Raw genomic sequence first — 54,898 nt, 5'->3', positions numbered from 1 at the left:
CTTGGCGTCGACCAGGCCAAAGTAGCGGCCATCGGCGCTGTTGCCACGGTGGTCGCCCAGCATCAGCACCTTGCCGGCGGGTACGGCCAGCCCGGTGATGTCCGGGCCGCCGCCCTGGCCCAGGTCGAGCTGGGCCAGGGTGCGGCCGAAGTCTTCCACGTCATCGGTTCCCACCTGGCCGAGCGCGTGGCCGTTGATGCTGAGGTGGCCGTCATGCAGGTCCACGCGGTCGCCGCCCACGGCGGCGATGCGCTTGATCAGGCGGGTGCCGTCCTGCGGGGAATCGAACACCGCCACCTCGCCGCGCTGTGGCACGCCGGTGTGCAGCAGTTCCACCGAGGTGAACGGCAGGCGCAGGCCGTAGGCGCGCATGTCCACCACCACCCGGTCGCCGGGCATCAGGGTGTGCTGCATGGAGCCGCTGGGCACCTGGTAGTGGTTGGCCAGGCTGTCGCGCGCGGCGGCGAGCAGGCCGAGCATGACCAGCAGCGGCAGGGCTTCCTTCTTCAGCCAGTGGAGCAGGCCGTTGGAGCGGGGTTCGGCGGCGGCAGCGGTCATGGTGGCGATCCTTGCGGGCGTTGGTTGGAGTCTGACCATCAGGACGTTCCGGAGTTCCCGCCGTGACGACCAACGGTCGTCACCTACCGCCAGGACCGGTAGGGCACGACCGTTGGTCGTGCCCCGACACAAAAAAACTACGCGTTGTTTACGCGGCCCGGGCATGCGGGTCATCGCCCCGTTATGGCCCGCGCGCGCATCGTGTCGACACCGCGCCCCAGGGCGCTTTGTCGAGGTGTTCCATGACCATCCTGTTGCTCCGGCAGCCGTCGCCGGATCCGCTGCCGGTGCCGGCCCAGCTGGCCGGCCACGCCGTCCACTGCCAGGACTGCGCCACGCTGCCGGCGCTGCTGCAGTGCCTGCGCCAGGCCCGGGAAAGCCAGCCGGCGTGGGTGCTGATCGAGACCGGCGCCGCCGAGCCGGCGCAATGGGCCGCGCATGGCCGCGCGCTGTGCGCGGCGCTGGAGGCGTTGCCGGCGCCGTACATCGAGATGGCGGCCAACGATGACGATGGGTTGGATGCGCGCCTGCACCCGCTGCATGCGCCGGTGGCGCGGGTGGTGTGCAGCAGTGGCCGCGAGGATGCATGCCGGTTGTCGCTGGCAATTGCCGCGCGCCGGTTGCAGACCGTTGTGGGGAGTGCCTGAGCCATGTCGATCTTCATCATTCGTGGCCCGGAAGCGAGCGGGCAATTGATCCGCACCGCGCAGCCGCTGCCGGCGCCGGTTCTGAAGGCGCTGGTGCACCGGGCGATCGATGCGGGTACCACGGTGGCAATCCGTGCGTGTGGGTCAGAGCAGGAGCTGCTGGATGCGTTGCGCGTGGCCGATCACAGCCGGGGCGAAGTGACGCTGCTGGATCCTGGTGCGTGCGTGGGCAGCACGCGGCTGCAGCGGTTGTTGCCGCATCTGCACAACGTGTACGTGGAAGTGCATGACGATGATGCGGGCGCGCCGGAGGATTGTCTGCCGGCGGACGTGGGCCAGCGCATCGGCGTGGCGCACGGGTACTGCGCGCAGAGTTACATGCATGCGTTGGAGATCGCACTCGATCACCTGGGATGCAGCGAGGTCGGGTGTCGCGTGGGAACGTAGGCGGTAGAGCCGACTGTTAGTCGGCTGCCGTTCGCGCGGCGATCGAACGTCCGTGGACCGCGCTTTGCCGACTAACAGTCGGCACTACCGGTTGGGCGACCGGCACCGGCAGGCACCGGCACCGGCAGGCACCGGCACCGGATATGCGAACGGCGGGGTTTCCCCCGCCGTTCGTTGTTACATCGGCCGCATTATTTCAGGCCGCGGTTGACCAGCAGCGGTTCGACCGACGGGTCCTTGCCGCGGAATTCGCGGTACAGGTCCGCCAGTTCCACGCTGTTGCCGCGCGAGAGGATCTTGTCGCGGAACACCTGGCCGTTTTCAGCGGTCAGGCCGCCGTGTTCCTTGAACCATTCGAACGAGTCGTGGTCCAGCACTTCGGCCCAGAAGTAGGCGTAGTAACCGGCCGAGTAGCCGCCGCCCCAGATGTGGTCGAAGTAGGTGGTGCGGTAACGCGGCGGCACCTGGGCCAGGTCGACCTTGTACTTCTTCAGCGCGGCAGCTTCAAACGGCGCTACGTCCTGCAGGTTGGCGTCGGCCGGCTGGGTGTGCCAGGCCAGGTCGAGCAGTGCGGCCGACAGGTACTCGGTGGTGGCGTAGCCCTGGTTGAAGGTACGCGCCTTGAGGATCTTGTCGACCAGCGCCTGCGGCATCGGCTCGCCGGTCTTGTAGTTCTTGGCGTAGTTGGCGAACACCTTCGGGTCCAGCGCCCAGTGCTCGTTGAACTGCGAGGGGAACTCGACGAAATCGCGCGAGGTGCTGGTGCCGGCGATGGACGGGTACTTCACGTTCGAGAACATGCCGTGCAGCGCATGGCCGAACTCATGGAACATGGTGGTGACGTCGTCGAAGCTCAGCAGGGCCGGCTGGCCGGCAGCGGGCTTGGTGAAGTTGCAGACGTTGTAGACCACCGGCTTGGCGCCGGTCAGGCCGTTCTGCTCGACGAACACGTCCATCCAGGCGCCACCGGACTTGCTGTCGCGCTTGAAGTAGTCGGTGTAGAACAGCGCCAGCGAGGTGCCGTCCTTGTCGAACACTTCATACACCTTCATGTCCGGGTGGTAGGTCGGAATGTCGGTACGCGGCTTGAAGGTGATGCCGTACAGCTGGGTGGCGGCATAGAAGACGCCGTTCTGCAGCACGTTGTCCAGTTCGAAGTACGGCTTGATCTGCGATTCGTCCAGGTCGTACTGCGCCTTGCGCACCTGTTCGGCGTAGAAGTCCCAGTCCGATGCGGCCAGCTGGAAGCCACCCTTCTGCGCGTCGATCACCTTCTGCATCTCGGTGATTTCACCGCGTGCCTTGTTGGTGGCGGCCGGCACGGTGTCGGTGAGCAGCTTGAGCGCGGCGGCCGGGGTCTTGGCCATCTGGTCGGCCAGGCTGTAGGCGGCGTAGTTCTCGAAGCCAAGCAGCTTGGCCTTCTGCGCACGCAGCTGGGCCAGGCGCTGCACCGTTTCGCGGGTGTCGTTGCCATCGCCGCGCTCGGCGCGGGTTTCCGAGGCCTTGAGCACGGCAGCGCGCTGCTCGCGGTTGCTCAACGAGGCCAGCACCGGCTGCTGGGTGGTGTTCTGCAGCGGCAGCAGGAACTTGCCTTCCAGGTTGCGGGCCTTGGCGTCGGCAGCGGCGGTGTTGATCTCATCCTCGCCCAGGCCGGCCAGGTTGGCCTTGTCGTCCACCACCACGGCAGCGGCGGCGGTCGCGGCGACCAGGCGGGTGTGGAACTGGGTGGCCAGCGTGGTTTCTTCCACGTTGAGCTTGCGCAGGGCGGCCTTGTCGGCGTCGTTCAGCTGCGCACCGGCGCGGACGAATTCCTGGTAATCGCGTTCGACCAGGCGGGTCTGCACCGGGTCCAGGCCCAGTGAGGCGCGCTGGTCGTAGATGGTCTTGATGCGCGCGAACAGCTTCGGGTCCAGGCTGATTTCATCCTGGTGTTCGGCCAGCTTCGGGGCGACTTCTTCCTGGATCTTCTGGCGCGCTTCGTTGGTATCGGCCTGAACCAGGCCGAAGAACACGCGCGACACGCGGTCCAGCGTTTCGCCGCTGCGCTCAAGCGCTTCGATGGTGTTGTCGAAGGTGGCCGGTTCGGCGTTGTCGGCGATCTTGCGCACTTCGGCCAGGTGCTGCTTCATGCCTTCGTTGAAGGCCGGCAGGTAGTCACTGTCCTTGATGCGGTCGAACGGCGGGGCCTGGAACGGCAGCGTGCTGGCGCTCAACAGGGGGTTGGTGGAGGCGTCGGCCGGCTGCTGCGCGGCGGGGGTCTGGGCGTCGGACACGGGGGTGGACTCCTTGCCGGAACAGGCCGCCAGCGCCAGGCTGATGGCGGCGGCCAAGATAACGGTACGCGACATGAAACGGGCTCCTGGAATGAGGTGAAGCGGCACACAACCGCAGCCGGTCACCCTACTCCCATTGCCCGCGCCCGGCATGTGCCGGACGTGGCGCCTGGGCTTGCTTCAAACGGTGCCGCGGTTCTTGCCCTGCCAGGGGCGGTAATACTCACGGATGGCGGCCATGTCGGCCACGTCGTCGCCGGTGGAGTAGAACAGCGGGCCAATGCCGATGGTCTTTTCCGGATAGTGGAAATAGCAGGCCAGCACCGGCACGTCGGCCATGCGGGCGATCTTCAGGAACCCGGCCTTCCAGTGGGTCACCGCTTTACGGGTGCCCTCGGGGGTGATGGCGTACCAGAGGCGGTCGGAGTTGCGCAGCAGGCTCACCGCCTGTTCCACGGTGCCCTGCGGCGAGCTGCGGTCCAGCGGGATCACCCCGAGGGTGCGCAGCAGTGGCGACAGCGGCCACCAGAACAGCGAGGCCTTGCCCAGCACCTTGACCTGCATGCCCAGCGCGATCTTGGCCGCCATGCCCCAGAAGCCGTCCCAGTTGGAGGAGTGCGGGGCGACGATGAAGACCAGCTTGGGCACGTCCGGGAAGGTGCCGGTGACTTTCCAGCCGCCCAGGCGCAGGGTGCAGCGTGCCAGCCAGCGCAGGAAGCGGTTCGGTTTGACCTGCGGCATGCTGGGCGGCACGGCCGGCAGCAGCGGACTTCGGTTGTTCAAGCAATCACTCCCAATTGCGTGTGGTGCGGCCGCGCTTGATCTGCGCGCGGCCCTTCTTTTCATCCAGCCGGCGCAGCTTGGAGCCGTGCGAGGGCTTGGTGGCCACGCGCGGCTTGGGCACGCTGAGGCTGGCCTGGATGAAGGCGGCCAGGCGCTCGCGCGCGTCATCGCGGTTGCGGTCCTGGGTGCGGAAACGCTGGGCATCGATGACCAGCACGCCCTCGCCGGTCATGCGCCGGTCGCGCCGGGCCAGCAGGCGGGTGCGCAGCGGCTCGGGCAGCGAGGGCGAACCGGCCACGTCGAACCGCAGTTCAACGGCGCTGGAGACCTTGTTCACGTTCTGCCCGCCGGCCCCGCTGGCGCGCACGAAACGTTCGACGATCTCCGTGTCCGGAATCGCCAGGTGCGCGTTGATGGTGACAGGCCCGTTTCCCATGGGCGGCATTGTAAGGGCAGGATCGCCGCCTGAGGTGACCGTAATGTTCACCAATACCGCCGATAAGGGGCATAAAAGCCGGGTACGGGCCGGAACCGTCGGCACCGGAAGCGGCAATGCGACGCGCGCACGGCTGCTTGACCGGATCGCAGGTATGCTCGGGCTTCCACGCAACGCAGGATGCACTTACATGATGTCGACCCGTTCGCCGGCCCGCCGTGGCCTGACCCGCCTGGCCCTGACCCTCGCGCTGGGCCTGGCCGCCATTGCCCCGGCGCTGGCCGCGCCGCCGTCGGACGCGGACATCAACCGCCTGCTGGCGGCGTCGCGCGCGCAGAGCATGCTGGACACCATGCTGCCGCAGATCGAGGCGATGCAGCGCCAGCAGTTCCAGCAGGTGGCCGAACAGCGCCAGCTGGATGAGGCCAAGAAGGCGCAGCTGCAGCGCATCGAACAGCGCACCAACCAGACCATCCGCCAGGCGCTGTCGTGGCAGCAGCTGCGGCCGATGTACGTGGACCTCTACAAGAAGACCTTCAGCAAGGAAGACGTGCTGGCCATGGCCGAGTTCTACGAGAGCTCGGCCGGGCAGAGCCTGCTGGACAAGACCCCGGCGCTGATGCAGAACGTGATGGTGGCCATCCAGGACAAGATGCAGCCGCTGTTCGTGGACCTGCAGAAGGACCTGGAGGCGATCGTGAACGAAGGAAACGCACCGGCGGCAGCCCCGGCTCCGGCCAAGAAGTAGAGCCCCATCGGTAGCGCACGACCGTTGGTCGTGCGCCTCACCGCTACCACCCAAACAGATCCATCGCCTTGCGGAACTCGCCATCCACCGGCGCGCTGACATCCATCAGCGTGCCATCGGGATGCGGGAACCGCAGGCGTTCGGCGTGCAGCAGCATGCGGTGGATGCCCTGCATGCGGAAGCTGCGGTTGTGGCGGCCATCGCCGTGGCTGGTGTCGCCGATCAGGTGATGTGAGAGGTGCTTGAGGTGCCGGCGGATCTGGCGGAAGCGCCCGGTCTGCGGCTGGCAGCGCAGCAGCGCGTAGCGCGAGGTGGCGAACTCGCCCACCGGCACGCTGATCTCGCCCACGGCCACGCGCTGGAAATGGGTGATGGCGGGCTTCTTCACCGGCTTGCCGGGGCCGCCATCCAGGTCGTGGTCGACCGTGAACGCTTCTTCGGCCGGCCAGCCACGGCAGATGGCCAGGTAATCCTTGGTGACATCGCCGCCCATCAGCGATTTGCCCAGCACGCTGGCGCTTTCGCGGTCGAAGGCCAGCAGCAGGCAGCCGCTGGTGGCGCGGTCGAGGCGGTGGACCAGGAAGATCGGCTTGCCCAGCTGCTCGCGCAGGCGGTCTGCGAGGAAATCATCTTCGCCCCGGGCCAGCTTGCTGTCATGGACCATCAGCCCGGCCGGCTTGTTGACCACGGCCAGGCGCTCGTCCACGTGCAGCAGCTGCAGCGGCGGCAGCGCCACCGGCGCCTCGACCGTGGCGTCGGCGGACATCCCGATATCGGTCACCGGCGCCACCAGGCGCTGGCCAGCGAGAACAGACCCGCTGCCCCGCTCACCCAGCTCCACACCGGCGCATCGCCGAAGTACCAGCCGCCCGGCTGCATGCCGTACAGCACCGCCGCCACGATCAGCAGGCCGACGCCGGCAATGGCGGCCACGGCGCGCTTCTGCAGCTTCTGCAGGTTGCTGTTGAGTGCCACCAGGTCCTGCGAGCGCATCGACAGCTCATGCCCACCTTCCACCTGCTGGCGCAGCCAGGCGTGCACCAGGCGCGGCATGTCGGGGGTGTGGGTCATGATTTCCGGCAGGCGCTTGCGTAGTTCCTTGAACACGCGGCGCGGGCTGTAGCGTTCGCGCAGGATGCGTTCCAGCACCGGCCGCGCCACTGCCCAGATGTCCAGTTCCGGATCCAGCTGGCGGCCCACGCCTTCGATGTTGAGCAGCGTCTTCTGCAGCAGGATCAGCTGCGGCTGCAGGGTAAGTTCGTAACGCTGGGCCACGCGGAACAGCTTGATCAGCACTTCGGCCAGCGAGATCTGCGACAGCGGGCGGGTGAAGTACGGTTCGCATACCGAACGCGCGGCGGCTTCGAGTTCATCGATGCGCACGTTGTTGGGCATCCAGCCGGCTTCGACATGGAGCTCGGCCATGCGCCGGTAATCCTTGTTGAAGATGGCCATGAAGTTTTCGGCCAGGTAGTACTGATCTTCCTCGGACAGCTGGCCCATGATGCCGAAATCCAGCGCGATGAAGCGCGGGTTGTCGCGGCGCGCCGGATCGACATCCACCCAGATGTTGCCGGCGTGCGCGTCGGCGTGGAAGAAGTTGTCGCGGAACACCTGCGTGTAGAACACGCGCACGCCCTTGGCCGCGAGCGCCTTGCGGTCGATCCCGGCCTTGTCCAGCGCAGCGATGTCATCCGACGGAATGCCCCACACCCGTTCCAGGGTGAGCGCGCGTTCGGCGGTGTGGCTCCAGACCACCTCGGGCACGTACAGGTCGTCCGAGTCCACCCAGTTGCGGCGCAGGACGCTGGCATTGGCGCCTTCGCGCTGCAGGTCCAGCTCGGCGGCAAGGGTGTTTTCGACTTCGGCCACCACTTCGCGCGGGCGGATCTTGTCGGCGCGCGGGTGAGTGCGTTCGACCAGCGCGGCGGCCGATTTGAGCAGCGCGATGTCGGCGTCGATCTGCTTTTCGATATCCGGGCGCAGCACCTTGACCACCACCTGGCGGCCATCGGCCAGCGTGGCGGCGTGCACCTGGGCGATCGAGGCCGAGGCCAGTGGCTCCAGGTCGAAGCTGGCGAACGCCTCACTGACCGGGCGGCCAAGCGCGGCTTCCACGATGCGCTGCGCGGTGGCGCCATCGAACGGTTTGACCCGGTCCTGCAGCAGGGTGAGTTCGTTGGCGATATCGGCCGGGATCAGGTCGCGGCGGGTGGACAGGATCTGCCCGAACTTGACGAAGATCGGGCCGAGGTCCTGCAGCGCCAGGCGCAGGCGCGCGCCCCGCGACTGCACCGCGATGTCGGCCGAGGCGCGCGGCACGAACGGCTTGGCCAGGCGCAGCCAGCCTTCCAGCGGAGTGCCTTCGAGCAGGTCGTCGAGGCGGTAGCGCAGGATCACCCGGCCAATGCGGCTTGCCCGGAACACCGCCTTCATGCGCGCACCTGGGCAAGGCGCTGCACGCGGGCGGCGATGCGCTCGACGTCGTCGCGCATCACATCCACATCGTCATGGAAGGCATCCAGTTCGGCTCGGGCTACCACGTCGCGCGACTCCTCGGTGACAAAATCGGCGGCGCTGTGCGCCAGGTCGGACGCGCCACGGCGTGCATGCTGCAGGGCCGAACGCAGGGCATTGGCGATCTGCACGCCCAGGACTTCGCCGAACACCCGCACGAACGGCTGCTGCCAGTCCGGATCGAAACGGCTGGCCAGCTGCTGCAGGCGGCGCGCCAGTTCGGCATCGCCGGACACTTTGACCCGCCCGGCCGGGGCGTCGCCGCCACGGCGTGCATTGGCCAGGAACGGTAGCTGTGCCAGCACCCCGCCCAACGTGCTGCGCACGGCCAGGTCCGGTTCCTGCTGCGGATCTACCGGGCCCACCGTGAGGCGCTCGCCCTCGACACCGATCCGCATCGCCAGCGCGGGCGATTCCAGGGTCAGGGCGATGTGGCGGCCATCCAGCGCGACCAGCGCGCGGCGGGTATCGGGGTCCAGCGCCAGGGTGCGGTTGAGCGCGAGCTGCAGCGCATTGCCGGCCAGGGGCTTGAGGGAAGAGAGCAGGGAGCGTGCCATTGCGTCATTGTACCCGCCGCCTTGATGCGTAGAGCCACGCGCCGCGTGGCTGAACCATCGTCGGCCGCTCCAGCCACGCAGGGCGTGGCTCTACAATATCCCTCACACGCATGGCAGGAGCGGCAGCAGCATGGGCAGGATCCGGGTTGGCATCATTTTCGGCGGCCGTTCGGCCGAACACGAGGTCTCGCTGCAGTCGGCGAAAAACATCCTGGATGCGCTGGACAAGGAGCGTTTCGAGGTCACCCTGATCGGCATCGACAAGCAGGGACAGTGGCATGTGAGCGACCCGGACGGGTTCCTGCTGCACGCCGACGACCCGGCGCGGATCGCGCTGAACCGTTCCGGCCAGGGCGTGGCGGTGCTGCCCGGCGCCGAACGCCAGCAGCTGGTGCCGGCCACGCCGGCGGCCGCGCTGGCCCAGATCGACGTGGTATTCCCGATCGTGCACGGCACGCTGGGCGAGGACGGCTCGCTGCAGGGGCTGCTGCGCATGGCCAACCTGCCCTTCGTGGGCTCGGGCGTGCTGGGCTCGGCGGTGGCGATGGACAAGGATGTGGCCAAGCGCCTGCTGCGCGATGCCGGGCTGGCCGTGGCACCGTTCGCCTGCTTCACCCGGGCCACCGCAGGCGCAGCCGACTACGCCGCGCTGACCGCCCGGCTGGGCAGCCCCCTGTTCGTCAAACCCGCCAACCAGGGCTCGTCGGTGGGCGTGAGCAAGGTGCGCACGGCGCAGGAATTCCAGGACGCGCTGGCATTGGCACTGGATTACGACCACAAGGCACTGGTGGAAGCGGCCATCGACGGCCGCGAGATCGAATGCGCGGTGCTGGGCAACGCGTCGCCCGAGGCGAGCGTGTGCGGTGAGGTGGTGGTGCACGACGAGTTCTATTCCTACGACACCAAGTACATCAGCGAAAGCGGCGCCGATGTGGTGGTGCCGGCCGACATCAGCGCAGCCGACCAGCAGCGCATCCGCGAGATCGCGGTGCGCGCCTACCAGGCGTTGGACTGCGCGGGGCTGGCGCGGGTGGATGTGTTCCTCACCCGCGATGGCGAGGTGGTCATCAACGAGATCAACACCCTGCCCGGCTTCACCCGGATCAGCATGTATCCCAAGCTATGGGCGGCCAGCGGACTGGATTACACCGCGCTGATCACCCGGCTGCTGGAGCTGGCGCTGGAACGGCACGCCAGCGAGCGCGCGCTCCGCAGTTCGATCACCGGCACCTGAAGCAACGACGGCCCGGCGCTCTTGCGAGCGCCAGGCCGTCGGAGACTGCGCTGGATCCTGGTTGCCCGGAGAGAGGGGGCGCGCAGGATCCTGCGCTACTACCCTCGCTTACGGAACATCGAAATGATGGCCAGGATCAGGAACACCACAAACAGGATCCAGGCAATGTTGCTGGCAGCGCCGGCGATGCCGGAGAAGCCGAGCACCGCCGCAATGATGGCGATGACAAAAAAGATTACGGCGTAGTGCAGCATGTCGATCCTCGCGTCGTGCGTGCCGGATTGGCGTGCTGCCATCTTCACCAACCCCCGGTGTTCAGGAAGTGATGGATTCCTCGCCGCGCGATGAAGCCTTCAGCCTCGTGAGCCCTTCGTCAATGCTCACCTGCGGCACGTAGCCGAAGTCGCGCCGCGCCGGTTCCATGCTGTACCAGTGCGGCGTGCACAGCTGCTCGGCGAGGAAGCGGGTCATCGGCGGTTCGCCGCGCAGGCGCAGCAGCGGCCACAGCCGTTCGGCCACCGCTCCGATGCGGTAAGCGGTCTTGAAGCTGATCGATTTCTCCACCGGCGGCGCGCCCACGGCGGCCATCAGCTTGTTGAGCAGCTCGCGCATCGGCAGCGGTTCGCCGTTGGAGATGAAGTACGCCTTGCCGGCGCACGCCGCGCCCGGGGCCAGGTGTTCGAAGGCCAGGAAGTGGGCCAGCGCGGCATTGTCGATGTAGGTGGTGTCGACCAGGTTGCTGCCATCGCCAACGAAGCGCAGGCGGCCGGCGCGCGCGCGTTCGGCCAGGCGCGGCACCAGCTGCTGGTCGCCCGGGCCCCAGATCAGGCGCGGGCGCAGTGCGACGGTGGCCAGGGTGGCGTCGTTGGCGGCCAGCACGTGCTGCTCTGCGATGGTCTTGGTGGCCGCGTACGGGGCCTGGAAGTTCTCGCCATACGGCACTTCATCGGCACCCAGGCCTTCCACCGGGTGGGTGGCGCGGTGGGTGACGCTGGGCGTGGAGGTGTACACCAGCGTGCGCACGCCGTGGCTGCGGCAGGCGGCGATGACGTTGTCGGTGCCTACCACGTTGGCCAGGTGGTAGCTCTCATAGCTGCCCCACGCACCGGCCTTGGCGCCGTTGTGGAACACCGCATCCACCCCGGCCACCGCGTGGCGCACGGCGTCGGCGTCGGCCAGGTCGCCGCGGATCTGGCCCACGCCCATCGCGGCCAGCGGCGGGTAATCGCCGCGGTTGAAACTGAGGACCTCATGGCCGCGCGCGACCAGGCCACGGCACAGCGCTTGGCCGAGGAAACCACCACCACCGGTGACAAGGATCTTCATGCGGGTTGTTCCATTCGGGTTGCCGCCCAGACCGCGAGCTTCTCGCGGCCGATCTTGGCGTTGTGGCGGATATCGACCGGGAAGCCGGGGTGCAGCAGGAAGCGTTCGATGCGCAGCGTGCCGGCATGCGCGGCCGCTTCATCGCGCAACCGCTGCTGCAGGGCCGGCGAATCGGCGCTGCCCGGCTGCAGTTCATAGCAGAGCACCGGCAGCTGCCGGCCAGCGGGGCCCACGCCGACCAGCGCGGTGCGCGCGATGCCGTCGAGTGCGTTGAACACCGGCTCCACCTGTTCGGTGTACAGCGGGCCATGCGCGGTTTCCAGGCGCTGGGTCTTGCGCCCGCAGAACCACAAGCGGCCGTCGGCATCGAAGTAGCCGACATCGCCCATGCGGTGCACCACGCGGGTGCTGCCGTCGGCGCGCGTTTCGGTGATCTTGGCCGCGGCGGTGGCCTGCGGGCGGTTGAAGTAGCTGTCGGTGGCGGTCGGGCCGGCCACGGTGATTTCACCCACCACGCCCTGGGCCACTTCGCGCGCCTGCGACCAGTGCGGCAGCGGGGCGTCGTCGATGGCGATGATGCGCACCTCGTTGGGCGCCACCACGCGGCCCACGCAGGTGCCGGCGCCGGCTTCGGTGGCCTGGCGGGTGCTTTCCAGCTCGCGGCCTTCGATCACCGCCACCGGCAGGCACTCGGTGGCGCCATACGGGGTCCAGAACTGGGCGTCGTCGGGCAGCAGGCGGCGGATGCGGGCCACCACGTCCGGCGGCACCGGCGCGCCGGCCGAGGTCACCCGGCGCACGCCGGGCAGCGGCTGGCCGTGGTCGGCCAGCACCCGGATCAGTGCGGGCGAGCCGAACAGCTGGGTCACGCCGAAACGGGCGATGGCGTCGTGCAGCCTGCGCGGGTCGGCCTTGGCCGGGCGGGTCGGGTCCATGTCCGGAATGACCGAGGTCAGCCCCAGCGCCGGGTCGAACAACGCGAACGGCGGGAAGGTGGGCAGGTCGACCCCGCCGGCCTCCATGCCGAATGCCGAGCGCAGCAGGTCCACCTGGCCGACGAAATGGCGGTGGCGGTAGACCACGCCCTTGGGCACGCCGGTGGAGCCGCTGGTGAACAGGATGGCGGCGACATCCTCGCCATCGGTGGCGGCCATCGGCTGCGGCTGGCGTGCGCCCTGCGCTTCCAGCTGGTCCAGGGTGGTGCCACCCCAGCCCCAGCGGCGGCCGACCGTGACCAGGCGCGTGGCGGACGGGCACCAGCGCAGCACCAGCCGCGCCACGTGGGCCAGGCCGATGCCGATGAAGGCTTCCGGCTGGGCCTCGTCCAGGCACTGCTTCAGCGCGCGCTTGTCGATGCCCGGGTCGACCAGCACCGGCACCGCGCCGTTCTTGAACAGCGCGAACATCAGCAGGAAGAACTCGGGCGAGGGCCGCACCATCACCACCGCACGCACGCCGCGGCCGATGCCGTAGGCCGCCAGGCCGGCGGCCATGGCGTCGCTGCGGGCGTCCAGGGTTCGGTAATCGAGGGTCACGTCATAGCGCGCCATGCCCCCGGGGCCGGGCCGGCCGGGGCAGCGGATGGCGATCTGGTCGGGGCGTTCGCGGGCCAGTTCGGGCAGGCGCGCGGCGATGTTGATCGGGCTGTTCATCCGTTCATTGTCGCCGCTGCAGAAAATTCTTGCGCGGCGGACGCAGGCGTGGAAAATTCGCCCCCTTCGCCTTTCCATCCCCCTGCCGCCCGAGGCGGCACGCCCATGTCCCATCCCTGCATGACGTGCGGCGCCTGCTGCACCCAGTACCGCGTGGCCTTCCACTGGATGGAATCGGACGAGGTCACCCCCGGCGGCGTGCCGCACCAGCTGACCGAGCCGCTCGACCCGCACCGCCTGTGCATGCGCGGCACCCATTCCAAGCCGGTGCGCTGCGTGGCGCTGGATGCGGAGATCGGGGTGTATTCACGCTGCAGCATCCACCCCAACCGCCCCAGCGTGTGCCGCGAGGTGGATGCATCGTGGGAGTTCGGCAAGGCCAGCCCGCAGTGCGACAAGGCGCGGGCGATCCATGGGCTGCCGGCGCTGAGCCTGGAGAGCTGGGCCTGGCGGGATGGCGCGGACCACCCCGACGCGGCATGACCCGTGCGCGTGACGACCAACGGTCGTCACCTACCGCCTGCACGCGCCACGCCAACCCTCGGTAGGTGACGACCGTTGGTCGTCACGCCCGTCAAATCGGGTTCCGGTCCAGGAACGCGCGGATCTCCGGCACCAGCACCTCGTGCTTGTCTTCCAGCACGTAATGCCCGGCATCTTCGAACGCGTGCACCTGCGCCTGCGGCAGCGCCGCCTGGAAGCCTGCCAGGAAGTGGTGGTCGAACACGAAATCGCGCAGGCCCCAGCCGATGAAGGCCGGGCGGTCGGCGAACGACGGCAGCGCCTTGCCGGCGCGTTCCAGCAGCGACCAGGCCTTGTCGGCCGGGCTCAGCGGAATGTCCTGCATGAAGCGGATGGTGCTGATCCGGTTGGCGTAGCTGTTGTACGGCGACACATAGGCACGGCGCACGTCCGCCGGCATCTTCCGCTCCACGCCCAGCCACGAGGCACCGGACGAAAACGCGTTGAAGGTGCGGATGATCCACTCGCCGATCTTCCAGTGCCGGCCCAGCGCGATCTGCCACGGCATCTGCTTGGCCGCCGGCATCGGGAAGGCGGCGGTGTTGAGCACCACCAGGCGCTTGACCTGCGCATGGTGCGACAGCGCCCAGCCAAAGCCGATCATGCCGCCCCAGTCGTGCACGGCCAGGGTGACCGGGCCGGTGATGCCCAGGTGCGCCAGCAGCGCGTCCAGGTCGTCCACGCGTGACTGCAGGGTGTACTCGTAGTGCGCGTCATCGGGCTTGTCCGACAGGCCCATGCCGATGTGGTCGGGCACGATGCAGCGGTAGCGGTCCGACAGCCCGGCCACCAGCGTGCGCCAGTAGTAGCTCCACGACGGGTTGCCGTGGACCATCACCACCACCTCGCCATCGCGCGGGCCTTCATCGAGATAGCTCATCGTCAGGCCCGGGCGGACCTCGAAGCGCTGCGGATGGGTGGGGTAACCGGGAAGCTTGGGCATGGAAGCGCACCTGTGGAAAGGGCCGGTAGAACCGGCCCTCGAGTATGGAAAGAACCGCGCGGCGGCGCTGAAGTGGCGGTTTACCAGACCACTTCGGCCATCGAGCAGTTCAGGCCCGAACCGATGCCGAGCAGCGCGATGCGGTCGCCCTTCTTCAGGCGGCCCAGCTCCTTGAGCTTGCTCAGGACGATCGGCACCGAGGCCGGACCGATGTTGCCGTGCTCACCGAAGATGGTCATCACCTTCTTCGGGTCGATGCCGAAGTTCTTGATGAAGGCGGCGGTGTGCGGCTGGCTGACCTGGTGGATGACGAACTGGTCCAGTTCCTCCACCGCCCAGCCCAGTGCTTCGCGGGCGGCCACGAAGGTCTTCTGGGCCAGCTTGATGCCTTCGATCAGCAGCATGCGGGTGTCAGTAACCATGCGGTCCAGGTTGCCGCGGCACAGCTGGTTCCATTCGGTGGCCGAACGGGTCACGCCACCGCGGTAACGCGGCGCGTCGGGCACCAGTTCGGTGCGCGCCATGACCATGGCGGCAGCGCCACAGCCCAGGGTCAGGGCGGCCATCTCGTTGCGGAAGTCGTCGGCGGTCACGCCCGGCAGGGCCATGCGCTCGAGGGTCTTCTCGTAGACGAGGTTGGCGGTTTCGCCATCGACGATCAGCGCATAGTCGATCTCGCCGCGTTCAAGCATGCGCGCGGCGATGTCCATGCCGTTGATGAAGGCCAGGCAGGCGTTGGCGACGTCGAAGGTCATGCACTGGTCGCTGACGCCCAGGTTGCCCGAGACGATGCTGGCCGTGGACGGCTCCAGGTAGTCGCGGCTGACCGAGGTGTTGACCAGCAGGCCGATCTTGTCAGCGCCGATGCCGGCGTCGTCCAGCGCCTTGCGGGCAGCCAGGGTCGCGGCGTCGGAGGCGAGCATGTCCGCGTCCCACAGGCGGCGGGCGTGGATGCCGGCGATATCGCCCAGCACGTCGGTACGGATGCCCAGGCGATCCAGCGTCGGCTGCAGACGTTCGTTGATTTCCTTGGACGTCAGCGTGTGCGGCGCGTCGATGTGCGCCAGGCCGGCGATCGATACATTCTTGAAGAGCATCAGTTAGCGCCAAGGCTCAGGCAAAGGGGGCGCTATTGTAAGCCCCCTGCGCCTTCACCGCACCTTTACGAATTCACGTCCGGGCGTATGGTTCCGGCCCGGACCTGACGGGTTCAGCGTGGCGGGCACTGGAAGGCGGCAAAACGCTGGCTGCCATCCGCCGGCAGGCCCGACGCCTGGACCGCATTCGCGCCGGCGCTGGGGGCCTCGTTGCGGGCCAGGGTTTCCAGCTCTTCCTGCACCCGCAGCGGGTTGCGGTTGTAGAAGCCGACTTTGTCCTTCACGGTGACCACCACCTCGCCCTTGGTGACGCAGCCGGTGGGCACCGGGCCGGACGGCAGCACGCGGACGGTCTTGCCCACCGGTTCGATCGGCACCCAGGTGCAGGCAGTGGCGCTGAGGGTCAGAACGGAAAGCAGCAGAAGGCGCATGGCGGGGACGCTCGTGAAGGTCATTGGGGCGATTCTGCCTGAACAGGCTGAATCGCGGGTGCACAGCCCCCGGGCAGCCGGGCAGGGCCCGGCGCTACGGGGGTGTGGCCGGGCGGGGCCCGGCGCCTTTATTTCACCGGCTTGCCATCGGCGTCGATGATGGTCACTTCGCCCAGGTTCAGCGCGCGCACCGGGGCTTCGGTCTGCTTCAGGTCGCCCACCACCACCCAGGTCAGGGTCTTGGGATCCAGCGTGGCGGCGGCCTGCTGCACCTGGGCCGGGGTCATCGCTTCGATCTCGGCCTTGCGCTTGAACACGTAGTCGTCCGGGCGCTGATAGCGGACGATGCCGCTGATGGTGCCCAGCACCGCGCTGGCGGTCTCGTAGGCGCCCGGCAGGCTCAGGTTCTGGATGTTGCGGATGCGGGTGACCTCGGCCGGCGTGATGGTTTCGGCACCGGAGGCGAAGTCGGCGATTTCCTTCTGCATCTCCTTCATTGCCTCGGCGGTCTTGTCGATCTGGACCGGGGCCACGGCCATCCACGGGCGCTGGCCCAGGGTGCTGCTGGCCATGGTGCGGGCACCGTAGGACCAGTGCTTCTCCTCGCGCAGGTTCATGTTCAGGCGCGAGGTGAAGTCGCCGCCGAGCACGCCGTTGGCGATGTCGAAGCGGGTGGCACCGGCGTCCATGGTGGAAGGCACCACCTGGCCGGCGAACAGGTTGGCCTGCACCGCGCCGGGCTGGTCAATCAGGTACACGCGGGCCTTGGCCGGGCGCGCGACATCCACCGGCGCCTTGGCCTGCGGTGCCGGGGTGCTGCTCTTCCAGTCGCCAAGCTGGCGCTCCAGCAGCGGCACGATTTCCTTCAGGGTGGTGTCACCGACCACGATCAGGGTGCCCTGCTCCGGGCGCAGCCAATCGCGGTGGAAGTCGACCAGGTCGGCGCGGGTCAGCGCCTGGATGTCGGCTTCGTTGCCGCTGCCGGTGAACGGAATGGCGTACGGATGGCCAGCCCCATACAGCAGGGTGGGCAGCACCCGCATGGCCGAGGCGTTCGGGTTGACCTTCTCCTGCTGGATGCCGGCGATCCAGGTGGCCTTGACCCGGTCGATCTCGGCCTGGTCGAAGCGCGGCTGGCGCAGCATGTCCGCGTACAGGGCCAGCGACGGGGCCAGGTTTTCCTTCAGCGCCGACAGGTACACGGCGGCGCTGTCCAGCGTGGCCGATGCACCCAGGCTGGCGCCCAGTGCGTCGGCCGCATCGGCGAACGGCAGTGCGCCCAGCTTGCCAGCGCCCTCGCCCATCAGGTCCATGGTGAAGTTCGCGGTGCCGGACTTGCGGCCCTGGTCGGCGGTGAAACCACCGGGGAATTCATAGCTGAACTGCACCACCGGAATGTCATGACGCTCGGCCAGGATCACCTGCGTGCCGTTCTTCAGCGTGGCGCGGTGCAGCTGCGGGAACTTCAGTTCCGGGAAGGTCTTGGTCTGCGGCACGCCGGTGCTGCGGTCCACCACGGTCGGGCTGGTGCTGAACCTGGGGTCCACGCCCGGCACGGTGAACGACTTGGGGGTGGCCGACGGCAGTTCCGGCAGCGCCACGCGCGCGCCCGGTTCCACCACCAGGGTGTGGTCGCCCACGCCCAGCCACTTGGCACCGGCGGCGCGCACGTCGGCGGCGCTGGCGGCGTCGATGTTGGCCAGCGAACGGCGGAAGCAGCCCGGGTCGCCTTCGAACACGGCGCACTCGGCCAGCGCGTCGGCCTTGCCGCCGAACCCGCCGATGCGTTCGATGCCACGGATGAAGCCGGCGCGGAACGCGGTCTTGCCGCGGCTCAGCTCATCGGCGGTGGGGCCGTCCTTGACCAGGCGGCGCACTTCCTCATCGATGATCGCTTCGACCTTGGCCGGGTCCACGCCCTGCTTGACGGTGGCCATGATCACGAAGTTGGACCCCAGCTGCGAGGTGTAGGCACCGGCGCTGATGTTGTCCACCAGCTTGTCCTGGTGGAGCAGGCGCTGGTCCAGGCGCGAGGACTTGGCGCCGCCCAGTACCTGCGCGAACAGCTGCAGCTGGTCGATGTCGGTGGTGCCGGTCTGGGCGACGTTCCAGACACGGTAGATGCGTGCCTGCGGCACCTTGTCGGTCATGGTTTCGCGCGTGGACGTCTCGCGCTTGGCCACGTTGACCGCCGGCTGGGCCATGCTCGGGCCGGCCGGGATGTCGCCGAAGTAACGGGCGACCTTTTCCTTGGCGGTGGCCACGTCGATATCACCGGCCAGCACCAGCACCGCGTTGTTGGGGCCGTACCAGGTGCGGAACCAGTTCTTGACGTCGTCCAGCGAAGCCGCGTTGAGGTCGTTCATCGACCCGATCACGCCGTGGTGGTACGGGTGGCCTTCGGGGTACATGGAGCGGGTGAGCTTGTCCCACACCTGCCCGTAAGGCTGGTTCTCGCCCTGGCGCTTTTCGTTCTGCACCACGCCGCGCTGTTCGTCGAGCGCAGCCTGGTCGATCGCGCCGAGCAGGTGGCCCATGCGGTCCGATTCCATCCACAGCGCCATGTCCAGCGCGGTGGTGGGGACGTTCTCGAAGTAGTTGGTGCGGTCGGTGTTGGTGGTGCCGTTCTGGCCGGTCACGCCGACCTGCTTGAACGGTTCGAAGTATTCGCCGGCGTGGTTTTCGCTGCCCTGGAACATCAGGTGTTCGAACAGGTGCGCAAAGCCGGTGCGGCCGGCCGGTTCGTCCTTGCTGCCCACGTGGTACCAGATGTTCACCGCCACGATCGGCGCCTTGCGGTCGGTGTGCACCACCACGCGCAGGCCGTTGGGCAGGGTGAACTCTTCAAACGGAATGTCGACCTTGGCGACCTGCGCCGGCTTTGCCATCACCGGGGCCGGGGCGAAGCTGCCCAGGGCGGCGGAAAGCGCTACAGCCAGCAGCGCGGCACGCGGTCGAAGTTGGGAGGCCATTCCGTTTCCTTGGTCATGAAAGTGAAGGGGGATGCTAGCCCGGGACTACGGGTAAAGGCATCGGCCAACAGTCACTCCCTTTGTCAGGGAACTTTCCGGGCGCGTCGCTGACCGCCGCCGCGCCTTCTGCCGCCACCTGAACCCCCGTCCGGACAGTCGCGCAGCCTTGGATCGGACAGGTGTCCGGACAGCGGACACTCTGCGCATCCGACAAAACCCTTTCAAATCAACAACTAAAAGTTGGCACGGGGCCTGCTTATACCCAAGTGCGGAAAGGACGCGATCAAACCAACGCTGACTGCTCGCTGAACACAACGCGGAATCTGAAAATTTCTCTTGCACTCCCAGATTCGGTGTACTACCTTACTACCACACCACTGCTCACCAACACTAAACAGGCCCCGTCATGAACACCAAGACCATCGCAATTGCCATCGCCCTCGCTGCCGGCTCCGCGTTTGTTTCGAACGTGCATGCCGCTTCCGCCATCACCACGCTGCCGACCGTGCAGGTCCGCCCCGCCGCCGACCAGCTGGCCCAGGCCGAAGTCGAACGCACCAGCAGCATCCCGACCCTGGCGCTGGTGGAAGTCCGTCCGACCGCCGGCCAGATCGCCGAATACCGTGCCGAACTGGCCAACAGCCAGCGCGTCACCACCCTGGCCGCCGTTGAAGTCCGCCCGACCGCCGAACAGCGCGAAGCCCTGGCTGCCGAGCAGGACACCCGCAGCACCGATTACATGGGTGCACTGGCCTCCGCCGCCGGCACGATCGCCCGCGACGTGATCATCAACCTGCCGACCCTGCAGGTGCGCCCGTCGCCGAACGACCTGCAGGCCTTCGCGGTTCGCTGAAGCGTACCGACCAACGGTCGGTACCTACCGTAGGGGTGCATGCCGTTTGATTTGTCCGTACATCGAGGGCGCGGCGTAAAATGCACGAATGACCGCCAACCCTACGTTCCATGTTGTGTTGTTCCAGCCGGAAATTCCCCCGAATACCGGCAATGTGATCCGGCTCTGCGCCAACACCGGCGCGCGACTGCACCTGATCGAGCCGCTCGGTTTCGACCTGAGCGACAAGCAGCTCAAGCGCGCCGGCCTGGATTACCACGAGTACGCTCGACTGCAGGTGCATCCGGACCTGGATACCGCCCTGCAGGTGATCGCGCCCAAGCGCCTGTTCGCCCTGAGTACCCGCGGCAGCGTGCGTTATGACACCCAGCAGTTCGAAGACGGCGATGCGTTCCTGTTCGGCCCGGAAACCCGTGGCCTGCCGCAGGACGTGCTGGATGCGTTGCCGCACGGCCGCCGCCTGCGCCTGCCGATGCAGCCGGACAACCGCAGCCTCAACCTGTCCAACACGGTCGCCGTGGTGATGTACGAAGCGTGGCGCCAGAGCGGATTCGCCGGCGGCGCTTAAAACGCGTTGATCCCCGTCAACTCGCGCCCGATCACCAGCTGGTGCACGGTTTCGGTGCCTTCATAGGTGATCACCGATTCGAGGTTCAACGCATGCCGGATCGCCACGTGTTCGGTGGTAATGCCGGCGCCGCCGAGCAGGTCGCGGCACTCCCGGGCGATATCGATCGCCATGCGGCAGTTGTTCCACTTGGCCAGGCTGACCTGCTGCGGCTGCAGCTGCCCGGCATCCTTCAACCGCCCCAGCTGCAGTGAAAGCAGCTGCGCGGTGGTGATGCGCCGGGCCATGTCGGCCAGTTTGATCTGGGCGCTCTGGGTGGCCGCCACCGGGCGCCCGAACAACACGCGTTCCTTGGTGTAGTTCAACGCCTCGTCCAGGCAGGCCACGGCCGCGCCGATCGGGCCCCAGCTGATGCCGTAGCGGGCCTGGTTGAGGCAGCCCAGCGGGCCTTTCAGGCCCTGCACGTTGGGCAGCCGGTTGCGCTCGGGCACGCGCACGTTGTCGAAGAACAGCGCGCCGGTGAGCGAGGCGCGCAGGCTCATCTTGTGCTTGATTTCCTGGGTGGTGAACCCGGCCATGCCCTTTTCCAGCACGAACCCCTGGATGCCGTCTTCGGTATGCGCCCAGACGATGGCGATATCGGCCACCGGGCCGCTGGTGATCCACATCTTGCTGCCGTTGATCACCCAGTCGCCGCCGTCGCGCACCGCGCGGGTCTTCATCGCGGCCGGGTCGGAACCGCCGTGGGCTTCGGTCAGGCCGAAGCAGCCGATCACCCTGCCGGCCGCCATGTCCGGCAACCAGCGCAGGCGCTGTTCTTCGCTGCCGTAGGCGAAGATCGGGTACATGCACAGCGAGCTCTGCACCGAAACGAAACTGCGCAGGCCCGAGTCACCGCGTTCCAGTTCCTGGCAGATCAGGCCGTAGCTGACCGCGTTGAGGCCGCCACCGCCGTATTGTTCCGGCAGGCTGGAGCCGAGCAGGCCAAGCGAGGCGATTTCGGGAATGAGTTCATCCGGGAAGCGGCCCTCGTCAAACGCGTCGCCGATGATCGGCAGCACGCGTTCGTCGGTGAAACGCGCCACCGTGGCCTGCACTGCGCGCTCCTCTTCGGTGAGCAGCGAGCGGACATCGAACAGATCGTACGGATTGAGGGCCATGGGCGGCGACATCGGGGGCAGCAGCAGGACCTCCATTGTGATGCCTGGCCATCAGGGCGGCCAAGGCCGGGCGCAGCACGCTGCCGCCAAGCCACGCAGGGCGTGGCTCTACCGTCTTTGTTGCGGCGCAGCATGAAGTAGCCAACGTCGGCGAACTAGGCGGAAACGGCGTCTACCGGTACCCTGATGCACTGATCCAGCCGTTGCGCAGTGACACGTCGCGCGCGATTCCCAGGCAACCGCCGCCGGCTCCGGCCGGGACGGCACTACCCACGAGTTACGCACCCCCATGAGCGAAGAGACCACTGCCCTGCCCCCGCGTGAAGCCATGGAATTCGACGTGGTGATCGTCGGCGCCGGCCCTGCCGGCCTGGCCACCGCGATCCGCCTGCGCCAGCGCGCCATCGAGGCCGGCCGCGAGCTGTCGGTGTGCGTGCTGGAAAAGGGCTCCGAACCCGGCGCGCACATCCTGTCCGGCGCGATCATGGATACCCGCGCGCTGACCGAACTGTTCCCGGACTGGGCCGAACGCGGCGCGCCGCTGAAGCAGAAGGTCACCCGCGACGAATTCCTGTTCCTCAGCCCGGAAGGCGCGCGCAGCACGCCGCACGCGCTGCTGCCGGAATGCTTCCACAACGAAGGCAACTACATCATCAGCCTGGGCGAGGTCACCCGCTGGCTGGCCCAGCAGGCCGAAGCGCTGGAAGTGGCGATCTTCCCCGGCTTTGCCGCCGCCGAAGTGCTGTACGACGAGAACGGCGCGGTGATGGGCGTGGCCACCGGCGACATGGGCATCCGCAAGGATGGCTCGCACGGGCCCAACTTCGAACGCGGCATGGAGCTGCATGCCAAGTACACGATCTTCGCCGAAGGCTCGCGCGGCCACCTGGGCCGCCAGCTGATCGCCCGCTTCCAGCTCGACGCCGGCAAGGACCCGCAGGCGTACGGGATCGGCATCAAGGAGCTGTGGCAGATCGACCCGGCCAAGCATGAGCCGGGCTTGGTGGTGCACACCGCCGGCTGGCCGCTGGACAGCGATACCTACGGTGGTTCGTTCCTGTATCACGCCGACGGCGGCAAGGTCGCGGTGGGCTTCGTGGTCGGGCTGGATTACCGCAACCCGTGGATGAGCCCGTTCGAGGAATTCCAGCGCTTCAAGACCCACCCGTCGATACGCAAGCACCTGGAAGGCGGCAAGCGCATCGCCTATGGCGCGCGCGCGATCACCGCAGGCGGCCTGTTGTCGCTGCCCAAGACCGTGTTCCCCGGCGGCGCGCTGGTCGGCTGCGAAGCCGGCTACCTCAACGCCAGCCGGATCAAGGGCAGCCACGCGGCGATCAAGACCGGCATGCTGGCCGCCGATGCGGCCTTCGATGCGCTGGTGGCCGATCGCCAGCGCGACGAGCTCAGCGCCTACCCGGCCGCATTCGAAGGCAGCTGGCTGCATGATGAGCTGAAGCAGTCCAAGAACTTCAAGCAGTGGTTCAAGAAGGGCCGCAGCGTGGCCACGCTGATGACCGGTATCGAGCAGTGGCTGCTGCCCAAGCTGGGCATCCGCAACCCGCCGTGGACGCTGCGCCACAGCAAGGCCGACCACGAGTGCCTGGAACCGGCATCGCAGCACACCAGGATCGTGTACCCCAAGCCGGACAACGTGCTCACCTTCGACCGGCTCAGCTCGGTGTTCCTGAGCAGCACCAACCACGAAGAAGACCAGCCTTCGCACCTGACCCTCAAGGACGCGAGCGTGCCGGTGCGGGTCAACCTGGCCGAGTACGCCGGCCCGGAAGCGCGCTACTGCCCGGCCGGGGTGTACGAATTCGTCGGCAGCGAAGGCCACGAGCAGCTGCAGATCAACGCGCAGAACTGCGTGCACTGCAAGACCTGCGACATCAAGGACCCCACCCAGAACATCGTGTGGGTCACTCCGCAAGGTGGCGGCGGGCCGAACTACCCGGCGATGTGATGCGGCTGCCGCGCCGATTGCTGGTGCTGCTGTGCTGCCTGCTGCTGGGCGCGTGCGCACGTACGCCGCAGACGCCCGAGCAGGCGCGGCAGCAGGAACGCCAGCGTGCGTTCGCGATCTGCGGTGGCTGCCACACGGTCACTGCCGGCGGCGTGCACCGCTTCGGTCCCAACCTGCACGGCGTGCTGGGGCGCCGCGCGGGCAGCGTGGCCGGCTATCCCTACTCGCCTGCGATGCAGCGCGCCGACCTGGTCTGGACCGAGCAGACCCTGGATGCGTTCCTGCGCTCACCGGCCACCGTGGTGCCGGGCTCCAGGATGGTCAATGCGACGGCGGATCCGGAGCGCCGGCGGCTGGTCATCGAATACCTGAAGGAACAGCCGTAGGGACACCCCATGGGCGTCTCCGTCTTGATCAGGCACCCCGCGGACACCCATGGGGTGTCCCTACGATTCGTCCAGGCTGGCCAGGTACACCTGCAAGGCGTCCTCGAACGCGCGGATGTCGTCGGCGCTGGCCGTCAGGCCGTGTTCTGGAATCCGCTGCATCAGGTCGCGCGCCTGGGTGGCCAGTGCTTCGGCGCCCAGCGTGCCCAGCCCTCCGACGATACGATGCAGCACCTCCACCGCGGTGTTGCTGTCGCCCATGTCGCGCGCTTCCCAGCCGCGCTGCAGGTCGTCGGCGGTGGCCTGGCGCATGCTGTCGATCAGCACCGTGGCCACGTGTTCGGAACCGAAGCGGCGCACGATCGCCGCGCGCGTGGGCGCCGCCGCAGGCGCGGCTTCCACCGGCGGCGTGGCGTCGCGCACAGCGTCGTCCGCATCGTCCGAGGGCAGCCAGCGGCGCAGCGCCTGGCGCAACGTGGCCAGCGCCACCGGCTTGGCCAGCAGGTCATCCATGCCGGCTTCGCGGCAGCGCTGCACGTCTTCGGCCAGCGCGCTGGCGGTGAGCGCCAGCACCGGCATGCGCTGGCCACTGCCACGTTCGCGGTCGCGGATGCGCCGGGTCAGGGTGTAGCCGTCCATCACCGGCATGCGGCAATCGGTGATGACCAGGTCGAAGTGCGAGGATGCCAGCAACGCCAGCGCGGCTTCGCCATCCACCGCCAGCTCATGCTGCAGGCCCAGCTGCTGCAGCCGCCAGCGCATCAAGGCCTGGTTGGTGGGATGGTCTTCCACCACCAGCACCCGGCGCCGCGCCTGGCCCGGCGGCAGCGGGTCGACATCGCCGCCGGGGCGCTGCTCGTCACGCACGGTTTCCTCACCGGGCACCAGCGGCAGGCTCAACAGCACCTCCACGCGCGTGCCCTCGCCCGGCACGCTGTGCATCTCCAGTCGCCCGCGCATCAACCCCACCAGGCGCTGGCAGATGCTCAGGCCCAACCCGGTGCCCCCGTAGTGGCGGGTGATCGCCACATCGGCCTGGGCAAACGGTTTGAACAGCCGCTCGCGCTGCTCGGGTGAAATGCCGATACCGGTGTCGGCCACCGTCAGCCGCAACGCCTGCGCCATCTCATCATCGCGCTCCACGCTCAATGCGATGGTCACCGCGCCTTCGTTGGTGAACTTGATGGCGTTGCTGAGCAGGTTGAACACGATCTGGCGCAGCCGCATGCCATCGACCAGGTGCTGGTGGGCGACGGCAGGATCGACCTCCAGGCTGAGCGAAAGGTTCTTGCTGGAGGCCTGTGGCGACAGCAGCTGCTGCACGTTGTCGAGCAGGCTGCGCAGCATGACCGGCTGCGGTTCCAGCGGCAACGCGCCGGCTTCGATGCGCGAGTAGTCGAGGATGTCATCCAGGATCTGCCGCAGCATCTGCGCCGAATCCTCGATGACCGCGATGATGCGCCGCTGCTCGCCATCCAGGTCGGTGTGCGACAGCGCTTCGACCATGCCCAGCACGCCACTCATCGGCGTGCGGATTTCGTGGCTCATGGTGGCCAGGAAGTTGGATTTGGCCGCGGTGGCCCGTTCGGCGTCGGACTTGGCGGCGGCCAAGGCATCGGCCTGCGCGCGCGCTTCGGTCACATCCACCCAGTAACCGCTCCACAGCACCACGCCGTGTTCGGCGGCATACGGCAATGCGCGGGTACGCACCCAGCGCACCGCGCCGTGCGGGCTGGTGCGGAACTCCATGTCCAGCGCGGAGAAATCGCGCGCGGCGTCGTGCAGCGCGCGGTTGACCGCCTCGCGGTCGCGCGGGTCGATCTGGTCGACCAGGCGCGTTTCATCGGCGACCACTTCGGCGGTGCTGACCCCGAACATCGACTGCAGGTCGCCGGTGATGTACGGGAACGTCACCCGGCCATCGCTGTCACGGCGCGCCTGGTAGACGATCGCCGGCAGGTTGTCGGTCACTTCCACCAGCCGCTGTTCCAGCCGCCGCCGCATGCCGACCTCGCGGCGCAGCCGCCAGTAGCCCCAGCCATGCACGATGATGCCGGTGAGCAGCACCAGCGACAGCGGCACCGCCCAGCGCGCGACCGAGCGCCAGTCCAGCCCGGTGCGGTATTCGGCCAGCAGCCAGTCGCCCCGGATGGCGGCGTGCTCGCGTGGGGTGAGGTTGGCCAGCACCCGGTCGAAGGTGGTGGCCAGCGGCGCGTACTGGCGTTTGACGGCCAGCGACAGCTGGTCGCTGAAACCCGCCGGCGCGGCCACGTGCAGCTTGGCCGGATACACCTCGCGAACCACACGGTCCACCATCGCCAGGTTGCCCACGTAGGCATCGGCGTCGCCATTGGCCAGTCGCGACAGTGCCTGCTCCACGCCGCGCGCCGGCACGATGCGCGCCTTGGGTGCGTACTGGAGGATGTAGCCGCGCAGGCGCTCGGGGTCGGAGAGCAGGATGCTGCGCCCGTCCAGGTCGCCCAGCCCCAGTACCGAACGGCTGTTGTTCGGGGTGACGATCACGTTGGGCACGCTGATGAAGGGCTGGCTGAAGACCCAGTCATCGCCCAGGTAATGCGCATCGTTCGGCATGCCCATCACCGCATCGACATCGCCGCGGCGCATCTGCTCGCGCACCTCGAACCAGTCGTGCGCGGGCACGCGGTTCAGCTGTGCCCCGACCATGCGCAGCTGGCGCAGGTAATCGCCGGCCACCCCGCTGGGTTCGCCGGCCGCATCGATGAACGACAGCGGCGCCCCGTTCGGCGCATAGCCCATGCGCAACGGGGTGGCCAGGATGCGGCGTTCGGCCTCGCCCAGGATCAGCCGCGACTGCGCCGACCACTGCAGTGGCGGCAGCCAGCGCTTGTACAGCGCCTCGCGCTGCGCGGCGGTCACGGTGGACAGCGCGCTGTCGAGCGCTTCGGCCAGCGGCTGGCGGGCATTGGGCACGCCGAAGTGGAGGCGCTCGGGCGGCAGGTCGCTGGGCCGCAGCAGGGCGATACCGTCAATGTCCTGCTCGCGGATCAGGGTGCTGGCGACGTGCGCATTGCCGATGTACACATCGGCCTTGCCCTGGGCCACCATCGCCAGCGCGGCCCGGGTATTGGGCGCGGTCACCTGGCGGGCGGCGGGGAAGCGTGAACGCACCTGGTTGCTGGTGAGGAATTCCTGCTCGGTGACCACGCGCAGCCCGGACAGGTCCGGGTCGCTTGAGGTCCGGGTATCGCCCACCCGGCCCACCAGGGCCAACGGCGCATCGGCGTAGGAGCCGGTGTAGACCATGCAGCGGGTGCGGTCCGGGGTGAGGGTGATGTTCATCACCACGTCGACCTCGCCCCGGCATGCCGCATCCAGCACGTCTGCCCAATCGCGATACACCCGCACCTTCACCCGCACGCCGAGCTGCCGGGTCAACAACATCAGGTAGTCGTAGCCGAGTCCATCGGGGCGGCCGTTGTGCATGAATTCGAATGGTGGCCAGCCGCTGTCGTACAGCCCCAGTAAGATGGTAGGGTTCCGGTCGATCCATTCAGCCTGGCGCGGTGACAGCGACGGTGCAGGCGCCGGAGCCGCGATGGCGCCCAGCGCGATCACCAGGCCCAGCACGACCAGCCAGCGGACAACCGAGGTACGCATGCTGTCAGTTCTCCCAGGAGTGATCCGCCCACCGCGACGTGCCCCGAGGGGCCGCTGCCTTAACGGCCATACTATTCCATGAGCTTGCGCATAATCATCGCCGACGACCACCCGGTGGTCCGCATCGGCACCAAATCCGTGATCGAATCCAGTGGCGTGGGCCACGTGGTGGCCGAAGCCAGCAGCGTGGATGAGCTTTTGGCCGTGCTCAAGGTCAAGGAGTGCGACGTGCTGGTCACCGATTACTCCATGCCCGGCGGCGGCCAGCCTGACGGTTTTGCCATGATCGGCCAGGTCCGCCGTCACTATCCGGACCTCCCGGTGCTGATGCTGAGCGTCTCCAACAACCTGGCGATCCTGCGCATGGTGGTTGGCACCGGCGTGCTCGGGCTGGTCGACAAGACCTCGTCGATGGAAGAACTGCCGGTGGCGATCCAGACCGTGCACCGCGGCCAGCCGTATGTCAGCCGGACCTTGAAGAAACGCATCGACAAGATCGGCACGGAGGGCATGGGCGACGATCGCGCACGCGCGCTGTCGCCCCGTGAAGTGGAAGTCCTGCGCCTGCTGGGCAGCGGCCTGATCGTCAAGGAAATCGCCGCGAAACTGCACAAGAGCGTGAGCACCATCAGCCGGCAGAAAGGCGATGCCATGCTCAAGCTTGGCCTGGACAATGACGCCGATCTGTTCGATTACATCAAGATCCACCGCTTCTGAAGGTGCGTCACCGACCCATGCCCTGTTTGCCGACACTACCGTTTCAATGACGAACACCGATCACCGCGTGCAGGGCCTGGACAACGATGACGTCGCCGCAGATTGGCCTGCAATCGACGACGCCGAACTTGCGTGGCTGCGCGGGCACTATCCGGTGCTTGAGGGCGACTGCCACGTGGTGTGGCACAGCCCGCGACCGTTTTCAGCGGCCGCGCTGGTGGAGTGCGGACCACGGCGCTGCTTCATCAAACGCCACCATCGCCGCGTGCGCACGGCCGACGTGCTGGCCGAAGAGCACCGTTTCATCGCGCATCTGGCCGCTGCCGGACTCCCGGTCGTGCAGGTCCTGCCGGCCTGCGATGGCGCCACCGCGATCGCCCATGGCGACTGGACCTACGAACTGCACGCGCAGGGTGACGGCCATGACCTGTACCGCGACAGCCCCTCCTGGACACCGCTCGGCGATGCCGCGCAGGCACGCACTGCCGGGGCGATGCTGGCCCGACTGCACCTTGCATCGGCCAGCTACCCCGCGCCCCAGCGCAGCACGCACCTGCTGGTGGCGCGCGATGACCTGATCCGCGGCCGTGATCCGCTTTCACTGCTGAAGCGCGAGCTGCCCGACCGACCGGGGCTGGCCAGCTACCTGTCGCGCCAGCACTGGGAACACGACCTGCAGCGCGCGGTGCTGCCCTGGCACGCGGCCCTGGGCGAGCGCCTGGCCGCCGAGCCGGTGCTGTGGGGGCACAACGACTGGCACGTCTCCAACCTGCTCTGGCACGGCCACGGCGCCACGACGTCGATCGCCACCGTCTTCGATTTCGGCCTGGCCTCGCCGACCAGCGCCCTGTTCGACCTGGCCACCGCGATCGAGCGCAATGCCATCGCGTGGCTGGATGCAGGCGGCGATGGCCCGGTGGCGCATGCCGATATCGCGCTGGCGCTGCTGGCCGGCTACCGCCAGGTACGGCCGCTGGGGGCCACCCAGGTGCACCTGCTGGCCGACCTGCTGCCGGTGGTGCACCTGGACTTCGCCCTTTCGGAAGTGGAGTACTTCCAAGGGGTTACCAGCTCTCCGGCCAACGCCGACGTGGCGTACCACACGTTCCTGCTGGGCCATGCCGACTGGTTCGCCAGCCGCCCGGGCCGGGCCCTGCTGGATGCCCTGCACGCCGCTGCCTGAGCCACCGGGGTCGCAACGGCGGCCGATTGGTGTGAAACTAGCCACTGAAGCGGGGGTGCCTGGCGTTGCCAGGCTGAGAGAGTCCCTTGGAACCTGATCCGGTTTGCACCGGCGTAGGGAGCTTGAGCAGCGAGCGCATCCCCCATTGCGGGCCGGTGCGCCTGCGCGCCGTCGCTTCGTCTCCTCTGGCTGATGACGAATCGAATGAACCGCTGCTACCGCCTCACGCTGTTGACCGCCGCCCTCTGCGCCGCCCTGCCGCTGTACGCCAGTGACGCCGCCAGCGCCGCGGGCGAGCGCTCGCCCACCGACCTGGCCGGCATCCGCGTACAGGCGCGCAAGCCCGCCGCGCCGCTGGCGCCCTCGAGCAGCTTCGGCAGCGCGGACTGGAAGAACACCCCGGCCTCGGTGAACGTGCTCGACAGCGCCTTGCTGGACCGCCTGCAGGTGCGCACCCTGTCCGAGCTGGCCCGGCACGACGCCTCGCTGGGCGACAGCTACGCACCGGTGGGCTATTACCAGAACATCGCCATCCGCGGCTTCGCGCTGGACCCGGCCACCGGCTACCGCTTCAATGGACTGTCCATCGCCGGCGAACAGCGGCTGGCGCTGGAAAACGTGCAGCAGGTGGAAATCCTCAAGGGTGAGGCCGGGTTGGCCGCTGGCGTGATGGCGCCGGGCGGGATCATCAACTACGTCGGCAAGCGTCCCGCCGATGTGCGCAACGTCACCCTGGCCACCGATTCGGAAGGCTCGCGCTACGCGGCGGTGGACCTGGGCGGCTGGCTTACCCCGCGCTTCGGGCTGCGCTTCAACGCGGCCTGGGATGACACCTCGTCCTACATCGAGCATGCCGACGGCCGCCGCAACTTCTATTCGCTGGCCGCCGACTGGCTGATCGGCGAACACGGCAAGCTGGAAGTGGATGCCAACTACCAGACCAGCGCGCAGCGTTCGGCGTCCGGTTACCAACTGCTGGGCGGCAGCGAACTGCCGCGCGGCGTGGACCGCAGCCGCATGCTGGGCCACCAGCCGTGGCAGCAGCCGGTGGGCATCGACAGCACCAACCTCACCGCGCTGCATACCTACGATTTCAGCCCGGCCTGGCAGTCGCGCGTGTCGGTGGGCCACAGCCGCTCGGTGATCCAGGACAACGTCGCCTTTGCGTACGGCTGCTACTACGCTGCTGGCTGCGCCGATGGCAGCGTGCCGGGCAACTACTTCGCGCCCAACGGCGACTACGACATCTACGATTACCGCAGCCCCGACGACGTGCGCCGCAATGACGAGGCACGCGGCGAACTGCGCGGCCGCTTCAGCACCGGCGCGGTGGAACACGAACTGTCGGTGGGGCTGAGCGCGTTCCACCGCACCGTGGACAAGCGCCAGAACGTCAACGAGTACGTGGGCACGGCCAACATCGGCGATGCGCAGGTGCCGGTGTTCGATCCCTCGCCGCTGCAGCCGGGCCCGTCCGCGCGGCGCCTGGACAGCTGGCAGCGCGCGGTGTTCGCGCTGGACCGCATGCACTTCGGCGATGACTGGCAGTGGCTGGCCGGCGGCCGCTACGTGCGCCTGGATGAGCGCGCCTACGACAAGCGCGGCACCCCGGAACGGCACAGCCGGCTGTCGCAGTTCCTGCCGCAGACCGCACTGGTGTGGCAGGCCACCGAACAGCTGAACGTGTACGCCAGCTACGTGGAAGGCCTGTCGCTGGGCCAGGAAGCGCCGTTCTGGACCTCCAACGGCAGCACCTTCCTGCCGGCCATGCAGTCGCGCCAGCGCGAGCTGGGGGTCAAGTACGCCGCCACCGACAGCCTGATGCTGGGCGCTGCGGTGTTCCGCACCACCCAGCCGTTCCAGTACGCCAAGCCGGACGCCAGCGAGGCCGGCTTCACCTTCGTGCAGGAAGGTACCCAGGCCCACACCGGGCTGGAGCTTACCGCCAATGGCCAGGTCACCGAGCGGCTGGCGCTGAACGCCAGCGCCAGCGTGCTGCAGGCGCGCGCGCGCGATGCCGGCACCGCGTTCTACGACGGCCAGCAGCTGGTCAACGTGCCCAAGGTGCGTGCGGCCGTGCGCGTGGACTATGCCCTGCCGTTCGTGGCCGGTTTGGCGGTGAGTGGCGGCTGGCGCTATGCCTCGTCCAATGCGGCCACGGTGGACGGCAGCGTCAAGGCACCCTCGTATTCGGTGTTCGATGCCGGTGTGCGCTTCCAGCACGCGCTGCGCGAGCATCCGGTGACCTGGACGCTGTCGGTGGACAACGTATTCGACCGCTTCTACTGGCGTGACACCGGCAGCAGCTATGGCGATTACTACCTGTTCGCCGGTGCACCGCGCCAGGCGCGCCTGTCGGTCACCTTCGGCCTGTGAGCGCGCTCCTGCTCGAATGGAGCGCCGTCGCCGCCAGCCTGCTGGGGGTGTGGCTGATGGCCAAGCGCCGCGTACTGGCGTGGCCGGTGGGACTGCTGGCGGTGGGCCTGTATGCGGTGGTGTTCATCGAAGCACGGCTGTATTCGGACACCCTGCTGCAGGTCGCTTTCGGCGGTTTCCTGCTGTACGGCTGGCTGAGCTGGCACCGGCATGCCGAGCAGGATGGCGCGATCGTGATCGTGCCGCTGCCGCGACGGCAGCTGCTGCGTGACCTGGGCGTGGGCATCGCCTTCGGCATCGCGTTGGGCGCGGCCATGCACACCTGGACGGATGCCGCGCTGCCGTGGCTGGACGCGATGCTGGCCGCGCTCAGCCTGGTGGCGCAGTGGTGGCAGGCACGCCGGCACGTGGCCACCTGGTGGCTGTGGATCGTGGTGGACGTGGTCTACGTGGGCATGTACCTGGCCAAATCGCTGGACATCACCGCCGGGCTGTACCTGGTGTTCGTCGGCCTGGCCGTAATGGGCCTGCGCGCGTGGTCGGCCGCGGGCCATGCCGGGGCGGCACTGAAACCGCGCTAGGCTTGCGTGGATGAACCAGACCCCCGAACTGCTGCGCCGGCTGCTGCGGGCCAAGGACCACATGGACCGCGCCCCGCACGAGGCGTGGCCGGTGGCGCGGCTGGCGCAGGTCAGCGCGGTGTCGGAAGCTTACTTCGCGCGGCAGTTCCGCCAGGCGTTCGGGCTGCCGCCGCACCGCTACCTGCTGACGCGGCGCATTGAACGCGCGGTGGCACTGTGCCGCGACACCGAGCTGCCGATCACCGAGATCGCGCTGCAGACCGGCTGGAACAGCCTGGGCACGTTCGGGCGGATCTTCCGCGACATCACCGGGCAGAGCCCGGGCGAGCTGCGTACAAGCCTGGCCGCCGGCACCGCCGCGCAGGCGCCGGAATGCATCGCGCGCGCGGCCGGCCGGCCCGATCTCAAGACCTCAGTTTCGGAGAAGCGGCTGGGCGGCGGGACCGGTAAAAAGGACCCACCAACAACGGAGGTCCCATGAACCAGGGTATTGAAACGGTCGGCCTGTACGTGCGCGACCAGGAAGAAGCACTCGCGTTTTACGTCGGCAAGCTGGGCTTTGTGGTGCACACCGATGCCGGCAATGGCGATTACCGTTGGCTCACCGTGCAGCACCCCGACCAGCCCGGTTTCCAGCTGGGTCTGTTCCGGCCCGGCCCGCCGGTGCACGACGCGGCCACCGCACAGGCGCTCAACGCGCTGGTCGCCAAGGGCGCAATGCCGCCGCTGGTGCTGACCGTGGATGACTGCAAGGCGGTCTACAAACAGTGGTCAGCGGCCGGAGTGGAATTCAACCAGGAACCAGTGGAGCGTTACGGCACGGTGGATGCAGGCTTCCGCGATCCGTCCGGCAACGGCTGGAAGCTGATCGAACGCGCCGCCACCGCCGGCGCGTAATGCCTCAGTCGAGCAGAAAGCGCATCGCCCCGGTGCCCCGCGCCGGGTCGGGTCGGTGGAGCATCGGTCATGGGCGCGGCAGTGGGGTCGGCCGGGAGTATTGGTAGCTGGGGTTACGTGCCCATGACATGCGCGCGACGGGCGTTCCGTCGCGCGCACGTGTCATTTCCTCAATGCGCGCCGTGCGTGGAGCGGTGGCGGAACCTGCGCGACATCCATTCGCCGAGGTCATCCATCACGGTGAATGCCGCCGGGATCACGATCAGGCTCAGCAGCGTGGAGGTGATCAGGCCGCCGATCACGGCAATCGCCATCGGTGCGCGGAAGCTGGAATCACCGGCGAAGCCCAGCGCGATCGGCATCATGCCGGCGCCCATCGCCAGGGTGGTCATGATGATCGGCTGCGCACGCTTGCGGCACGCATCGATGAGCGCGTCATGCTGGCTCATGCCCTGTTCGTCTTCGGCCATCACCGCGTAATCCACCAGCAGGATGGAGTTCTTGGTGGCGATGCCGATCAGCATCAGCAACCCGATCAACGCCGGCAGCGAGAGCATGTTCTGGGTGATCAGCAGCGCACCGAACGCACCGCCGGCACACAGCGGCACCGCCGCCAGGATGGTGACCGGCATCAGCGCGTGGTTGAACAGCAGCAACAACACCATGTAGATGCAGATCAGGCCGGCGGCCATCGCCAGCATGAAGCCGATGAACAGCTCCACGAACACTTCGGCATCGCCGGTGTTGAGGAAGGTCACGCCCGGCGGCAGCTGCTTGACGCTGGGCAAGGCCTGCACTTCGGTCATCACATCGCCCAGCGGGCGGCCGTTGAGTTCGGCGGTGAGGGTCACGTTGCGCTGGCGCTGGTAGCGCGAGATCTGCGACGGGCCACTGCCCTGGCGGATCTCGGCCACCGCCGCCAGCGGCACCGGGCCATCGCGGCCGGGCACGCGCAACTGCCCGATCAGCGCCGGATTGGCCAGCGTGGCCTCGGCGAAGCCGACCCGGATCGGCACCTGGCGATCGGGCAGGTTGAGCTTGGCCAGGCGCTGCTCGTAGTCGCCGGCGGTGGCAATGCGCGCGGCTTCGGCGATGTCCTGCGTGGCCACGCCGAGGTCGGCAGCGCGTGCGGCGTTGGGCACGATCTGCAGTTCCGGGCGCAGCAGCGACGCGGTGGAGGTCACGCTGCCCAGGCCCTGGATACCGCGCAGGTCGCGCTCCAGTGCGGTGGACGCGTCCTGCAGGCGCTGCGGGTCGTCACCGGACAACACCAGCTGCAGCAGGTTGCCCGGTTCGGAGCTGACATAGCTCACGCGCACGCCAGGCAGGTTGGCCAGGCGCTCGCGCGCATCGCGTTCCAGCGCGCGCTGGTCGCGGTCGCGGTCATCGGCCACGCCCCAGTCCAGGATCAGCGTGGCCTTGCGCGGTTCGCCCACGCCGGTGGCGCTGGGGTCGCCCAGGTCGAGCACGGCGCCCACGGCGGTGTAGACCTGCTTCAGCTCGGGCATGTCCTTGAGCAGCGCACGCGCACGTTCGGCCACGGCCACGGTTTCCTGCAGGCGGGTGCCCGGTGGCAGCTCCAGATTGAGGTTGCTGCGGCCCAGGTCGGACTGCGGAATGAAGGTGGCCGGGATCAACGGGACCAGCGCCAGCGAGCCTACGAACATGGCGAAGGCCAGCCACAGGGTCCAGCCGCGGTGGCGCAGTGCCTTGTCCACCCAGCCCAGGTACCAGCCCATCAATTTCGATTCGGGCTTCTCCTCACCGTGCGGCTTGAGCAGGTAGGCGGCCATCATCGGCGTGAGCAGGCGCGCCACCAGCAGCGAGAACAGCACGGCGGTTGCCGCGGTCCAACCGAATTCGCGGAAGAACTTGCCGGCGATGCCGGGCATGAATGCCACCGGTACGAATACGGCGGCCAGGGTCAGCGAGGTCGCGATCACCGCATTGCCGATTTCGCCGGCGGCTTCGCGCGCGGCCTCCAGCGGCGGCTTGCCCATGCGCAGGTGGCGCACGATGTTTTCGATTTCCACGATCGCATCGTCCACCAGGATGCCGACCACCACCGACAGCGCCAGCAGGGTGATGATGTTGAGCGTGAAGCCGAAGAAGTACATCACCGCGAAGGTGGGGATGATCGACAGCGGCAGCGCCAGCGCCGATACCCAGGTCGCGCGCCAGTCGCGCAGGAACAGCCACACCACCAGCAGGGCCAGCAGCGCGCCCTCCCACAGCATCGTCATCGACGAATCGTAGGAGCGGTGGGTTTCGTCGATGGCGGTGGTGACCAGGCGGAAGTCGATGCCCGGGTGCTCGGCCTTTATCTTGTCCAGCGCGTCATGCACGCCGGCTTCCACCTTCACTTCGCTGGAACCGCGGGTGCGCGACATCGAGAACGCCACGACCTTCTCGCCGTCCAGCAACGCCGCTTCCGTGGGGTCGGCCGCAGCGTCGGTTACCGTGGCCAGGGTGGACAGCCGGACCGCGCGGCCGTCGGGCAGCGCGATGGAGTAGTCGCGCAGCGCCTGCGCGTCACCGACCGTACCCAGGGTGCGGATGGTCTGCTGCGCGCCTTCGATCTCTGCCTTGCCGCCGGCGCGCTCGACCTGGATGCGCGCCAGTTGCTGCGAGACATCACCGGCGGTGATGCCCATGGCGATCAGGGCGTTGGGGTCCAGGTCCACGCGCACCTGGCGCTGCACGCCGCCCACGCGGGTGACCCGGGCCACGCCCGGCACGCCGTACATCGCACGCGAGATGTCGCGGTCCACGAACCAGCTGGCCTCGTCCGGGGTCATGTGCGGGGCGACCAGCGCGTAGGTCATCAGCGAACCGCCGATATCGACCTTGGAGATCACCGGCTCCTGGATGTCCTGCGGCAGGTCGGTGCGGATGCGGGTGACCGCATCGCGGGTATCGTCGAGCGCGGTGGCCAGGTCGGCCTCGAGCTGGAATTCGATGGTGGTGGTGCTGACGCCTTCGCTGACCGAGGAGATCACGCGCTTGACGTTGTTGACCGTGGCCACCGAGTCCTCGACCTTGCGGGTGACCTCCGCCTCCAGCTGGCTGGGCGAGGCGCCCGGCTGGGTCACGGTGACCGTGGTCATCGGGAAGGCGATGTCGGGGAAGCGGGCGACCGGCAGCTGGTAGAAGCCCCACAGGCCGGCCACGCACAGCACGAAGAAGATCAGCAGCGCGGGTAACGGGCGCTTGATTGCCCAGGCGGAGACATTCATTTCGCGGCCGCCTTGGCATCGGCCACCACGCGCACGCGATCGCCTTCGCCCAGGAAGCCGGCACCGTCCACCACCACGCGGTCGCCAGCCTTGACACCTTCGAGGATGGCGGTACGGCCCTGCACCGCCTGGCCGGTGCGCACGCGCAGGCGCGCGGCCTGCTGCTTGTCGTTCACCGTGAACACATAGCTGTGGCCATCGCGCTGCACGATCGCGGCGGTCGGGAGGGTCAGCACCGGGCCCTCGCCGGTGACGATACGGCCTTCGACGTACACCCCCGGCTTGAGCGTGCCCGGCTCGGGCAGGTCGGCATACAGTGTTCCGGTGCGGGTCTGCGCGTCCACGCCGGGGGTCACCGCACGGATGCGCCCGGTGACCACGGCACCGGCATACGGCAGCTCCACCGTGTTGCCCACGGCCACGCCGGTGAGCTGGTCTTCGGGCAACTCGGCGCGCCATTCCAGGCGGCCGTCGCGGATCAGGCGCAGCAGCTCGGTGCCGCCCGACACGACCTGCCCGGGCTGCACAAGACGCTTGGAGATCAGACCATCGGCCGGCGCGCGCAGATCGGCGAAGTCGCGGCGCAGCTTGGCCGCGTCACGTGCCGCACGGGCGGTGGCGGTCTGTGCTTCTGCATTGATGCGGTTGGCGCGCAGCTCGTCCAGGCTGCTTTCGCTGATCAGCTGCTGCGCGGCCAGCTTGGCGCTGCGCTCGTAGTTCATCCGCGCCAGGTCCTGCGCCGCCTGCGCCTGCTTCAGCGAGGCGTCGGCCTGGGCCAGTTCGCTGTCCAGCGTGCGGTGGTCCAGCTGCAGCAGCACCTGGCCCTGTTTGACCCACTGGCCGACGTCCACCGGCAGTGCAGTCACGCGCTGGCCGCTGATTTCGACGCCAAGCTGCATTTCCTCATACGCGGAGACCGGGCCGGAGACCAGCACCGTGCGCGCCATGGTCTGCTGCTGCACGGTGGCCAGCGAAACCGGCAGCGCGGAGCTGGCGGCCGCTGCCTCCGCTTCGGCTTTTTCGTCCTTGCCGCCGCATGCGGTGACCAGGGCGAGGGTGAGCAGGAGCAGTGAACTGCGGAGAAGAGGTGCACGCATGGAGGAGCTTCCGTGTCGAAACCGCGGGAACAGGGGAAAGGGAAAACGAATCAGGGTGTTCGGGCCAAGCGCAGTTCTATGCCGTCGAGCATCAGGCCGAGGCCTTGTTCGAAGCGCGTGTCGAAATCGACCTCGCTCCAGACCTCACGGGCGTCCCAGCAGTGCGGGAAACGCGCTTCGGCCAGGGCCATGAAGGCCTCGCCCAGCGCTTCCATGCTGCCGTCGCCGGGCCAGGACTGTTCTTCGATGACAAAGCCCATCGCGTAATACACAAGGTCCATCGAGGCAGTCGCGGCGAACCGCACCGACGCACCGGCGCCGACCAGCGCGGCGATGCTGGCCTCGCCCACCCGCAGCACGTTCTCGGTGGCCAGGAAGGTGCCTGCATACACCCGGGCACCATCGCGACGGGCCTTGAACGCAACCCGGAACTCGCGGGCGATCTGCAGCAGGGTCTGCCGCCAGGGCTGGCCTTCGGGAATGTCGCGGGCCACGTCGACAATCATGGCGTCGGCCATGGCATCGACCAGCGCCTGCTTGCTCTTGAAGTGCCAGTACAGCGACGGCGCGCGGATGCCCAATGTGCAGGCCACCTTGCGCAGGGTCACGCCCTCCATGCCGGCCTCGTCGAGGATCTTGAAGGCAGCCTCGACGATGTTGTCCCGGGCGATGGGTTGGCGCACTGGGGGCTTCTACCTAACGTTGTTAGGGGGCGAATCTAACAGTGTTAGGTTTACTTGTGCAAGGAACGGCCCCGTCGCGCTTCGTGGGCGCCGGGCACCGCGAGGACACGCATGGCGTGCCCCTACGGGTGGGGCCGGATGCGGCGCGACGCGTGGCATACTCCGCCGACTTTCCCTCCGGCCGCAGGTGCGCCTGCTCCACTGGTCCGCCGCCATGCCCTGGCTTCCGGTTCGTCATGCATCCGCGCACGTCACGAACAGGAGCCGCGCCGGTTTCTGCCGACCGCTGCTGATTGGCCTGCTGGCCCTGCTCGGCGCGCTGCCGTCGGCGCAGGCGCTGTCGCCGGACCGGGCGCTGTCCCAGTTGCGGCATGACCGCTGGACCCCGGACAACGGAGCACCGGCACAGATCTTCTCCATTGCCCAGACCCCCGACGGGCTGCTCTGGCTGGGTTCGCGGCAGGGTCTGTACCGCTTCGATGGCGTGCGCTTCGAGCGGATCACCACGGCCGGCGGCAAGCCGCTGATCGATGACGACGTGTTGAGCCTGCTGGCCGAGCCCGACGGCTCGCTGTGGGTGGGCTATTTCAACGGCGGCATGAGTCGTCTCGGCGGTCCGCATCCCGGGCAGTACGCGTACCAGCGCGAAGATGTCCCACTGGGTTCGGTGATGGGCTTCGCGCGCGACAGCACCCGCCGTCTGTGGGCGATCACGGCGGCGGCGGTGGTCTGGCTCGACCCCGCCAGCGATACCTGGAAAACCGCGCAGGACCAAGGGATCGATCCGGCGTGGCGACCGGAGCGCCTCTTTGCCGACCGCCAGGGCGGTCTCTGGCTGGCGTACTCGGTCGGCAACACCTTCGGCATCGCGCATCTGGCGCCGGGCGCCGCGCGGTTCCAGGCCTACCCCAAGCCGGTGCAGATTCCCTATTTCGACCAGGCCGCCGACGGCACGCTGTGGGCGGTGGACTATTGGGGCGCGCGTCCGCTCGCCCAGGCCGATCCCGACCCGCGCCATGCACGGGCCACGGTCAGCTGGCTCGATCCCGCCTTCAAGGGCGCGGGGCTGCGTTTCGACCGCGATGGCGGCATGTGGCTCAGCACCGCCGGCGGAATCGCGCGCGTGCGCGATCCGAAGGTGCTGCGCGCCCCTGGCAGCGGCAACCTGCCGGCGCCGATTGAATACTTCGGCACGCAGCAGGGCCTCAGCTCCGAGGTGGTGTGGACGCTGTTCGAGGACCGCGAGGGCAGCCTCTGGGCCGGCACGGCCAACGGGCTGGACCGCTTCCGCGGCAATGCACTGGCGGCGATATCGCTGCCACGCCGGGAGCAGTCTTTCTCGATCGCGGTGGACAAGGCCGGACGGCTGCTCGCCGGGAACCCCGACGGCAGCCCGATGTGGGTCACGCCTGATGCCAGCCAGCCGAGTGGCGCCCGTGTGGTCGACCTGGGTGGCATGAAGATGGATGGGGTAACGGCCCTGCACCGCGACGGCAGCGGTACGCTGTGGGTCGGCAGCGGCGGTGGCCTTTTGTCACGGGTGGGACCCGCCGGCCTGGAGAACGTGGCATTGCCGCCGGAGCTGCAGGGCAGCGGCATGATCGGCATGCTGGCCAGCGACCGCGCCGGCGGCCTCTGGGTAAGCCGGCTCAATGGCGGCCTGCTCCGGCTGTACAACGGCACGTGGGAAGGCCAGAACGCAAAATACGGCCTGCAACCGGGGGTAATGCCACGCGCGCTGGCCGAAGACGCGCAGGGCCGCATCTGGTCCGATGCCGGGCAGACCATCCGCGTGTTCGAAAACGGCAAGCGGCGCGACTTCACGGATGACGGCCCGGGCATCGGTCGAATCGCCCTGTTGCAGGCGCACGGCGACGACCTCTGGATCGGCGCCGCGCAGGGCGTGGCGGTGCGCAGTGGCGAGGTGTTCCACCGCCTGCTCGGCCAGGGCGGGGAGCGCTTCGAGCGCACCACCGGCATCGTGCTGCTGCCCGATGGCGAGCTGTGGCTGGGCGGCGGATCGAGCTTGAGCCGGGTGCCGCCCGCAGAGGTGAAGCGCTGGCGCGCCGATCCCTCCCATGCGGTGGCCTTCGAACGGTTCGGCGTGCTCGACGGCCTGCGCGGCAGCACCGAGCAGAACGGTGGCGTGCCCTCGGTGCTGAGCGATGGCCAGGGCCGCATCTGGTTCGCGACCAACCGCGGCGTGCATTGGATCGACCCGCGCGCCATCACGCGCAATCCTGCGCCCGCTCCACTGCCGCCGACGCTGCTGGGCGTGCAGGTGGACGACAAGGCGCTGCCACTGTCCCCGCACCTGCGCCTGCCCGCCGGCAGCCGCGACCTGCGCGTGGACTACACCGCGCCGGCACTGCGCATTCCCGAACGCGTGCGATTCCGCTACCGGCTGGATGGGGTGGACGACGCCTGGCATGACGCGGGAACGCGCCGGCAGGCGCTGTACAGCCGGCTGGAACCCGGCGGCTACCGCTTCCGGGTGATCGCCAGCGACGACGCCGGCACCTGGTCACCGCAGGAAGCATCGTTCAACGTCACCGTGTTGCCCGCGTTCTGGCAGACCGGTTGGTTCATCGGCGCGGTGGCGTTGGTCGCGGCCGCGCTGGTCTGGCTGTTCGTGCGCTGGCGCGTGGCCGTGGCGCGCCTGCGCGTGCAGCGCGTGTACCGGGCGCGGGTGGGCGAGCGCGAGCGCATCGCGCGCGACCTGCACGACACCCTGCTGCAGTCGGTGCAGGCGCTGATGATGCGGGTGGAATCCTCTCGCAGGCGGTTGCTGCTGGGCGACACCGCTGCCGCCGATGCCGGCCTCGTGCAGGCGCTGCAGGAGGCCGAATCGGGGCTGGTCGAAGGGCGCGACCGCATCCGCGCGCTGCGCCGTGACGAGCTGGCGTTCGACGATCTGGAGACGGCGGTCGCTACGCTGCCGGCGCAGCTGGAACTGCCGCCGGAAACCGACTGGTCAGTGGAGGTGCGTGGCGGACCGCGCCGCTGGCGCCATCCGGAACTGGACGAGGTGTACCAGATCGTGCGCGAAGCAGTGGCCAATGCCAGCCACCACGCCAGTCCGTCGCGCATCGTGGTGCGCATCACCTATGGCCTGCTGCACACCACCGTGGAGATCGAGGACAACGGCTGCGGGATCCAGGAGGACGTACTCGCGCGCGGCGGCAGCGACGGGCACTGGGGGCTGCCGGGCATGCACGAGCGGGCCGCGCTGTGCGGTGGCACGCTCGCGCTGGCCGCGCTTCCCGGTGGCGGCACCCGCATCAGGCTGAAGCTGCCGCGTTGGCGGGTGACACGCGGCGTCAGGGATCGGCGCTGAAGGGAATGCGTGCCAGCAGTTCGCGGGTACTCAGGATGGCGTGGGCGTAGGTCGGGCCGTTGATGTCGTGCGCGGCATGCATGGCGGCCTGGCTGAAGGCCGCGGTCGCATCACGCACCAGGGTGACGTGGTACCCCAGTTCACTGGCGAAGCGTGCGGTGGTTTCGATGCACGTGTTGGCGATCAGGCCGACCACGATCACGTGGGTGACGCCGTGCTGTTTCAGCAGCAGGTCGAGGTCGGTGTTGGCAAAGCCACTACCGCCCCAGTGTTCCTTGACGATGATGTCGTGGGGCTCGGGCGCGAAATCGGGGTGCCACTCCCCGCCCCACCCGTCACGTGCGAACACCTGTGCCTGCGATGCGCCGCGCTGGTAGGGCGTGGGGTGCTTCCAGCTTCCCAGGTCGTCGGGCGTGGCGCGGTGGTGCGGCACGATGAACAACGGCCAGCGCGCGCAGTGCACCGCGTCGCGGATGCGGCGCAGGTTGGCGTGCAGGTCGACGGCGCTGGCCACCTCGGCCACCGAGGGCCAGAGCTTGCCGCCTTCGGCAAGGAAGTCGTTGTAGGGGTCGACGAACAGCAGGGCGGTATGCCCGGCAGGGTAGGCAGGTGCGCTGGCGCTCATGGTGCGGCGGCTCCCGGGCCGAGGGACGTCCCTTCATGCCCAGCGTCGGGCACCCTAATACGGTTGTCGTGGCGTGTTCCGGCCATGCCGGCGCCCCCCATTCGGGGGCGTCGGCCACGCACACCCGGCACCCTTGCGCTGGACCGCGCCACGATGCAGGGTAGTCACCTGCCCGGGGCGCCCGCCATGACCATCCGCATCCTGACCATCGACGATCATCCGCTGATCCGCCAGGGCATCGCGTCCATGCTGGAGGTCGAGCCGGGGATGGAGGTGGTGGGCGAAGCCGCCGACGCGCAGAGCGGCCTGGAACAGTTCCGGCGCCTGCTGCCCGACATCGCGCTGGTCGACCTGCAGATGCCCGGCATGAGCGGCATCGCGTTGACCCGGCGGCTGCGCGAAGAATTCCCGCACGCCCGCGTCGTCATCCTCACCACCTACCGCGGCGATGCCAACGCGCGCGATGCGCTGGCCGCCGGCGCCTGCGGCTACCTGCTCAAGAGCTCGCTGCGTGGCGAGCTGGTCGACGCGCTGCGCCGGGTCGCGCAGGGCAAGCGCTGCCTGTCGGCGGAAATTTCAGAGGAGATCGCCCAGCACGTCGGCGAGGAAGCGCTGACCTCGCGCGAGCTGTCGATCCTGTCCGCGCTGGCCCATGGCTGGGAAAACAAGCGCATCGCCAACAGCCTGGGTATTTCAGCCGAGACGGTGAAGTCGCACCTGGCGCGCATCTTCGAGAAGGTAGGCGCGCGCACCCGCACCGAGGCCATCCACATCGCACTGCGCCGGGGGCTGGTGCGGCTGGAGGACTGAGCTAGGGCTTCAGCATCGGCAGCGGGCGCAGCGGATGGCGCAATCCATGCCGCAGCGAGAACTGCACCAGGCGCAGATGGAATCCCAATCGGGGGAACTGCGCCACGATCCGGGTGAAGTCCTGCCGGTGCAGCTGGAAACGCCGTACGCCCAGCGACACGTCGATCCAGTCGGCGCGACGGAATGCTTCTACACGCCGATCCTGGTCCCGCTCAACGCGGGACAGGCGGTGGTGTTCGCTGATCATCGCCACCACTACGGGCACCAGCTCGTCCCGGCCCTGGTCCAGCAGGTACCGGCGCGCAAGCCCTTCGGAGGGCGCGAGGTAATCGAAGGTGCCGGCCGTCCAGATCCCCAGGTCGTGGAACGCCACCGCCACCGCGAGCACGTACAGGTCCTGCACGGTGCCGGGCAGCAGGCACCAGCAGAAGTTGGCCACGCGGTAGGCGTGGTTTCGGTAGGGATGGTAGTCCCGACCCAGCGCCTGCGCGTGGTGTTCCAGGATTTCATCGAGCACTGCCAGGCGGTCGAGCATGCCGTACTCCCGGTGCACGCAGGGGGCGCGCTGGCGGCCAGCGTAACCGGAGCAGGCGCGACCGACCGGCCCCCGGATGGGGGAGAGGGCGCGCGCCCGAACGCCCGATGCCGGCGCCCCACCCGCATGTGAGGCTTCCTCCATGGCCTGCCGTGGCCATGCCCCTACTCCGAGGACCTGGCAATGCCTGCACATCGACTGGACCATGCCTCCGGCGCGCCGGTGGAGGACAACGACAACAGTCTCACGGCTGGCATGCGCGGCCCGGTGCTGCTGCAGGACATCTGGCTGCTGGAGAAGCTGGCGCACTTCGACCGCGAAGTGATTCCCGAACGCCGCATGCACGCCAAGGGTGCTGGTGCGTTCGGCAGCTTCACGGTCACGGCGGATATTTCCCGCTACTGCAGCGCCGATGTGTTTGCCGGCATCGGCCGGTCCACGCCCGTGTTCGTCCGCTTCTCCACCGTCGCCGGCGAACGCGGGGCGGCCGACGCAGAGCGTGACATCCGCGGATTCGCGGTGAAGTTCTACACGCGCCAGGGCAACTGGGACCTGGTGGGCAACAACACCCCTGTGTTCTTCTTCCGCGATCCCCTTCGTTTCCCCGACCTCAACCACGCGGTCAAGCGCGACCCGCGCACCGGTCTACGCAGCAGCAGCAACAACTGGGATTTCTGGACCCTGCTACCCGAAGCCCTTCACCAGGTCACCATCGTGATGAGCGAACGCGGCATTCCGCGCAGCTACCGTCACATGCACGGGTTCGGCAGCCATACCTTCAGCATGCTCAATACCCAGGGCAAGCGCCATTGGGTGAAGTTCCACTGGGTGTGCCAGCAGCCGATCGAGAACCTCTCCGATGCCGAAGCCGCGCAGCTCTGCGGCCAGGATCGCGAAAGCCACCACCGTGACCTGCTGGCGGCGATCGAGGCCGGGCAGTTCCCGCGCTGGACACTGTGCATCCAGGTCATGGACGAGGCGCAGGCACACGCGCACCCACACAATCCGTTCGACGTCACCAAGGTGTGGCCGAAGGCCGCCTTCCCGTTGCTGGAGGTCGGTGAACTGGTGCTGGACCGCAACCCGGACAACTACTTCGCCGAGGTGGAACAGGCCGCCTTCAGTCCCGCCAACGTGGTGCCGGGCATCGGCTTTTCGCCGGACCGCATGCTGCAGGCGCGGCTGTTCTCCTACGGCGACGCCCAACGCTACCGGCTGGGCGTCAATCACCACCAGATCCCCGTCAACGCACCGCGCTGCCCGTTCCGCTCCTACCACCGCGACGGTGCGATGCGGGTCGATGGCAACGCTGCCGGCAGCGTGAGTTACACGCCCAACAGCGCGGGGCAGTGGACCACGTCGACCGACATCCCGCGCACCGGGCTCGAGCTTGAGGGCCCTGCCGCACATTGGGACCAGCGCACGGTGGACGACCACTACGAACAGCCTGGCAACCTGTTCCGCGCCATGTCGCCCGCAGCGCGCGCGGCGCTCTTTGCCAACACCGCGCGTGCGATGCACGGCACCTCCGACGTGCTGCGACGACGGCATGCCGAGCACTGCCGCCGCGCCGACCCCGCGTACGGCGCAGGCATCACAGCAGCGTTGGGGCTCGAAGACCACCCCGAACACCAGCACGCCGCCGTGCGTGACCCGCGCGAACCTGCGTAAGCCCACGTCCCGATCATCTTCAGGTCAACCAGAGCGAGCCAGACCATGAGCTACTTCACCACATCCGACGGCACCTCGATCTACTACAAGGACTGGGGCACCGGCCCGGTAGTGTCCTTCAGCCATGGGTGGCCACTCAACGCCGATGCCTGGGAAGCCCAGATGTTCTTCCTGGCCAGCAACGGCTACCGCTGCATCGCCCACGACCGGCGTGGGCACGGGCGCTCCAGCCAGCCGTGGAACGGCAATGACATGGACACCTATGCCGATGACCTGGCGCAGCTGTTCGCGCACCTTGGAGTGAGCGAGGTCACCATGGTGGGTCATTCCACCGGCGGCGGCGAAGTGGCGCGCTACATCGGCCGGCATGGCACCAGCCGGGTGGCCAAGGCGGTGCTGATGGGCGCGGTGCCGCCGATCATGCTCAAGACCGCCGACAATCCCGACGGTCTGCCCATCGAGGTGTTCGATGGTTTCCGCAGCGCCTACCTGGCCGACCGCGCGCAGTTCTTCCTGGATGTGGCGACAGGTCCGTTCTTCGGTTTCAACCGCCCGGGCGCCAAGGTATCCGAAGGATTGATCCGCTCGTGGTGGACGCAGGGCATGCAGTCGGGCCACAAGAATGCGTACGACTGCATCAAGGCGTTCTCCGAAACCGACTTCACCGCCGACCTGGCGAAGTTCGATGTTCCCACCCTGATCATCCACGGCGATGACGACCAGATCGTGCCGATCAAGGCCGCAGCGCTGCGCTCGGCGACGCTGATCAAGGGCGCCCAGCTGAAGATCTACCCCGGCGGTGGCCACAGCCTGGGCGATACCGCCAAGGAGCAGCTCAACCAGGACCTGCTCGCGTTCCTCAGCACCTGAGCGCGCCTTCCCCCGCGCACCCCTTACGCGCCGGCCATGCAGGCGCGCTGCTTCGTCACCGAGGACCTGCCATGAATACTGTTCCCCCCGCAGCCCTGCATGCCGTGCCGTCCGACGTCCGCGGCCCCTCCCGCAGCGAAGAATTCATCAGCGGCGGCGAGCGCGAGCTGTTCATCCGCAGCTGGCGCCCGACCGGGAAGGTGCGCGCGGTGCTGGCCATCGTGCCCGGCTTCAACTCCCATAGCGGGCACTACCAGTGGGCCGCCGCGCAGTTCACCGCGATGGGCTTGGCCGTGTATGCCGTGGACCTGCGCGGCCGCGGCAAATCCACTGGTGAACGTTTCCATGTCGAGCACTTCGACGATTACCTGGCCGACGTGCAGTCGCTGCTGGATGTCGCGCGCTCGCGCGAACCCGGGCTGCCGGTATTCCTGCTCGGGCACAGTGCCGGCGGGGTGATCGCCTCGGCGTACACGCTGGCGCACCAGGACGAACTGGCCGGCCTGATCTGCGAAAGCTACGCCTTCCAGGTGCCGGCACCGGCGCCGGTACTGGCACTGGTGCGCTGGCTCAGTGGCCCGTTCCCGAAGCTGCGGGTGCTCAAGCTGCCCAACAAGGAATTCTCGCGGCTGCCCGAGGTGGTAGCGGCGCTCAATGCCGATCCCCTCATCGCCAACGAGAAGCAGACGGCGCTGACCGTGGCGCAGATGCTGGTCGGCATCGACCGGCTCAAGCGCGGTTTCCCGAGCCTGCGCCTGCCGGTACTGATCGCGCATGGCACCGCCGACAAGGTCACCGTCCCCGCCGGCAGCCAGGTGTTCGACGACAACGCCGGTTCAACCGACAAGACGCTGCTGCTTTACAAGGACCACGCCCATGACCTGCTCAACGATGCAGGGCGCGAAGGCGTGGTGCGCGACTTCCAGCAATGGATCGAGCGGCACCTCACCGCCGCCGCCGCGGCCGATGCGGAGCGCAGCGCATGAGTGCTTCGCTCCCTGCGACAACCATGCGCGCGATCGAAGCGCCGGACCGTTTCGTGGAGGTGCAGGGTCGTCGCCTTGCCTACCGTGACATCGGCAGTGGCACGCCGCTGCTGCTGTGTACGCGCTTCCGCGGGACACTGGATTATTGGGACCCCGCCTTCCTTGATGCGCTCGCGGCGCTGGGCTTCCGCGTGATCACGTTCGACTACAGCGGCCTGGGCGCGTCGACCGGCACGCCCGACTACGGCCCGACCGCGTTGGCCCAGGATGCAAACGACCTTGCCGAAGCGCTGCAGCTTGAGCGCTTCGTTCTGGGCGGCTGGTCGCTGGGTGGGCTGGCCGCACAGGTGTTCCTGGCGCGCTGGCCGCAGCGGCTTACCCACCTGGTGCTGATGGGGTCAGGTCCACCGGGCGACCTGGTGAAGGCACCGGAGCAGCTGTTCTACGACACCGCCAGCGTTGAGGTGAACTCGCTGGAGGATGAAGTGATCCTGTTCTTCGAACCGATGTCGGTGGCCAGCCAGGAAGCGGCGCGCGCCTCGCATGAGCGCATCGCGTCGCGGCCGGGTGCCACCGGCGTACCGGTGCCAATCGATTTCGCCCGTGCCGCCCTGGGCGACCGCCCGCGCAATCCGGTGTTTCCGGCACCCCAGGTGCTGGAGGTGCTCAGACATACCGACATCCCGGTGCTGCACATCGGTGGTGACCATGACGTCAGCTTCCCGGTCGAGAACTGGTACGCGCTCAACAACGCCCTGCCGACGCTGCAGCTGCTGACCTTCCCGCGTACCGGCCACGCGCCCCAGCACCAGCATCCGCAGGCGTGTGCCGAAGCCATCCGCTGTTTCGTTGCCTACGCATGAAGACCAGCCTTCGGGCCCATCCACCGCGGCCAATGACCGCGCACCTGCTTTCCTGATCGACCAGGCCAGGCGGATCGATACCGACGTCGAGAGCGTGATCGTCAGAGGCTCCGGCCATTGGCTGATGGAAGAGGTCCCGGAGCAGACGATCCCCGCGCTGGTCGCGTTTCTGGACAAGTAACCGCCTGACTACCCACCCTCACCGTGCGCGTTCAACCACTCGCGCGGCGAGGCGCCGGTGCGCCGGCGGAAGGCGCGCGAAAAGGTGGGCGCGTCGGCGAAGCCGAGCTCCAGCGCTACCTGCTTCACCGGACGACCGGCCCGCAGCAGCGAGGTGGCTACGTTGAGTTTCCAGTCCAGCGAATACGCCGCCGGCGTGGTGCCGGTGGCGGTCTTGAAGGCAGCGGCGAATGCGCTGCGCGACATGCCTGCGCGTTCGGCCATGCGTTCGAGGGTCCAGTCGGCATCGGGTTCGGCGTGCACCGCCATCAGTGCCTTGGCCAGGCGCGGGTCGGACAGGCCCATCATCATGCCGGGCGACACCTGCGCCTTGCCCGGATGGTCGATGATCCAGCGCAGCACCTGGATCAACACGACCTCGAACAGGCGGTTGGCGAGCAGGCGCGACCCGCAGCGCAACTGGTCCGATTCGGCGAACAGCAGGTCCAGCGTCGCCTGCAGGCCGTCAATGGCGCCTAGTGGCAACACGATCGCTTCCGGCAGCGACTGCACGATCGGGTTGCGGGCGCCACCATCGAAATCGAGCGTGGCGCAGGTGAAGTCCGAGCCGTCCACCGGCGGGTTGATGAACTCGTGGTGCACCGCGCGCGGAAACAGCAGCAGCGTGGGCTCGCTCAGATGGGTGCGTGCCAGGCGCGAGCCGTCGCGATACAGCAGGTCCATTTCGCCCCGGCGCAGCACGTGCAGGAAGCCGCGGCCAGGCTGCGCGTCGAAGTGCTGGTGCCCGCACAGCGGGCCGGCATGGAACAGCGTGGCGTGGACCCGGAACCGCTCCAGCACCGGGGTCAGACGGTCGATGGAAGGACTGGACGAATTGACATCTATGAGCGACATAAAGACACCAAACGTCCAGGACGGGTTCCTATTATGCCCATCAACCGGCCACCCCGCGCCGGCATTCAAAGGAATCCACACCATGTCCCGTATCCCGCTGATCAACGCCGGCGACACCACCGGCGAACGCCAGGCCCTGCTCGGCCAGATCCATTCCGCCTTCGGTGCCACCCCCAACATGTTCCGTGCCGTTGCCAATTCCACCGCTGCCCTGAAGAGCATGTGGGGGTCGTTCGGCGCGCTCGGCGGCGGCATCATTCCGGCCGCGCTGGGCGAGAAGATTGCCGTGGCCATCGCCAACCGCAACGCCTGCGAGTACTGCCTGGCCGCGCACACCGCACTGGGCCGCAAGGCCGGTGCCAGCAGCCAGGAAATGAGCGCCGCGCAGGGCGGTGAGTCCGATGATCCCAAGACGGCTGCTGCGCTGCACTTCGCGCTGCGCGTGGTGGAAGGCCGTGGCCAGATCGACGATGCCGATGTCGCCCAGCTGCGGAACGTGGGCTTCAATGATGAAGCGATCGTCGAAATCCTCGCCCACGTCGCGTTGAACCTGTTCACCAACTACGTCAACGTCGCCTTTGCGGTGCCGGTCGATTTCCCCGGCGTCAAACTGCGTTGATTCCAGCGGTCCGTGCTGGCCGGGTTCCGGCCAGCCAACCCAGGTGTTCCCTCCATCCTGATGCGTGAGACTACGGCAATGACCACGACCTACCGCCCGATCAACTGCGAGTTCCACGATGTGCTGGAAGCCACCGCCACCGGCCAGCGCCGCGTGACCATCGTGTACGTGGACGCGGCTGGAGAGGAATGCACGGCGCTGGCGCGGATCACCGACCTGCGTGCGAAGGAGGGCGCCGAGTACATGCACCTGGACGACGGAAGCGTGGTGCGCCTGGATGCCATTGCGAGCGTGGACGGCGTGCGGCTGGCAGCGTTCTAAAACCTTGGTATGCAGCCTGGTGTCCGCGCCGGTCCAACCGTGCATACCAAGAGATGGCTGTGCGCCACCCGGTGCCGGATCGATAGTGGGGCCTCACCCAAGGAGTCCACCATGTCCGACATCATCATCACCGACAAGCTGCTGTCCGCCTCCGCCTACACCGCGATCATCAACGCGCCGATCGAGAAGGTGGACATCGCGGACTGGCTGTTCAACCTGCCCGAAGCGGAGTATCAGCGCTGCTGCCCGCCCGACCATATCTCCGCTGGCTCGACCCGCACCGACGATGGCACGCGCATGTCCATCAATGTCGAGATGATCGGCAAGACGCTGATGGTCCAGCACTACGTGGCCGAAATTTCCAGGCCAAGCCTGTGCCGCATGGTATCCACGTCGGACGCGTTCACGCCCAACGGTCGCACGCGGGTGCAGGTGATCTGGACGCTCAGCGTGAAGAAGATCGACGAGAACACCTGCGAATACACCAACAGCGTCGTGGCCCACCCCACGCAGGAATTCCTGGACTTCATCGCCGAACACGGCACGCCGTTCGAAGACGCGGCCGACGCCCGCCAGCGCGATGGCGGCAACCACAACAGCCGCGAGACCCCGTTGTTCGCCGCCAGCATCGAGAGACATGCACTGGCTTCCGCTGCAAGCGCGTTGCTTTGACCTGGAACAGCCCCTGGCAGACGTCGTTCTGGACGCCGGTGAGTCCTTCCACCAAGTTCCCTGAACGCGCCCTTCATTCATGTACCGGTCAGTTCAATATTCAGGGCTGATTAGAGCGCCTAACGGATAATTCACACCTGTCGACCGTCCTTCTCTCTCCCCTCCCCAAGGGGGACGGTCGGCAAAACCAAATAATAAAAAGGTGTGTTCCCGATGATGAAGACCTCCCTGCTTGCCTTGGGCCTGATTGCTGCCCTGCCGTTTGCTGCTTCGGCTGCCGATGGCCTGTCGTACAACTACGTGGAAGGCGGCTACGTGAACACCGATACCAAGGGCGGCTCCGCCGACGGTTGGGCGGTGAAGGGCTCGGCCGCGATTGCGCCGAACTTCCATGTCTTTGGCGATTACAACTCGCAGGAAACCGACCGCGGCAACGTTGATGTTGACCAGTGGCGCGTGGGCCTTGGCTACAACTACGGCATCGCGCCCACCACCGACCTGGTGGCCCGCGTCGCCTACCAGAAGTTCGATCCGAAGGAAGGTCTGGATTTCAACGGCTACGCCACCGAAGTGGGCGTGCGCACCGCGTTCACCCCGATGATCGAAGGCTACGCGATGGCCGGCTACGAAGACTTCAGCAAGAAGCACGGCATCAACCCGGACGGCGAGTTCTACGGTCTGGTGGGCGCGCAGGCCAAGTTCAACCAGAACTGGGGCCTGAGCGGCCAAGTGAAGCTGGCCAAGGGTGGCGACAAGGAATGGTTCGTCGGCCCGCGCTTCACCTGGTAAGCCTGTAGCTGCACGGTACGTTGTTGGATGGCGTGATCTCTCTCCCTCACGCCATGAAGCCCGGCTTAGTAGGCCGGGCTTCACTTATATGGCGCCTACCTCGTCGGGGTGCCACGCAGAAACCCAGCGCAAGCTGGGTTTTCGCGTTCTGGGCATCCGGACGGGGTAAAAAAAACCCCGGCAATGCCGGGGTTCTTCCTGATCATTTGAACAGCGTATCCGGATATTCCGGTTTCTGTTCGCGGGCCAGCAGCGCGCGCAGGCCTTCTTCCGGGGTCTGTTCGCCGTGCAGCACGGCGCGGACCCGGTCGGAGATCGGCAGGTCGATGCCGTGGCGACGGGCCTGGCGCATGACTTCGTCGGCGGTCTGCACCGATTCCACCACCTGGCCGATTTCGCGGATCGCGTCCTGCAGTGACTGCCCACGCCCCAACGCCAGGCCCAGGCGACGGTTGCGCGAGAGATCGCCGGTGCAGGTCAGCACCAGGTCACCCAAGCCCGCCAGGCCCATGAGGGTTTCCGGCTTGGCACCAATCGCAGCGGCCAGGCGCAGCATTTCGTTGAGGCCGCGGGTAATCAGGCCGGCACGAGCGTTGAGGCCCAACTGCATGCCATCGGCCACACCGGTGGCCACGGCCAGCACGTTCTTCATGGCGCCACCGAGTTCGGCACCGACCATGTCATCGCCGGTATAGGCGCGGAATGCCGGGCCATGCATGGCTTCGGCCACCTGCTGGGCGAACTCGGCATCGTCGCCGTGCACGGTAATCGCGGTGGGCAGGCCCAGCGTGACTTCCTTGGCGAACGACGGACCGGTGACCACCGCCAGCGGCACTTCCGGCCCGAGGACCTCGCGCGCCACTTCATGCAGGAAACGCCCGGAGCCGGGTTCGAAGCCCTTGGTGGCCCAGGCCACGCCGGCAGCCGCCGGGCGCAGCGGCGCCAGCGCGCGCACGGTTTCACCGAACGCGTGCGACGGCACCACCACCAGGATCCAGGTGGCGTCCTCGACGGCCGCAGCCAGGTCCGTGGTGGCGCGCAGGGATTCCGGCAACGGAATACCCGGCAGGTAGCGGGTGTTCTCGTGGCGCTGGTCGATGGCCTCGACCATCGCCGCGTCGCGGCCCCACAGCACGGTCTGGCGACCGTGCCGTGCAAGCAGGCTGGCCAGGGCGGTGCCCCAGGAGCCGGCGCCGAGAACGGCGACCTTGTCTGCGTTGTTGCTCATTGCTGCAGCGCCGATCAGGCGTTGCCGGCCGGCTCGGAATCGGCGAGCGAGGTTTCGCCCTGTTCCTGGCGCTGGCGCAGGGTTTCGGCGTACAGGCCTTCGAAGTTGATCGGCTGCAGGAAGAACGGCGGGAAGCCGCCGGCCTGGATCAGCTCGCTCACCAGCGAACGCACGTATGGGAACAGGATGTTCGGGCACTGGGTGCCCAGCAGCACGTCGATCGACTGCGGGTCCAGGCCGACCAGGCCGAACACGCCAGCCTGCTGCACTTCGGCCACGTAGGCGGTCTTGTCGCCGGCCTTGCAGGTCAGGGTCACGGCCAGCACTACTTCGAAGGCGCTCTCACCCAGGCGCTGCACGCGCTGGTTCAGGTTGAGCTGCAGCTCCGGCTGCACGGCTTCGTTGAACACGGCCGGGGCGTTGGGCGATTCGAAGGAAACGTCCTTGACGTAGATCTTTTCGACGGTGAACGCGGGGCCGGTGGCGGCGTCGGCCGGCGCGATGGCGCCGTTGGTATTCGCTTCGGACATTTCCTGTTGCTCCAGAATGAATGCAGTAAAAACGGATTGTTACATGCCCTGCGATGGGGGCGTGTGGCGGCGCGCACAAGGCATGCCGCGCAATCCGGGCAAAATCAGTTGCGGCCCTTGACCAGCGGCAGCTCGGCCTGCTGCCAGGCGGGCAGACCGCCGTCGAGCACGTGCACCTGCTCGAAACCGGCCTTCTTCAAGGCCTTGGCGGCGGTTTCAGAGGCGGTGCCGGTACGGCACACCAGCACCACCGGGCGCTGCTTGGCGTTGGCCACCAGCTTGTGCTCCGGCCCGAACTGGGCAGGCTGCACGTTGCGGCTGCCGGCAATATGGCCCTTCTCGAAATCGGTGCCCGCCGACAGGTCGACCACGACCGCGCCGCCAGCATTGATCAGCTGGGTCAGCTCGGCCGGCTTGATCGACTTGTAGCCGCGCAGCAGGCGGCGCACCTCGGTGACGAGGATGGCGACGGTCAGGCCCACGAAGGCCATCGACAACATCGGGTTTCGGCCGGCAAAGGCCAGCAACTCTTCGTAATTCACTTAGATCACGGGTCGATTAGCGGGCGCCGATTGTCGCACATGCGGGCGAACCGGCGTCCAGCCCTGGGCCAGCTCAGGATTCCTGCCACAGGTCCGGCAGCCCACTGGCCTGCAGCCAGCGCTTGCCATCGGCATCCCAGCGCCAGATTTCCTTGACCCGCACCGAACGTTCGGACTGGGTGTTGATATTGATCACCCGGACCTCGGCATTGCGGCCGATCCGGCCGTCGGGCAGCGGCACGTTGTCGCCGGCGCGGTAGCTGGAGATCTTCACCTGCTCGAACCTGCGCAGTTCCAGGTCGGTCAGCGGGTGCTCCTTGGCGTAGGCCGGGTCCAGGTACGGCAGCATGTCTTCCACGGTGCCCCAGCGCATGGTCGAGTCGTACTTGACCTGGGTTTCCTCGAGCTGCTTGCGCTGCTTCTTGGTGGTTTTCTGCTCGCCGGCGAATGCCGACACGGAAGTCAGGGCCAGCAAGGCCAGCAGCAGGATCTGAAAGGTGCGACGCATGCGAATTCCCCAATCGGCAAGGCGCCCATCCTACCGCCTTGCGAAGGCAACGAAACGTCCGGTCAGTTCAGCTGCGGGCTTGCCGGCCTCGCCGGGCTGGCGGGCCACCACCTCGATGCGGGCCTTGCCGCGCTGGGCGAAGGTGGCCAGGAAGGTGTCCCAGTCCGCATCGTCGGCCGCCTGCGCCTGGGCCAGCAGGTCCTCATAGACCGGGGCCAGGTAGCGCACGTGGCTGTCGGCCACGTAGACATCGGCATCGAAGCCGGCCAGACGCAGGCGCAGGGTGACCAGCGCCCAGCCGGACAGGGTCAGCGCCGAGGACAGGCTGCCGCCGAAGGCGTTGCCCTTGTCATTGACGTTGGCGGCCAGCGGCGCGCGCAGGGCGAGCACGCCGTCGGCATAGGCATCCACGCGGATCTGCATGGCCGCTACA

At 67.9% G+C, this 54,898-nt stretch carries 53 protein-coding genes and 1 riboswitch (1 of these 54 cut by a window edge); of the genes, 26 read left to right on the top strand and 27 right to left on the bottom strand.

Annotation, left to right across the window (positions count from 1 at the left end):
• Window positions 1-558, bottom strand: partial view of a signal peptidase I gene (gene lepB / locus ACQG3P_RS08370; protein WP_426804759.1) — the 5' portion only. It extends 69 nt beyond the left edge of the window; only the first 558 of its 627 coding nucleotides appear in the window; its start codon is at window positions 556-558; the stop codon falls past the left edge of the window.
• A 242-nt stretch (window positions 559-800) separates the two neighbouring features.
• Between lepB and ACQG3P_RS08365 the strand changes: the two genes are divergently transcribed.
• Together ACQG3P_RS08365 and ACQG3P_RS08360 are read left to right on the top strand one after the other, a co-directional pair.
• Window positions 801-1,205 carry a hypothetical protein gene (locus tag ACQG3P_RS08365; RefSeq protein ID WP_426804758.1) on the top strand — a complete coding sequence of 135 codons (405 nt, stop codon included), beginning with the start codon at window positions 801-803 and terminating at the stop codon, window positions 1,203-1,205.
• Window positions 1,206-1,208: 3 nt separating this feature from the next.
• A complete protein-coding gene (locus tag ACQG3P_RS08360; RefSeq protein ID WP_068848362.1) occupies window positions 1,209-1,652 on the top strand; it encodes a 3-dehydroquinate dehydratase in 444 nt (147 codons plus the stop codon).
• A 191-nt stretch (window positions 1,653-1,843) separates the two neighbouring features.
• Here ACQG3P_RS08360 and dcp read toward each other — a convergent pair whose 3' ends face one another.
• From dcp to arfB, 3 genes are all read right to left on the bottom strand, one after another.
• Window positions 1,844-4,000 (bottom strand): peptidyl-dipeptidase Dcp, encoded by a 2,157-nt coding sequence (gene dcp / locus ACQG3P_RS08355; RefSeq protein WP_426804757.1) that lies wholly within the window; start codon window positions 3,998-4,000, stop codon window positions 1,844-1,846.
• Window positions 4,001-4,105: 105 nt separating this feature from the next.
• Window positions 4,106-4,666, bottom strand: a complete 561-nt coding sequence (locus tag ACQG3P_RS08350) for a lysophospholipid acyltransferase family protein (protein ID WP_254622084.1) — start codon at window positions 4,664-4,666, stop codon at window positions 4,106-4,108.
• Window positions 4,667-4,712: 46 nt separating this feature from the next.
• Entirely contained in the window at window positions 4,713-5,144 is a 432-nt protein-coding gene (gene arfB / locus ACQG3P_RS08345; protein WP_093535185.1) for an alternative ribosome rescue aminoacyl-tRNA hydrolase ArfB, read from the bottom strand.
• Window positions 5,145-5,334: 190 nt separating this feature from the next.
• On the opposite strand from arfB, the gene ACQG3P_RS08340 reads away from it, so the two are divergent.
• Window positions 5,335-5,892, top strand: coding sequence for a DUF2059 domain-containing protein (locus tag ACQG3P_RS08340; RefSeq protein WP_068848348.1), 558 nt, complete (start codon window positions 5,335-5,337; stop codon window positions 5,890-5,892).
• A 43-nt stretch (window positions 5,893-5,935) separates the two neighbouring features.
• Here ACQG3P_RS08340 and ACQG3P_RS08335 read toward each other — a convergent pair whose 3' ends face one another.
• From ACQG3P_RS08335 to ACQG3P_RS08325, 3 genes are read right to left on the bottom strand one after another with little or no spacing between them, the layout of a single operon-like run.
• Window positions 5,936-6,658 carry a pseudouridine synthase gene (locus ACQG3P_RS08335; RefSeq protein WP_184126400.1) on the bottom strand — a complete coding sequence of 241 codons (723 nt, stop codon included), beginning with the start codon at window positions 6,656-6,658 and terminating at the stop codon, window positions 5,936-5,938.
• 11 nt (window positions 6,659-6,669) lie between these two features.
• A complete protein-coding gene (gene ubiB, locus ACQG3P_RS08330) occupies window positions 6,670-8,328 on the bottom strand; it encodes a ubiquinone biosynthesis regulatory protein kinase UbiB (protein ID WP_093535187.1) in 1,659 nt (552 codons plus the stop codon).
• Window positions 8,325-8,966, bottom strand: a complete 642-nt coding sequence (locus tag ACQG3P_RS08325) for a ubiquinone biosynthesis accessory factor UbiJ (RefSeq protein ID WP_068848343.1) — start codon at window positions 8,964-8,966, stop codon at window positions 8,325-8,327. Before ACQG3P_RS08325 ends, ubiB begins: the two co-directional genes overlap by 4 nt.
• A 130-nt stretch (window positions 8,967-9,096) precedes the next feature.
• On the opposite strand from ACQG3P_RS08325, the gene ddlA reads away from it, so the two are divergent.
• Window positions 9,097-10,200 carry a D-alanine--D-alanine ligase gene (ddlA, locus tag ACQG3P_RS08320; protein WP_426804756.1) on the top strand — a complete coding sequence of 368 codons (1,104 nt, stop codon included), beginning with the start codon at window positions 9,097-9,099 and terminating at the stop codon, window positions 10,198-10,200.
• Window positions 10,201-10,298: 98 nt separating this feature from the next.
• On the opposite strand, the gene ACQG3P_RS08315 is transcribed toward ddlA, so the two are convergent.
• The 3 genes from ACQG3P_RS08315 to oleC all read right to left on the bottom strand — a co-directional run bounded on the left by ACQG3P_RS08315 (window position 10,299) and on the right by oleC (window position 13,178).
• Window positions 10,299-10,454, bottom strand: coding sequence for a DUF1328 domain-containing protein (locus ACQG3P_RS08315; protein WP_068854496.1), 156 nt, complete (start codon window positions 10,452-10,454; stop codon window positions 10,299-10,301).
• 61 nt (window positions 10,455-10,515) lie between these two features.
• A complete protein-coding gene (gene oleD / locus ACQG3P_RS08310) occupies window positions 10,516-11,526 on the bottom strand; it encodes a 2-alkyl-3-oxoalkanoate reductase (protein ID WP_184126229.1) in 1,011 nt (336 codons plus the stop codon).
• On the bottom strand, window positions 11,523-13,178 hold the full coding sequence (gene oleC, locus ACQG3P_RS08305) for an olefin beta-lactone synthetase (RefSeq protein ID WP_426804755.1): 1,656 nt from the start codon (window positions 13,176-13,178) through the stop codon (window positions 11,523-11,525). Before oleC ends, oleD begins: the two co-directional genes overlap by 4 nt.
• 105 nt (window positions 13,179-13,283) lie before the next feature.
• On the opposite strand from oleC, the gene ACQG3P_RS08300 reads away from it, so the two are divergent.
• The gene (locus ACQG3P_RS08300; protein ID WP_068848335.1) at window positions 13,284-13,661 is read left to right on the top strand and encodes a YkgJ family cysteine cluster protein; all 378 of its coding nucleotides are present in this window, start codon (window positions 13,284-13,286) and stop codon (window positions 13,659-13,661) included.
• 91 nt (window positions 13,662-13,752) lie between these two features.
• On the opposite strand, the gene ACQG3P_RS08295 is transcribed toward ACQG3P_RS08300, so the two are convergent.
• The 4 genes from ACQG3P_RS08295 to ACQG3P_RS08280 all read right to left on the bottom strand — a co-directional run bounded on the left by ACQG3P_RS08295 (window position 13,753) and on the right by ACQG3P_RS08280 (window position 19,143).
• The gene (locus tag ACQG3P_RS08295; protein ID WP_426804754.1) at window positions 13,753-14,643 is read right to left on the bottom strand and encodes an alpha/beta fold hydrolase; all 891 of its coding nucleotides are present in this window, start codon (window positions 14,641-14,643) and stop codon (window positions 13,753-13,755) included.
• Window positions 14,644-14,723: 80 nt separating this feature from the next.
• Window positions 14,724-15,740: a 3-oxoacyl-ACP synthase III gene (locus tag ACQG3P_RS08290; protein ID WP_068848332.1), complete on the bottom strand. Its 1,017-nt coding sequence runs from the start codon at window positions 15,738-15,740 to the stop codon at window positions 14,724-14,726.
• 113 nt (window positions 15,741-15,853) lie between these two features.
• Complete coding sequence (locus ACQG3P_RS08285) at window positions 15,854-16,171, bottom strand: DUF4156 domain-containing protein (protein ID WP_093535545.1); 318 nt, start codon at window positions 16,169-16,171, stop codon at window positions 15,854-15,856.
• 128 nt (window positions 16,172-16,299) lie between these two features.
• Window positions 16,300-19,143, bottom strand: a complete 2,844-nt coding sequence (locus ACQG3P_RS08280) for a M16 family metallopeptidase (protein WP_426804753.1) — start codon at window positions 19,141-19,143, stop codon at window positions 16,300-16,302.
• A 406-nt stretch (window positions 19,144-19,549) separates the two neighbouring features.
• Here ACQG3P_RS08280 and ACQG3P_RS08275 point away from each other — a divergent pair, with 406 nt between their 5' ends.
• Both ACQG3P_RS08275 and trmL read left to right on the top strand, forming a co-directional pair.
• Window positions 19,550-19,996, top strand: coding sequence for a hypothetical protein (locus ACQG3P_RS08275; RefSeq protein WP_217537682.1), 447 nt, complete (start codon window positions 19,550-19,552; stop codon window positions 19,994-19,996).
• An 88-nt stretch (window positions 19,997-20,084) separates the two neighbouring features.
• The gene (trmL, locus tag ACQG3P_RS08270; protein WP_095362500.1) at window positions 20,085-20,564 is read left to right on the top strand and encodes a tRNA (uridine(34)/cytosine(34)/5-carboxymethylaminomethyluridine(34)-2'-O)-methyltransferase TrmL; all 480 of its coding nucleotides are present in this window, start codon (window positions 20,085-20,087) and stop codon (window positions 20,562-20,564) included.
• On the opposite strand, the gene ACQG3P_RS08265 is transcribed toward trmL, so the two are convergent.
• Complete coding sequence (locus ACQG3P_RS08265) at window positions 20,561-21,724, bottom strand: acyl-CoA dehydrogenase family protein (protein ID WP_068854495.1); 1,164 nt, start codon at window positions 21,722-21,724, stop codon at window positions 20,561-20,563. The genes trmL and ACQG3P_RS08265 overlap by 4 nt on opposite strands.
• Window positions 21,725-22,013: 289 nt before the next feature.
• Between ACQG3P_RS08265 and ACQG3P_RS08260 the strand changes: the two genes are divergently transcribed.
• On the top strand, window positions 22,014-23,690 hold the full coding sequence (locus ACQG3P_RS08260) for an electron transfer flavoprotein-ubiquinone oxidoreductase (RefSeq protein ID WP_426804752.1): 1,677 nt from the start codon (window positions 22,014-22,016) through the stop codon (window positions 23,688-23,690).
• Window positions 23,690-24,076: a c-type cytochrome gene (locus ACQG3P_RS08255; RefSeq protein ID WP_068848320.1), complete on the top strand. Its 387-nt coding sequence runs from the start codon at window positions 23,690-23,692 to the stop codon at window positions 24,074-24,076. Before ACQG3P_RS08260 ends, ACQG3P_RS08255 begins: the two co-directional genes overlap by 1 nt.
• A 60-nt stretch (window positions 24,077-24,136) precedes the next feature.
• Here ACQG3P_RS08255 and ACQG3P_RS08250 read toward each other — a convergent pair whose 3' ends face one another.
• A complete protein-coding gene (locus tag ACQG3P_RS08250; RefSeq protein WP_426804751.1) occupies window positions 24,137-27,715 on the bottom strand; it encodes an ATP-binding protein in 3,579 nt (1,192 codons plus the stop codon).
• Window positions 27,716-27,793: 78 nt separating this feature from the next.
• Between ACQG3P_RS08250 and ACQG3P_RS08245 the strand changes: the two genes are divergently transcribed.
• From ACQG3P_RS08245 to ACQG3P_RS08220, 6 genes are all read left to right on the top strand, one after another.
• Window positions 27,794-28,432, top strand: coding sequence for a response regulator (locus ACQG3P_RS08245; RefSeq protein WP_068848316.1), 639 nt, complete (start codon window positions 27,794-27,796; stop codon window positions 28,430-28,432).
• A 46-nt stretch (window positions 28,433-28,478) separates the two neighbouring features.
• Window positions 28,479-29,615, top strand: a complete 1,137-nt coding sequence (locus ACQG3P_RS08240) for a phosphotransferase enzyme family protein (RefSeq protein WP_426804750.1) — start codon at window positions 28,479-28,481, stop codon at window positions 29,613-29,615.
• 41 nt (window positions 29,616-29,656) lie between these two features.
• A riboswitch (TPP riboswitch) is annotated at window positions 29,657-29,752 on the top strand.
• Window positions 29,753-29,819: 67 nt separating this feature from the next.
• Window positions 29,820-31,991, top strand: coding sequence for a TonB-dependent siderophore receptor (locus ACQG3P_RS08235; RefSeq protein WP_426804749.1), 2,172 nt, complete (start codon window positions 29,820-29,822; stop codon window positions 31,989-31,991).
• A gap of 8 nt (window positions 31,992-31,999) precedes the next feature.
• Window positions 32,000-32,572 (top strand): nicotinamide riboside transporter PnuC, encoded by a 573-nt coding sequence (gene pnuC / locus ACQG3P_RS08230; RefSeq protein ID WP_095362641.1) that lies wholly within the window; start codon window positions 32,000-32,002, stop codon window positions 32,570-32,572.
• A gap of 10 nt (window positions 32,573-32,582) precedes the next feature.
• Window positions 32,583-33,053, top strand: coding sequence for a helix-turn-helix transcriptional regulator (locus tag ACQG3P_RS08225; protein ID WP_095362495.1), 471 nt, complete (start codon window positions 32,583-32,585; stop codon window positions 33,051-33,053).
• The gene (locus ACQG3P_RS08220) at window positions 33,050-33,469 is read left to right on the top strand and encodes a VOC family protein (protein WP_184126239.1); all 420 of its coding nucleotides are present in this window, start codon (window positions 33,050-33,052) and stop codon (window positions 33,467-33,469) included. The genes ACQG3P_RS08225 and ACQG3P_RS08220 overlap by 4 nt, the downstream gene beginning before the upstream one ends.
• A 170-nt stretch (window positions 33,470-33,639) precedes the next feature.
• On the opposite strand, the gene ACQG3P_RS08215 is transcribed toward ACQG3P_RS08220, so the two are convergent.
• The 3 genes from ACQG3P_RS08215 to ACQG3P_RS08205 are packed head-to-tail and all read right to left on the bottom strand — an operon-like array spanning window position 33,640 to window position 38,485.
• Window positions 33,640-36,705 carry an efflux RND transporter permease subunit gene (locus ACQG3P_RS08215; RefSeq protein WP_426804748.1) on the bottom strand — a complete coding sequence of 1,022 codons (3,066 nt, stop codon included), beginning with the start codon at window positions 36,703-36,705 and terminating at the stop codon, window positions 33,640-33,642.
• Entirely contained in the window at window positions 36,702-37,802 is a 1,101-nt protein-coding gene (locus ACQG3P_RS08210) for an efflux RND transporter periplasmic adaptor subunit (RefSeq protein WP_184126242.1), read from the bottom strand. Before ACQG3P_RS08210 ends, ACQG3P_RS08215 begins: the two co-directional genes overlap by 4 nt.
• Window positions 37,803-37,852: 50 nt before the next feature.
• Complete coding sequence (locus ACQG3P_RS08205; RefSeq protein ID WP_083214029.1) at window positions 37,853-38,485, bottom strand: TetR/AcrR family transcriptional regulator C-terminal domain-containing protein; 633 nt, start codon at window positions 38,483-38,485, stop codon at window positions 37,853-37,855.
• 214 nt (window positions 38,486-38,699) lie between these two features.
• Here ACQG3P_RS08205 and ACQG3P_RS08200 point away from each other — a divergent pair, with 214 nt between their 5' ends.
• Window positions 38,700-41,822: a two-component regulator propeller domain-containing protein gene (locus ACQG3P_RS08200; RefSeq protein ID WP_426804747.1), complete on the top strand. Its 3,123-nt coding sequence runs from the start codon at window positions 38,700-38,702 to the stop codon at window positions 41,820-41,822.
• Here the strand turns inward: ACQG3P_RS08200 and ACQG3P_RS08195 are convergent.
• Window positions 41,806-42,447 (bottom strand): isochorismatase family cysteine hydrolase, encoded by a 642-nt coding sequence (locus ACQG3P_RS08195; RefSeq protein WP_426804746.1) that lies wholly within the window; start codon window positions 42,445-42,447, stop codon window positions 41,806-41,808. The genes ACQG3P_RS08200 and ACQG3P_RS08195 overlap by 17 nt on opposite strands.
• A 186-nt stretch (window positions 42,448-42,633) precedes the next feature.
• Between ACQG3P_RS08195 and ACQG3P_RS08190 the strand changes: the two genes are divergently transcribed.
• Complete coding sequence (locus ACQG3P_RS08190) at window positions 42,634-43,257, top strand: response regulator (protein WP_426804745.1); 624 nt, start codon at window positions 42,634-42,636, stop codon at window positions 43,255-43,257.
• A 1-nt stretch (window position 43,258) separates the two neighbouring features.
• Here ACQG3P_RS08190 and ACQG3P_RS08185 read toward each other — a convergent pair whose 3' ends face one another.
• Entirely contained in the window at window positions 43,259-43,792 is a 534-nt protein-coding gene (locus ACQG3P_RS08185) for a hypothetical protein (protein WP_426804744.1), read from the bottom strand.
• Window positions 43,793-43,975: 183 nt separating this feature from the next.
• Here ACQG3P_RS08185 and ACQG3P_RS08180 point away from each other — a divergent pair, with 183 nt between their 5' ends.
• From ACQG3P_RS08180 to ACQG3P_RS08160, 5 genes are all read left to right on the top strand, one after another.
• Window positions 43,976-45,463 (top strand): catalase, encoded by a 1,488-nt coding sequence (locus ACQG3P_RS08180; protein ID WP_426804743.1) that lies wholly within the window; start codon window positions 43,976-43,978, stop codon window positions 45,461-45,463.
• 45 nt (window positions 45,464-45,508) lie between these two features.
• On the top strand, window positions 45,509-46,333 hold the full coding sequence (locus tag ACQG3P_RS08175) for an alpha/beta fold hydrolase (protein WP_426804742.1): 825 nt from the start codon (window positions 45,509-45,511) through the stop codon (window positions 46,331-46,333).
• A gap of 71 nt (window positions 46,334-46,404) precedes the next feature.
• Entirely contained in the window at window positions 46,405-47,319 is a 915-nt protein-coding gene (locus ACQG3P_RS08170) for an alpha/beta hydrolase (RefSeq protein WP_217537669.1), read from the top strand.
• Window positions 47,316-48,182 (top strand): alpha/beta fold hydrolase, encoded by an 867-nt coding sequence (locus ACQG3P_RS08165; RefSeq protein WP_426804741.1) that lies wholly within the window; start codon window positions 47,316-47,318, stop codon window positions 48,180-48,182. Before ACQG3P_RS08170 ends, ACQG3P_RS08165 begins: the two co-directional genes overlap by 4 nt.
• Window positions 48,169-48,363, top strand: a complete 195-nt coding sequence (locus ACQG3P_RS08160; RefSeq protein ID WP_217539057.1) for an alpha/beta fold hydrolase — start codon at window positions 48,169-48,171, stop codon at window positions 48,361-48,363. Before ACQG3P_RS08165 ends, ACQG3P_RS08160 begins: the two co-directional genes overlap by 14 nt.
• Window positions 48,364-48,371: 8 nt before the next feature.
• Here ACQG3P_RS08160 and ACQG3P_RS08155 read toward each other — a convergent pair whose 3' ends face one another.
• Window positions 48,372-49,256, bottom strand: coding sequence for an AraC family transcriptional regulator (locus tag ACQG3P_RS08155; RefSeq protein ID WP_217539055.1), 885 nt, complete (start codon window positions 49,254-49,256; stop codon window positions 48,372-48,374).
• Window positions 49,257-49,338: 82 nt separating this feature from the next.
• Between ACQG3P_RS08155 and ACQG3P_RS08150 the strand changes: the two genes are divergently transcribed.
• From ACQG3P_RS08150 to ACQG3P_RS08135, 4 genes are all read left to right on the top strand, one after another.
• Entirely contained in the window at window positions 49,339-49,875 is a 537-nt protein-coding gene (locus tag ACQG3P_RS08150; RefSeq protein ID WP_426804740.1) for a carboxymuconolactone decarboxylase family protein, read from the top strand.
• Window positions 49,876-49,953: 78 nt separating this feature from the next.
• Window positions 49,954-50,196, top strand: coding sequence for a hypothetical protein (locus ACQG3P_RS08145; protein ID WP_320458332.1), 243 nt, complete (start codon window positions 49,954-49,956; stop codon window positions 50,194-50,196).
• Window positions 50,197-50,307: 111 nt separating this feature from the next.
• The gene (locus ACQG3P_RS08140; protein WP_426804739.1) at window positions 50,308-50,868 is read left to right on the top strand and encodes a hypothetical protein; all 561 of its coding nucleotides are present in this window, start codon (window positions 50,308-50,310) and stop codon (window positions 50,866-50,868) included.
• A 216-nt stretch (window positions 50,869-51,084) separates the two neighbouring features.
• Window positions 51,085-51,657: an Ax21 family protein gene (locus tag ACQG3P_RS08135; RefSeq protein ID WP_068854490.1), complete on the top strand. Its 573-nt coding sequence runs from the start codon at window positions 51,085-51,087 to the stop codon at window positions 51,655-51,657.
• Window positions 51,658-51,859: 202 nt separating this feature from the next.
• Here ACQG3P_RS08135 and ACQG3P_RS08130 read toward each other — a convergent pair whose 3' ends face one another.
• The 5 genes from ACQG3P_RS08130 to ACQG3P_RS08110 all read right to left on the bottom strand — a co-directional run.
• Complete coding sequence (locus ACQG3P_RS08130) at window positions 51,860-52,885, bottom strand: NAD(P)H-dependent glycerol-3-phosphate dehydrogenase (RefSeq protein ID WP_093535247.1); 1,026 nt, start codon at window positions 52,883-52,885, stop codon at window positions 51,860-51,862.
• Window positions 52,886-52,899: 14 nt separating this feature from the next.
• Entirely contained in the window at window positions 52,900-53,415 is a 516-nt protein-coding gene (gene secB / locus ACQG3P_RS08125) for a protein-export chaperone SecB (protein WP_068848278.1), read from the bottom strand.
• Window positions 53,416-53,519: 104 nt separating this feature from the next.
• Window positions 53,520-53,957: a rhodanese-like domain-containing protein gene (locus ACQG3P_RS08120; protein WP_184126254.1), complete on the bottom strand. Its 438-nt coding sequence runs from the start codon at window positions 53,955-53,957 to the stop codon at window positions 53,520-53,522.
• Window positions 53,958-54,030: 73 nt separating this feature from the next.
• Window positions 54,031-54,465, bottom strand: coding sequence for a hypothetical protein (locus ACQG3P_RS08115; protein ID WP_249833460.1), 435 nt, complete (start codon window positions 54,463-54,465; stop codon window positions 54,031-54,033).
• 30 nt (window positions 54,466-54,495) lie between these two features.
• Window positions 54,496-54,898 (bottom strand): YiiD C-terminal domain-containing protein (locus ACQG3P_RS08110; RefSeq protein WP_426804738.1); only part of this gene is annotated, 403 nt, incomplete at its 5' end.

The sequence above is a fragment of the Stenotrophomonas sp. SrG genome (genome assembly GCF_050031795.1).
GTDB lineage: Bacteria > Pseudomonadota > Gammaproteobacteria > Xanthomonadales > Xanthomonadaceae > Stenotrophomonas > Stenotrophomonas rhizophila_A.
The sequence above is the reverse complement of the archived record's forward strand: the minus strand, read 5'-3'. Positions and strand labels throughout refer to the sequence as shown.

Bases quoted from the DNA above. Each gene is read 5' to 3' on its own strand.
- ACQG3P_RS08365 (WP_426804758.1), top strand. From the start codon at position 801: ATGACCATCCTGTTGCTCCGGCAGCCGTCGCCGGATCCGCTGCCGGTG.
- ACQG3P_RS08360 (WP_068848362.1), top strand. From the start codon at position 1,209: ATGTCGATCTTCATCATTCGTGGCCCGGAAGCGAGCGGGCAATTGATC.
- dcp (WP_426804757.1), bottom strand. From the start codon at position 4,000: ATGTCGCGTACCGTTATCTTGGCCGCCGCCATCAGCCTGGCGCTGGCG.
- ACQG3P_RS08350 (WP_254622084.1), bottom strand. From the start codon at position 4,666: ATGCCGCAGGTCAAACCGAACCGCTTCCTGCGCTGGCTGGCACGCTGC.
- arfB (WP_093535185.1), bottom strand. From the start codon at position 5,144: ATGGGAAACGGGCCTGTCACCATCAACGCGCACCTGGCGATTCCGGAC.
- ACQG3P_RS08340 (WP_068848348.1), top strand. From the start codon at position 5,335: ATGATGTCGACCCGTTCGCCGGCCCGCCGTGGCCTGACCCGCCTGGCC.
- ACQG3P_RS08335 (WP_184126400.1), bottom strand. From the start codon at position 6,658: ATGTCCGCCGACGCCACGGTCGAGGCGCCGGTGGCGCTGCCGCCGCTG.
- ubiB (WP_093535187.1), bottom strand. From the start codon at position 8,328: ATGAAGGCGGTGTTCCGGGCAAGCCGCATTGGCCGGGTGATCCTGCGC.
- ACQG3P_RS08325 (WP_068848343.1), bottom strand. From the start codon at position 8,966: ATGGCACGCTCCCTGCTCTCTTCCCTCAAGCCCCTGGCCGGCAATGCG.
- ddlA (WP_426804756.1), top strand. From the start codon at position 9,097: ATGGGCAGGATCCGGGTTGGCATCATTTTCGGCGGCCGTTCGGCCGAA.
- ACQG3P_RS08315 (WP_068854496.1), bottom strand. From the start codon at position 10,454: ATGCTGCACTACGCCGTAATCTTTTTTGTCATCGCCATCATTGCGGCG.
- oleD (WP_184126229.1), bottom strand. From the start codon at position 11,526: ATGAAGATCCTTGTCACCGGTGGTGGTGGTTTCCTCGGCCAAGCGCTG.
- oleC (WP_426804755.1), bottom strand. From the start codon at position 13,178: ATGAACAGCCCGATCAACATCGCCGCGCGCCTGCCCGAACTGGCCCGC.
- ACQG3P_RS08300 (WP_068848335.1), top strand. From the start codon at position 13,284: ATGTCCCATCCCTGCATGACGTGCGGCGCCTGCTGCACCCAGTACCGC.
- ACQG3P_RS08295 (WP_426804754.1), bottom strand. From the start codon at position 14,643: ATGCCCAAGCTTCCCGGTTACCCCACCCATCCGCAGCGCTTCGAGGTC.
- ACQG3P_RS08290 (WP_068848332.1), bottom strand. From the start codon at position 15,740: ATGCTCTTCAAGAATGTATCGATCGCCGGCCTGGCGCACATCGACGCG.
- ACQG3P_RS08285 (WP_093535545.1), bottom strand. From the start codon at position 16,171: ATGCGCCTTCTGCTGCTTTCCGTTCTGACCCTCAGCGCCACTGCCTGC.
- ACQG3P_RS08280 (WP_426804753.1), bottom strand. From the start codon at position 19,143: ATGGCCTCCCAACTTCGACCGCGTGCCGCGCTGCTGGCTGTAGCGCTT.
- ACQG3P_RS08275 (WP_217537682.1), top strand. From the start codon at position 19,550: ATGAACACCAAGACCATCGCAATTGCCATCGCCCTCGCTGCCGGCTCC.
- trmL (WP_095362500.1), top strand. From the start codon at position 20,085: ATGACCGCCAACCCTACGTTCCATGTTGTGTTGTTCCAGCCGGAAATT.
- ACQG3P_RS08265 (WP_068854495.1), bottom strand. From the start codon at position 21,724: ATGGCCCTCAATCCGTACGATCTGTTCGATGTCCGCTCGCTGCTCACC.
- ACQG3P_RS08260 (WP_426804752.1), top strand. From the start codon at position 22,014: ATGAGCGAAGAGACCACTGCCCTGCCCCCGCGTGAAGCCATGGAATTC.
- ACQG3P_RS08255 (WP_068848320.1), top strand. From the start codon at position 23,690: ATGCGGCTGCCGCGCCGATTGCTGGTGCTGCTGTGCTGCCTGCTGCTG.
- ACQG3P_RS08250 (WP_426804751.1), bottom strand. From the start codon at position 27,715: ATGCGTACCTCGGTTGTCCGCTGGCTGGTCGTGCTGGGCCTGGTGATC.
- ACQG3P_RS08245 (WP_068848316.1), top strand. From the start codon at position 27,794: ATGAGCTTGCGCATAATCATCGCCGACGACCACCCGGTGGTCCGCATC.
- ACQG3P_RS08240 (WP_426804750.1), top strand. From the start codon at position 28,479: ATGACGAACACCGATCACCGCGTGCAGGGCCTGGACAACGATGACGTC.
- ACQG3P_RS08235 (WP_426804749.1), top strand. From the start codon at position 29,820: ATGAACCGCTGCTACCGCCTCACGCTGTTGACCGCCGCCCTCTGCGCC.
- ACQG3P_RS08225 (WP_095362495.1), top strand. From the start codon at position 32,583: ATGAACCAGACCCCCGAACTGCTGCGCCGGCTGCTGCGGGCCAAGGAC.
- ACQG3P_RS08220 (WP_184126239.1), top strand. From the start codon at position 33,050: ATGAACCAGGGTATTGAAACGGTCGGCCTGTACGTGCGCGACCAGGAA.
- ACQG3P_RS08215 (WP_426804748.1), bottom strand. From the start codon at position 36,705: ATGAATGTCTCCGCCTGGGCAATCAAGCGCCCGTTACCCGCGCTGCTG.
- ACQG3P_RS08210 (WP_184126242.1), bottom strand. From the start codon at position 37,802: ATGCGTGCACCTCTTCTCCGCAGTTCACTGCTCCTGCTCACCCTCGCC.
- ACQG3P_RS08200 (WP_426804747.1), top strand. From the start codon at position 38,700: ATGCCCTGGCTTCCGGTTCGTCATGCATCCGCGCACGTCACGAACAGG.
- ACQG3P_RS08195 (WP_426804746.1), bottom strand. From the start codon at position 42,447: ATGAGCGCCAGCGCACCTGCCTACCCTGCCGGGCATACCGCCCTGCTG.
- ACQG3P_RS08190 (WP_426804745.1), top strand. From the start codon at position 42,634: ATGACCATCCGCATCCTGACCATCGACGATCATCCGCTGATCCGCCAG.
- ACQG3P_RS08185 (WP_426804744.1), bottom strand. From the start codon at position 43,792: ATGCTCGACCGCCTGGCAGTGCTCGATGAAATCCTGGAACACCACGCG.
- ACQG3P_RS08180 (WP_426804743.1), top strand. From the start codon at position 43,976: ATGCCTGCACATCGACTGGACCATGCCTCCGGCGCGCCGGTGGAGGAC.
- ACQG3P_RS08175 (WP_426804742.1), top strand. From the start codon at position 45,509: ATGAGCTACTTCACCACATCCGACGGCACCTCGATCTACTACAAGGAC.
- ACQG3P_RS08170 (WP_217537669.1), top strand. From the start codon at position 46,405: ATGAATACTGTTCCCCCCGCAGCCCTGCATGCCGTGCCGTCCGACGTC.
- ACQG3P_RS08165 (WP_426804741.1), top strand. From the start codon at position 47,316: ATGAGTGCTTCGCTCCCTGCGACAACCATGCGCGCGATCGAAGCGCCG.
- ACQG3P_RS08155 (WP_217539055.1), bottom strand. From the start codon at position 49,256: ATGTCGCTCATAGATGTCAATTCGTCCAGTCCTTCCATCGACCGTCTG.
- ACQG3P_RS08150 (WP_426804740.1), top strand. From the start codon at position 49,339: ATGTCCCGTATCCCGCTGATCAACGCCGGCGACACCACCGGCGAACGC.
- ACQG3P_RS08145 (WP_320458332.1), top strand. From the start codon at position 49,954: ATGACCACGACCTACCGCCCGATCAACTGCGAGTTCCACGATGTGCTG.
- ACQG3P_RS08140 (WP_426804739.1), top strand. From the start codon at position 50,308: ATGTCCGACATCATCATCACCGACAAGCTGCTGTCCGCCTCCGCCTAC.
- ACQG3P_RS08135 (WP_068854490.1), top strand. From the start codon at position 51,085: ATGAAGACCTCCCTGCTTGCCTTGGGCCTGATTGCTGCCCTGCCGTTT.
- ACQG3P_RS08130 (WP_093535247.1), bottom strand. From the start codon at position 52,885: ATGAGCAACAACGCAGACAAGGTCGCCGTTCTCGGCGCCGGCTCCTGG.
- secB (WP_068848278.1), bottom strand. From the start codon at position 53,415: ATGTCCGAAGCGAATACCAACGGCGCCATCGCGCCGGCCGACGCCGCC.
- ACQG3P_RS08115 (WP_249833460.1), bottom strand. From the start codon at position 54,465: ATGCGTCGCACCTTTCAGATCCTGCTGCTGGCCTTGCTGGCCCTGACT.